The organism is Mesoterricola sp. MK458 (assembly GCF_055384935.1).
In genome coordinates this window covers 645,001-702,671 of record NZ_AP045075.1, presented here as the reverse complement: position 1 = coordinate 702,671, position 57,671 = coordinate 645,001, and the positions used below count along the sequence as shown (strand labels likewise).

General features: G+C 64.7%; 42 protein-coding genes, 2 rRNA genes, 1 other RNA gene, 1 pseudogene and 1 riboswitch (2 of these 47 only partly in view). Of the genes and pseudogenes, 14 read left to right on the top strand and 32 right to left on the bottom strand.

The window, feature by feature from the left end; all coding sequences use genetic code 11:
• Both ACZ5LB_RS03045 and ACZ5LB_RS03040 read left to right on the top strand, forming a co-directional pair.
• Positions 1–512, top strand: partial view of a DNA cytosine methyltransferase gene (locus ACZ5LB_RS03045; protein ID WP_464604682.1) — the 3' portion only. It extends 364 nt beyond the left edge of the window; the window shows 512 of its 876 coding nt (coding positions 365–876); the start codon falls outside the window, past its left edge; it ends in the stop codon at positions 510–512.
• Positions 513–833: 321 nt separating this feature from the next.
• Positions 834–1,160 carry a GxxExxY protein gene (locus ACZ5LB_RS03040; protein WP_464604681.1) on the top strand — a complete coding sequence of 109 codons (327 nt, stop codon included), beginning with the start codon at positions 834–836 and terminating at the stop codon, positions 1,158–1,160.
• Positions 1,161–1,564: 404 nt separating this feature from the next.
• Here ACZ5LB_RS03040 and ltrA (ACZ5LB_RS03035) read toward each other — a convergent pair whose 3' ends face one another.
• The 4 genes from ltrA (ACZ5LB_RS03035) to ahcY all read right to left on the bottom strand — a co-directional run bounded on the left by ltrA (ACZ5LB_RS03035) (position 1,565) and on the right by ahcY (position 6,393).
• Complete coding sequence (ltrA, locus tag ACZ5LB_RS03035) at positions 1,565–2,815, bottom strand: group II intron reverse transcriptase/maturase (RefSeq protein ID WP_464602178.1); 1,251 nt, start codon at positions 2,813–2,815, stop codon at positions 1,565–1,567.
• Between the two features lie 724 nt (positions 2,816–3,539).
• On the bottom strand, positions 3,540–4,268 hold the full coding sequence (locus ACZ5LB_RS03030; protein ID WP_464604680.1) for a tRNA threonylcarbamoyladenosine dehydratase: 729 nt from the start codon (positions 4,266–4,268) through the stop codon (positions 3,540–3,542).
• Positions 4,265–4,999, bottom strand: a complete 735-nt coding sequence (locus ACZ5LB_RS03025; RefSeq protein WP_464604679.1) for a TatD family hydrolase — start codon at positions 4,997–4,999, stop codon at positions 4,265–4,267. Before ACZ5LB_RS03025 ends, ACZ5LB_RS03030 begins: the two co-directional genes overlap by 4 nt.
• Positions 4,999–6,393: an adenosylhomocysteinase gene (gene ahcY, locus ACZ5LB_RS03020; RefSeq protein ID WP_464604678.1), complete on the bottom strand. Its 1,395-nt coding sequence runs from the start codon at positions 6,391–6,393 to the stop codon at positions 4,999–5,001. Before ahcY ends, ACZ5LB_RS03025 begins: the two co-directional genes overlap by 1 nt.
• A gap of 75 nt (positions 6,394–6,468) precedes the next feature.
• Positions 6,469–6,543, bottom strand: a riboswitch (S-adenosyl-L-homocysteine riboswitch).
• 38 nt (positions 6,544–6,581) lie between these two features.
• Here ahcY and ACZ5LB_RS03015 point away from each other — a divergent pair.
• Complete coding sequence (locus tag ACZ5LB_RS03015; protein WP_464604677.1) at positions 6,582–8,003, top strand: N-acyl-D-amino-acid deacylase family protein; 1,422 nt, start codon at positions 6,582–6,584, stop codon at positions 8,001–8,003.
• Here ACZ5LB_RS03015 and yaaA read toward each other — a convergent pair.
• Positions 8,000–8,734: a peroxide stress protein YaaA gene (gene yaaA / locus ACZ5LB_RS03010; RefSeq protein WP_464604676.1), complete on the bottom strand. Its 735-nt coding sequence runs from the start codon at positions 8,732–8,734 to the stop codon at positions 8,000–8,002. The two genes, ACZ5LB_RS03015 and yaaA, sit on opposite strands and share 4 nt — an antisense overlap.
• Before the next feature lie 68 nt (positions 8,735–8,802).
• Here yaaA and ACZ5LB_RS03005 point away from each other — a divergent pair, with 68 nt between their 5' ends.
• A complete protein-coding gene (locus ACZ5LB_RS03005; RefSeq protein WP_464604675.1) occupies positions 8,803–9,558 on the top strand; it encodes a substrate-binding domain-containing protein in 756 nt (251 codons plus the stop codon).
• A gap of 45 nt (positions 9,559–9,603) precedes the next feature.
• On the opposite strand, the gene trpA is transcribed toward ACZ5LB_RS03005, so the two are convergent.
• Genes trpA through ACZ5LB_RS02965 form a run of 8 tightly spaced genes read right to left on the bottom strand, consistent with a single transcriptional unit; the run spans position 9,604 to position 16,994 of the window.
• Positions 9,604–10,383, bottom strand: a complete 780-nt coding sequence (gene trpA, locus ACZ5LB_RS03000; protein ID WP_464604674.1) for a tryptophan synthase subunit alpha — start codon at positions 10,381–10,383, stop codon at positions 9,604–9,606.
• A gap of 1 nt (position 10,384) precedes the next feature.
• Positions 10,385–11,566 carry a tryptophan synthase subunit beta gene (trpB, locus tag ACZ5LB_RS02995; protein ID WP_464604673.1) on the bottom strand — a complete coding sequence of 394 codons (1,182 nt, stop codon included), beginning with the start codon at positions 11,564–11,566 and terminating at the stop codon, positions 10,385–10,387.
• Entirely contained in the window at positions 11,563–12,159 is a 597-nt protein-coding gene (locus ACZ5LB_RS02990) for a hypothetical protein (RefSeq protein WP_464604672.1), read from the bottom strand. Before ACZ5LB_RS02990 ends, trpB begins: the two co-directional genes overlap by 4 nt.
• Complete coding sequence (locus tag ACZ5LB_RS02985; protein WP_464604671.1) at positions 12,159–12,908, bottom strand: indole-3-glycerol-phosphate synthase; 750 nt, start codon at positions 12,906–12,908, stop codon at positions 12,159–12,161. Before ACZ5LB_RS02985 ends, ACZ5LB_RS02990 begins: the two co-directional genes overlap by 1 nt.
• Positions 12,909–12,910: 2 nt before the next feature.
• Positions 12,911–13,936: an anthranilate phosphoribosyltransferase gene (gene trpD, locus ACZ5LB_RS02980; protein ID WP_464604670.1), complete on the bottom strand. Its 1,026-nt coding sequence runs from the start codon at positions 13,934–13,936 to the stop codon at positions 12,911–12,913.
• A 10-nt stretch (positions 13,937–13,946) separates the two neighbouring features.
• Positions 13,947–14,993 carry a 3-deoxy-7-phosphoheptulonate synthase gene (gene aroF / locus ACZ5LB_RS02975; protein ID WP_464604669.1) on the bottom strand — a complete coding sequence of 349 codons (1,047 nt, stop codon included), beginning with the start codon at positions 14,991–14,993 and terminating at the stop codon, positions 13,947–13,949.
• Positions 14,994–15,000: 7 nt separating this feature from the next.
• Entirely contained in the window at positions 15,001–15,585 is a 585-nt protein-coding gene (locus ACZ5LB_RS02970) for an anthranilate synthase component II (protein ID WP_464604668.1), read from the bottom strand.
• Positions 15,582–16,994, bottom strand: coding sequence for an anthranilate synthase component I family protein (locus ACZ5LB_RS02965; protein ID WP_464604667.1), 1,413 nt, complete (start codon positions 16,992–16,994; stop codon positions 15,582–15,584). The genes ACZ5LB_RS02970 and ACZ5LB_RS02965 overlap by 4 nt, the downstream gene beginning before the upstream one ends.
• A gap of 326 nt (positions 16,995–17,320) precedes the next feature.
• Here ACZ5LB_RS02965 and ACZ5LB_RS02960 point away from each other — a divergent pair, with 326 nt between their 5' ends.
• The 3 genes from ACZ5LB_RS02960 to xdhA are packed head-to-tail and all read left to right on the top strand — an operon-like array spanning position 17,321 to position 23,608.
• A complete protein-coding gene (locus ACZ5LB_RS02960) occupies positions 17,321–19,258 on the top strand; it encodes a hypothetical protein (RefSeq protein WP_464604666.1) in 1,938 nt (645 codons plus the stop codon).
• Complete coding sequence (locus ACZ5LB_RS02955) at positions 19,255–21,240, top strand: transglutaminase-like domain-containing protein (RefSeq protein ID WP_464604665.1); 1,986 nt, start codon at positions 19,255–19,257, stop codon at positions 21,238–21,240. Before ACZ5LB_RS02960 ends, ACZ5LB_RS02955 begins: the two co-directional genes overlap by 4 nt.
• A 49-nt stretch (positions 21,241–21,289) precedes the next feature.
• Complete coding sequence (gene xdhA / locus ACZ5LB_RS02950) at positions 21,290–23,608, top strand: xanthine dehydrogenase molybdenum-binding subunit XdhA (RefSeq protein ID WP_464604664.1); 2,319 nt, start codon at positions 21,290–21,292, stop codon at positions 23,606–23,608.
• A gap of 251 nt (positions 23,609–23,859) precedes the next feature.
• On the opposite strand, the gene ACZ5LB_RS02945 is transcribed toward xdhA, so the two are convergent.
• The 6 genes and pseudogenes from ACZ5LB_RS02945 to ACZ5LB_RS02920 all read right to left on the bottom strand — a co-directional run.
• Positions 23,860–25,206 carry an IS5 family transposase gene (locus ACZ5LB_RS02945; RefSeq protein ID WP_464604112.1) on the bottom strand — a complete coding sequence of 449 codons (1,347 nt, stop codon included), beginning with the start codon at positions 25,204–25,206 and terminating at the stop codon, positions 23,860–23,862.
• Positions 25,207–25,373: 167 nt separating this feature from the next.
• Positions 25,374–25,763 carry a hypothetical protein gene (locus ACZ5LB_RS02940; protein ID WP_464604663.1) on the bottom strand — a complete coding sequence of 130 codons (390 nt, stop codon included), beginning with the start codon at positions 25,761–25,763 and terminating at the stop codon, positions 25,374–25,376.
• Positions 25,760–30,496 (bottom strand): RHS repeat domain-containing protein, encoded by a 4,737-nt coding sequence (locus tag ACZ5LB_RS02935; protein ID WP_464604662.1) that lies wholly within the window; start codon positions 30,494–30,496, stop codon positions 25,760–25,762. Before ACZ5LB_RS02935 ends, ACZ5LB_RS02940 begins: the two co-directional genes overlap by 4 nt.
• Positions 30,493–34,812 carry an RHS repeat domain-containing protein gene (locus ACZ5LB_RS02930; protein WP_464604661.1) on the bottom strand — a complete coding sequence of 1,440 codons (4,320 nt, stop codon included), beginning with the start codon at positions 34,810–34,812 and terminating at the stop codon, positions 30,493–30,495. Before ACZ5LB_RS02930 ends, ACZ5LB_RS02935 begins: the two co-directional genes overlap by 4 nt.
• Positions 34,813–35,370: 558 nt before the next feature.
• Positions 35,371–35,568 carry a hypothetical protein gene (locus tag ACZ5LB_RS02925; protein ID WP_464604660.1) on the bottom strand — a complete coding sequence of 66 codons (198 nt, stop codon included), beginning with the start codon at positions 35,566–35,568 and terminating at the stop codon, positions 35,371–35,373.
• Positions 35,569–35,695: 127 nt separating this feature from the next.
• Positions 35,696–36,184 (bottom strand): annotated as a pseudogene (locus tag ACZ5LB_RS02920) (ISAs1 family transposase); the annotation flags it as partial.
• Between the two features lie 373 nt (positions 36,185–36,557).
• On the opposite strand from ACZ5LB_RS02920, the gene ACZ5LB_RS02915 reads away from it, so the two are divergent.
• Together ACZ5LB_RS02915 and ACZ5LB_RS02910 are read left to right on the top strand one after the other, a co-directional pair.
• Entirely contained in the window at positions 36,558–36,812 is a 255-nt protein-coding gene (locus ACZ5LB_RS02915; protein WP_464604659.1) for a transposase, read from the top strand.
• Positions 36,813–36,826: 14 nt separating this feature from the next.
• A complete protein-coding gene (locus ACZ5LB_RS02910) occupies positions 36,827–38,020 on the top strand; it encodes a transposase family protein (RefSeq protein WP_464604658.1) in 1,194 nt (397 codons plus the stop codon).
• 305 nt (positions 38,021–38,325) lie between these two features.
• On the opposite strand, the gene relB is transcribed toward ACZ5LB_RS02910, so the two are convergent.
• From relB to ACZ5LB_RS02890, 4 genes are read right to left on the bottom strand one after another with little or no spacing between them, the layout of a single operon-like run.
• Positions 38,326–38,661 (bottom strand): type II toxin-antitoxin system RelB family antitoxin, encoded by a 336-nt coding sequence (gene relB, locus ACZ5LB_RS02905; protein ID WP_464604657.1) that lies wholly within the window; start codon positions 38,659–38,661, stop codon positions 38,326–38,328.
• Positions 38,662–38,676: 15 nt separating this feature from the next.
• Positions 38,677–39,675: a chorismate synthase gene (locus tag ACZ5LB_RS02900; RefSeq protein ID WP_464604656.1), complete on the bottom strand. Its 999-nt coding sequence runs from the start codon at positions 39,673–39,675 to the stop codon at positions 38,677–38,679.
• Positions 39,672–40,916 (bottom strand): 3-phosphoshikimate 1-carboxyvinyltransferase, encoded by a 1,245-nt coding sequence (gene aroA, locus ACZ5LB_RS02895; protein WP_464604655.1) that lies wholly within the window; start codon positions 40,914–40,916, stop codon positions 39,672–39,674. Before aroA ends, ACZ5LB_RS02900 begins: the two co-directional genes overlap by 4 nt.
• Before the next feature lie 4 nt (positions 40,917–40,920).
• Complete coding sequence (locus ACZ5LB_RS02890) at positions 40,921–41,085, bottom strand: hypothetical protein (protein ID WP_464604654.1); 165 nt, start codon at positions 41,083–41,085, stop codon at positions 40,921–40,923.
• 153 nt (positions 41,086–41,238) lie between these two features.
• On the opposite strand from ACZ5LB_RS02890, the gene ACZ5LB_RS02885 reads away from it, so the two are divergent.
• Positions 41,239–43,632: a TonB-dependent receptor gene (locus tag ACZ5LB_RS02885; RefSeq protein WP_464604653.1), complete on the top strand. Its 2,394-nt coding sequence runs from the start codon at positions 41,239–41,241 to the stop codon at positions 43,630–43,632.
• Here ACZ5LB_RS02885 and ACZ5LB_RS02880 read toward each other — a convergent pair.
• The 4 genes from ACZ5LB_RS02880 to ACZ5LB_RS02865 form a co-directional block, all read right to left on the bottom strand.
• Positions 43,622–45,484, bottom strand: a complete 1,863-nt coding sequence (locus ACZ5LB_RS02880) for a PAS domain-containing hybrid sensor histidine kinase/response regulator (RefSeq protein WP_464604652.1) — start codon at positions 45,482–45,484, stop codon at positions 43,622–43,624. The two genes, ACZ5LB_RS02885 and ACZ5LB_RS02880, sit on opposite strands and share 11 nt — an antisense overlap.
• A 489-nt stretch (positions 45,485–45,973) precedes the next feature.
• Complete coding sequence (ltrA, locus tag ACZ5LB_RS02875; RefSeq protein ID WP_464603709.1) at positions 45,974–47,260, bottom strand: group II intron reverse transcriptase/maturase; 1,287 nt, start codon at positions 47,258–47,260, stop codon at positions 45,974–45,976.
• An 895-nt stretch (positions 47,261–48,155) separates the two neighbouring features.
• A complete protein-coding gene (locus ACZ5LB_RS02870) occupies positions 48,156–49,688 on the bottom strand; it encodes an immunoglobulin-like domain-containing protein (RefSeq protein ID WP_464604651.1) in 1,533 nt (510 codons plus the stop codon).
• Positions 49,689–49,924: 236 nt separating this feature from the next.
• Positions 49,925–50,197, bottom strand: a complete 273-nt coding sequence (locus ACZ5LB_RS02865) for a hypothetical protein (RefSeq protein WP_464604650.1) — start codon at positions 50,195–50,197, stop codon at positions 49,925–49,927.
• A 111-nt stretch (positions 50,198–50,308) separates the two neighbouring features.
• Between ACZ5LB_RS02865 and dtd the strand changes: the two genes are divergently transcribed.
• Entirely contained in the window at positions 50,309–50,743 is a 435-nt protein-coding gene (dtd, locus tag ACZ5LB_RS02860) for a D-aminoacyl-tRNA deacylase (protein ID WP_464604649.1), read from the top strand.
• On the opposite strand, the gene ACZ5LB_RS02855 is transcribed toward dtd, so the two are convergent.
• Complete coding sequence (locus ACZ5LB_RS02855) at positions 50,744–51,550, bottom strand: hypothetical protein (protein WP_464604648.1); 807 nt, start codon at positions 51,548–51,550, stop codon at positions 50,744–50,746.
• Positions 51,551–51,610: 60 nt separating this feature from the next.
• Between ACZ5LB_RS02855 and hutI the strand changes: the two genes are divergently transcribed.
• On the top strand, positions 51,611–52,822 hold the full coding sequence (gene hutI / locus ACZ5LB_RS02850; protein WP_464604647.1) for an imidazolonepropionase: 1,212 nt from the start codon (positions 51,611–51,613) through the stop codon (positions 52,820–52,822).
• An 80-nt stretch (positions 52,823–52,902) separates the two neighbouring features.
• Here hutI and ACZ5LB_RS02845 read toward each other — a convergent pair whose 3' ends face one another.
• Positions 52,903–53,133: a hypothetical protein gene (locus ACZ5LB_RS02845; RefSeq protein ID WP_306600184.1), complete on the bottom strand. Its 231-nt coding sequence runs from the start codon at positions 53,131–53,133 to the stop codon at positions 52,903–52,905.
• A 146-nt stretch (positions 53,134–53,279) separates the two neighbouring features.
• Here ACZ5LB_RS02845 and ACZ5LB_RS02840 point away from each other — a divergent pair, with 146 nt between their 5' ends.
• Positions 53,280–54,005 carry a class I SAM-dependent methyltransferase gene (locus tag ACZ5LB_RS02840; RefSeq protein WP_464604646.1) on the top strand — a complete coding sequence of 242 codons (726 nt, stop codon included), beginning with the start codon at positions 53,280–53,282 and terminating at the stop codon, positions 54,003–54,005.
• Positions 54,006–54,027: 22 nt separating this feature from the next.
• Here the strand turns inward: ACZ5LB_RS02840 and rnpB are convergent.
• Positions 54,028–54,393: RNase P RNA component class A (rnpB, locus tag ACZ5LB_RS02835), an RNA gene on the bottom strand.
• A 150-nt stretch (positions 54,394–54,543) separates the two neighbouring features.
• Here rnpB and ACZ5LB_RS02830 point away from each other — a divergent pair.
• On the top strand, positions 54,544–55,032 hold the full coding sequence (locus ACZ5LB_RS02830; protein WP_464604645.1) for a hypothetical protein: 489 nt from the start codon (positions 54,544–54,546) through the stop codon (positions 55,030–55,032).
• A 59-nt stretch (positions 55,033–55,091) separates the two neighbouring features.
• On the opposite strand, the gene rrf is transcribed toward ACZ5LB_RS02830, so the two are convergent.
• Both rrf and ACZ5LB_RS02820 read right to left on the bottom strand, forming a co-directional pair.
• Positions 55,092–55,207, bottom strand: a 5S ribosomal RNA gene (gene rrf, locus ACZ5LB_RS02825).
• A 96-nt stretch (positions 55,208–55,303) separates the two neighbouring features.
• Positions 55,304–57,671 (bottom strand): 23S ribosomal RNA (locus ACZ5LB_RS02820) (it continues 570 nt past the right edge of the window).

Genomic DNA, 57,671 nt, shown 5'->3' with positions numbered 1-57,671 from the left:
CCGGGGCCCACGCGCTGCTCACGGACCGGCTCCGGGAGGGCGGCTTCCAGGCGCTGGAATACACCCTCGATCCGCAGGGTTTCGGCCTGCCCAACCAGCGCCTCCGGGTCTTCGTGGTGGCCTCCCGGGGGCCCCTAGCGGCGCGGGCGCTCCCTGGCCTTCCGCCGGCGCCCCTGCGGGGCTTCCTGGATCCCGTCGAGGACCCCGGCCTCTACCTGGGCGAGGCCATGCGCCACCGGCCCGGCCTGGACCTGGTGACGGCGGATTCCGCCCGCACCGCGTGCTTCATCGGCGGCTACGGCCGGCGCTACGTCGGCAGCGGATCCTTCCTGGAGACGGCGCGGGGCGTGCGGCGGTTCTCGGTGACGGAGGCCGCGCGTTTGCTGGGGTGGGACCCGGTCCCGGCCTTCCCGGAGGAGCTGTCTGCCGAGGCCCGGTACAAGCTGCTGGGAAACGGCCTGAGCATCCCGGTGGCGGCCTGGGTGGCGGGGCACCTCGTGGAGTCCGTTTAAATTTGCGGAATCATTTCGCCCGAATGGAATGTTGAGGAAGTTTCGGGTAAAGAACCCGTACGCCGAGCACGCCGAGGCGCGGAGTTGCGCAGAGGTGGCTTCGCATCCTTGGCGCCGACCCATGCCGCCCAGGCCCTGACCGCTATCGCGGTCCGCGTCGCTGCCGCGACGCGCGGCAGGGGGCGCTGGCCCTTCCCCATGCGAGCCTGTGGCGGGCCAGCGCCCCCTGCCTTGGACGGGCCTGGGCTCGGCAATCGGTTCAGAAGGCGGGGGTGGGAACTTTCCTGGGGGTCGAGGAACCCTCCCGGAAGGAGGTTCGGAATGCCACAGAACGTTCCCGACTACCGTCCTCACACCGACCTGACCCGTTCCATCCTGGAGTCCGCCATGCGCGTCCAAAGCAGCCTCGGAATCGGGCTCTACGAAAAGCCCTACAAGGTCTGTCTGGCCCATGCCCTACGACTGAAGGGGCACCACGTCATGGTGGAAATCAAGCTGGACATCACCTTCGAGGGTCTTCTGGTTCCCGAATCCTACCGGATTGACGTCCTGGTGGACGATGCCGTGGTCGTGGAGGCAAAAACGGTGGAAAAGCTCACCCCCATCCACCAAGCCCAAGTGCTCACCTACCTCCGTCTTTCCGGCTAGGAGGTCGGGTTGCTGCTCAACTTCTGGGCCTGTCCATTGAAGGACGGCGGCATCCAACGTCTGATACTCAGCCGGGACAGAGCCTGAAAGCGAACCAAGATCCAGGACCGCACCACGACCCGGTCCGGCATCCGGTGCGCCAAGCCCAGGCCCCTTCACGGATGGGGGCGCTGGTCACCCACAGGCTCGCATGTGGCAGGACCAGCGCACCCAGCCGTGCGCCGCGTGAGCGGCGTTGCCCGCGACAGCGGGCAGGGCCTGGGCGGAATGGGTCGATACGTCCATGCGCGAAGCAGCCTCGGCGCAACTCAGCGCCTCTGCGTTCTCGGGTCGGGTAGGCCCGGGGCGTTGCCGCCCCAGACCCCCCTCAGATCCGGACGTGCCCGATTAAGGCATCCGGCTCCTCAGATCACGTGAGTAGCTGCGGGCATGAGCGTCACTGTCCGCTTCAGCCTTGGGGGCGGGAGCGGGAACCGCTTCAACACCTTCTCCATGGCCTCCCAGGTCAGGACTGCCCTTTGGGATCTCCGGCCCAGCCACTTCTTCCAGAGGTGACTCACCTCCCGAGCGAAGTTCCTGATGGATCTGAAGTTCCCCGTAATCCCGTAGTAGTTGTAGTGTCCGATTAGCTTCTGGCGCAGGGTCTTGTGCTGGTCCGAGAGCCGGTTATGCCGGTTCTTCTTCAGCCAGTCCCCTGTGGCCTTGATGGCGCGGCTGAACCGTTTCTTCGAGGTCTTCCGCTTCACCACCCAAGCCCCCTTGAGGGACTTGCCCCAGTAATGGGTGAATCCCAGGAAGTCGAAGTTGCCGGGTCCCCCTCCGGGGTCCCGCGGTTCCTTCGGTTTCCGGAACTCCACCAGCCGGGTCTTGTCCGGGTGGATCCTCAGTCCGAACCTTTCGAAGCGCTTCGGCAGCACCTCCAGGACTCGCCGGGCATCTTCCTCAAGGGCAAAGCCCATCACGAAGTCGTCCGCGTAGCGGACCAGAAAGGCTTGACCCCGCAGACGGGGCTTCACTTCCCGCTCGAACCATACGTCCAGCACTTCGTGGAGGTAGATGTTGGCCAGGGTCGGGGAGATCACACCCCCCTGGGGAGTGCCCGTTTCCGGGTGCGTGATGCATCCTTGGTCGAGAACCCCCGCCTTCAGCCATTTGCCGATCAGACGCTTTACCACTCCGTCCCGCATCCGCTTGTCCAGGATTTCCCGCAGGCAGCCGTGGTCCAGCGTGTCGAAATACTGCCGGATATCCACGTCTAGCAGCCACCCACCGCTCAGGTTCATCGTCTGCTGCCAGATCGCCTGCAGTGCCTGGTGCGCCGACCTCCCGGGCCGGAATCCATACGAGCAGTCCAGAAAGTCCTGCTCATAGAGGGGTTCCAGGAGCATGACCACCGCCCTCTGGAGGACCTTGTCCTCGAAGGTGGGGATGCCCAGAGGACGCTGGGTTCCATCCGCTTTGGGGATGTATACCCTTCGCACCGGAGGGGCCTTGTAGGGGTCGCCGGCTTTGGCTCGGTTCAGCAGGGATTGGAGATTTGCCTCCAGATTCTCCGCGTATTCCTGGGCTGTTTGGCCATCCACCCCTACTGCCCCGTCCTTACGGGTTTGCCGGTAGGCTTCCTGAAGCCATTCGATGTCCATGTGGTGGGACAAGCTGCGAATTGCCGCCTCCGGCATTTGCCGGGACAGTTCCGCTATCCGTTGTTGTTTCGTGCAGACCGAGCTGGGAGTCGATATTCCCATGGTCTTTCCCTCCAACGATTCCGTGATCTGGCAGCCCCTTGGCTCCAGCGGGTCCCTCGGAACGGTTCCCCACCTTCATCGCTACTACGAGCTGCTCCGACTCCCTGCCGCCCTTCCCGCCGCCGTCATTTGGTTCCGGCTGGCGGTACCGCCTTCGCATCCGGTTGTTCGCTCCTGATCGGGTCGGTGCCCCCCGTCCAGGCCAGGGTTGTTTGGATCGTGGCGTCCCCAACCACGGGTCCAGGCGGAAACGACAGGGCCTCCCAGGTTCCTGGGGGACCCCCTGCGGACATGCCCTGCTCTGCGACCCCGGCGGGACCTTTGAGCCAGGCCGTTGCGGCTCTCAGGTGCGGCCTTCCGTTCGTACGAAAACGTCGGCTCCCACGGTAATAAGACTTTCGAGGCTCGATCACACGGCCTATACGCTCGCTGTCTACGCTTCGAAGGGTGGGTCACCCCACCACCACGCAAGACTCGCTTCTGGCTGCTGGCCAGCTTTGCCAGATGGGGTTGGCTACCCATCGGGTCCCATTGCGAGGTTTCAGGTGATTAGGTCATCCGTCCTCCTCGCCCAGGCTTTGCCTGGCGCACCGTACAGGTCCTTTACCCGAAGATACCGAAGCCTCAAATCGGGCTACGCCAAAAGCCGCCGGATCACTTCTTCCGCCACCCTCAGCCCGAACAGCGCCGGCATGTACGACACGGTCCCGATGGGCTGCCGGCGCCGCCCCGTGCCGTGGTGCTCGCCCACGTCCGCGGGTTCGTAGGGGGTGGTGTTCTGCGCGGGCTCCACGGAGTAGACGCAGGGGATGCCCGAGGCCACGCCCCGCCGGCGCAGGCGCAGGCGCACCACGCGCGCCAGGGGGCAGATGAGGGTCTCGGAGATATCTCCGACCCGCACCTGAGACGCGTCCAGCCTGCCGCCGGCGCCCATGCTGGAGACCACGGGGATGCCCAGGCGGTGCACGGCCTCCAGGAGGGTGACCTTGGAGTTGAGGGAGTCGATGGCGTCCACCACCAGGTGGGGGCGCGGGTCCAGGAAGCCCGCGACGGTCTCCGGGTCCAGGAAGCCGGGCCGGGCGTCCACGTCGCAGGCGGGGTTGATGTCCAGGACGCGCTCCGCGGCAAGGTCCACCTTCCGCCGCCCGAGGGTGGAATGCAGGGCGAACAGCTGGCGGTTGATGTTGGTGGCGTCCACCGTTCCGTAGTCCACCAGGCGCAGGTGCCCCACGCCGGCCCGGGCCAGGGCCTCCACGGCGTACGAGCCCACGCCGCCCAGGCCGAACACGGCCACGTGCGCCTCGGCGAGGCGGGCCAGGGGCTCGGCGCCCAGGAGCTGTTCCGTGCGGGCGTACCATCTCATGCGAGCCATCTCCTGAAGAGGCGCGAAGCGTTTTCGTGGGCGGGAACCGGGCGCGGCGAGGCCGCGGCCACGAGCCGGAGGTTGGCGGGTTCGTTGGGTCCCGCCACCCCTCCGGGGGGCAGGTCGGGGGAATCCGTCTCGAAGAGGATCCGGTCCTCCCGCAGCACCGCCAGGGAGGCCCGGGCCCGCCGGGCCCCGTGGACGGTCAGGGCGCGCCCGAAGGACAGGTGCAGGCCCAGGGCCTGGAAATCCAGGGCCACCTCCGGGGCGCCGGAGAAGGCGTGAACGAGGCCGCCGGCGTCGGGCAGGCCCGTCTCCCGCAGGATCTCCAGCAGCCGCCCCGCGGCCTTCACGCAGTGCAGCGACACCGGCAGGTCCCGCCGGATGGCGAGGGCGAGTTGGGCGCGCAGGGCGGCCTCCTGCAGCTCGCGGGAGGGCCTGCCATCGGAGAAGTCGAGGCCCAATTCGCCCGCGCCGGCCCCGGCGTCGAAGGCCGCTTCCAGCCGCGCCGCCCAGTCCGGGGACGCGCCGTCCACGTACCAGGGGTGCAGGCCCGCCATGGGAAGGATCTCCGGGCGCCGTCCCAGTTCCAGCACCCGGTCCCAGTCCTCCTCCCGGGTGCCGCAGCAGACCATGTGGGTCACCCCCGCCTCCGCGGCCCTTCGCAGAACCGCCTCCAGGCCGTCGCCGAAGCGCGCGTCCTGGAGGTGGCAGTGGGCGTCGAAAAACACTAGTAGCGGTAGTGCTCAGGCTTGAAGGGCCCTTCCACGGCAACGTCGATGTACCGGGCCTGGGACTCCGTGAGCACCGTGAGCTGGGCGTTGAGCTTCTTCAGCTGGAGCCGGGCCACGTGCTCGTCGAGCTTCTTGGGAAGCGTGTAGACGCCCACCTTGTACTCGCCCTGCTTGGTGAACAGCTCGATCTGCGCCAGGGTCTGGTTGGCGAAGCTCGAGCTCATGACGTAGGAGGGGTGCCCGGTGCCGCAGCCAAGGTTCACGAGGCGGCCCTTGGCCAGCATGATGATGCGCTTGCCGTCGGGGAAGACCACGTGGTCCACCTGGGGCTTGATCTCCTCCCACCGGTAGCCTTCCAGCGAGGCGATGTCGATCTCGCTGTCGAAGTGGCCGATGTTGCAGACGATGGCCTGGTCCTTCATCTTCGCCATGTGGCCGTGGTCGATGACGTGGTGGTTGCCGGTGGCGGTGACGAAGATGTCGGCCTTGTCGGCGGCGTAGTCCATGGTCACCACCCGGTAGCCCTCCATGGCGGCCTGCAGGGCGCAGATGGGGTCGATCTCGGTGACCCACACCTGGGCGCTGAGGGCGCGCATGGCCTGGGCGCAGCCCTTGCCCACGTCGCCGTAGCCGCAGATGACCGCCACCTTCCCGGCGATCATGACGTCGGTGGCGCGCTTGATGCCGTCGACCAGGGATTCGCGGCAGCCGTACAGGTTGTCGAACTTGGACTTGGTGACCGAGTCGTTGACGTTGATGGCGGGGAACCGCAGCTCGCCCTTGGCGGCCATCTGGTAGAGGCGGTGCACGCCGGTGGTGGTCTCCTCGGTGACGCCCTTGACCGCGGCCAGCTGCCGGGAATAGAAGCCGGGATCGGAGGCCAGGGTGCGGCGGATGGCGCCGAACAGGGCCCGCTCCTCCTCGTTGCCGGGCTTGTCCAGGAGGGAGGCGTCCTTCTCGGCCCGGGCGCCCAGGTGCACCAGGAGCGTGGCGTCGCCGCCGTCGTCCAGGATCATGTTGGCCGCGCCCTCCTTGAAGGCGAAGATGCGGTGCGTGAAGTCCCAGTAGTCGTCCAGGCTCTCGCCCTTGACGGCGAAGACCGGGGTGCCCCCCGCCGCGATGGCCGCCGCGGCGTGGTCCTGGGTGGAGAAGATGTTGCACGAGGCCCAGCGCACCTCGGCGCCCAGGGCCAGGAGGGTCTCGATGAGCACCGCGGTCTGGATGGTCATGTGGAGCGAACCGGCGATGCGTGCGCCCTTGAGGGGCTGCGAACCCGCGTAGGCTTCGCGGATGGCCATGAGGCCGGGCATCTCGGTCTCGGCGATGGCGATCTCACGGCGGCCCCAGGGGGCCAGGGACAGGTCGGCGACCTTGAAATCGGTGGCGGTCATGGTAACTCCTGTGCGGCTGCCGGATGGGGAAACCGGGCGGCGTTCCCTCGCCTACCCGCGAACCCGGCTGAGGTTTCAAGGTAAGCGCCGTTGGGAGCACAAGCTTCCGAGCCTGGGACATGGAGATGCCTTGCAGCGCCTCTCGGAAGTAACCAATGATACGCAATCTCAGCTATCCTGGCAATGACATGGACGCCCCCCAGCCCGTCTTCGATACCCTCATCCGGAACGCCTTCGTGGTGGACGGCACGGGAAGCCCCCGCTTCAAGGCGGACGTGGGGCTCCTGGACGGCCGGATCCACGCGGTGGGGGACCTGGGCGCGGCCCGCGCCGCCGCGGTGCTGGACGCCGAGGGCCAGGTGCTGGCGCCGGGGTTCGTGGACACCCACACCCACGACGACCGGGCGGTTTTCCGGGCCGAGACCATCCTTCCCAAGCTGAGCCAGGGGGTCACCACGGTGGTGGTGGGCAACTGCGGCATCAGTCTGGCGCCCCTGTCCCTCCGCCAGGCCCCCCCCGCCCCCCTGGACCTCCTGGGCGCGGCCGAGGACTTCGCCTTCCCCACCTTCGCCGCCTACGCCCGGGCCCTCCAGGAGGCCCCGCTGACCACGAACGTGGCCGCCCTGGTGGGCCACGGGACGCTCCGGGTGCGCGCCATGGAGGACTGGACCGGGCCGGCGGATCCCGCCCAGCTTCGGTCCATGGTGCGCGACGTGGAGGAGGCCATGGAGGCCGGCGCCCGCGGCCTCAGCACCGGCCTGGCCTACCCGACCAACGTGGGCGCCGACACCGCCGAGGTGGTGGCCCTGGCCCGGGCCGCGGCCCTCCGCGGGGGGCGCCTGGCCATGCACGTGCGCGACGAGTTCGACGGGGTCGCCGGCGCCACGCGGGAAGCCTTCCGCTGCGCCCGGGAATCCGGAGCCTTCCTGGTGCTCAGCCACCAGAAGGTGTGCGGCAGGGCCAACCGCGGCCGCAGCCCCGAGCTCCTGGGCATCTACGCCGAGGAGGGCGCCGGCGTCCCCTTCGCCATCGACGCCTACCCCTACACCGCCGGTTCCACGGTGCTGGACCCGGCCTTCGCGTCCCAGTCCGTCAAGGTGCTGGTGTCCTGGTCCCTGCCCCACCCCAGGGCCGCGGGCCACACCCTCGCCCAGGTGGCCAAGGGCTGGGGCTGCACCGAGGCCCAGGCCCTGGAGCGCCTCAAGCCCGGAGGCGCCGTCTACTTCCACATGGACGAGGCGGACGTGGAACGCTTCCTGACCTTCGACCGGTGCATGGTGGGCTCCGACGGCCTGCCCCACGACGTCCACCCCCACCCCCGGCTCTGGGGAACCTTCCCGCGCTTCCTCCGCGTCTACGTGGGCGAGCGCGGCCTGCTGACCCTGGAGGAAGCCGTGCACCGGATGACGAGCCTGCCCGCGGAGGTCTTCGGCCTGGAGGGCCGGGGCCTGGTGAAGCCCGGGTGCCACGCGGACCTGGTGCTTTTCGATCCGGCCCGGGTGCGGGACACGGCCACCTACGACCACCCCGCCCAGGCCGCGGAGGGGATCCTGGAGGTGTTCGTGAACGGGGTACCCCGGGGGACTGGGGCCGCGGGAAGGTTTCTCTAACGCCTGAAGACCCAGCGCTCCCGGGCGCTCTCCGCCGCGTCGAAGGCGTAGCCCTCGGCATCGAAGGCCTTAAGCCCCGCGGGCTCCGTGATCCGGTTCCGGATGGCGAAGCGGCACATGAGGCCCCGGGCCCGCTTGGCGTGGAAGCTCACCACCTTGCCGCCGTCCAGGAACACCGGAGTCAGCGTGCCGGGCGGGAGGTCCACGGCGCGGGAGAACTCCCCCGAGGCCAGGTTCACCAGGGGGCCTCCGGCCAGGTCCGCCTTCAGGGCGTGGGTGAGCGTCCCCGCCCAGAACGCGTAGAGGTCCGGCCCCTTGGGGTTGGCCAGGCGGGTTCCCATCTCCAGCCGGTAGGGCTGGATGAGGTCCAGGGGCCGCAGGAGGCCGTAGAGGCCCGAAAGGATGCGCAGCCGGTCCTGGGCGAAGGCCAGGTCCTCGGCGCCCAGGGTGCAGGCGCCCAGCCCGTTGTATGCTTCCCCGCTGTAGGCGAGAGCGGCCGGGCGCGCATTCACGGAAGTGAACGGGGGCTTCCAGGCGCGATAGCGCCCGGCCGTCAGGACGGCCAGGTCCTCGGACATGGCCATGAGTTTTCCCAGGGCCTTGGGATCCAGTTTTTTCAGGAGGCCTGCGAGCGTGCGGGCCTGCGGGAGGTGGGCCGGCAGGGCGGCGGGAACCTCGGGAACGGGCCGTTCAAAGTCCATCTTCTTGGCGGAGGAAATCAAGAGAATCACGAAAGCTCCGATAAGGAGGTTTGACGATCTGCGGCACGCACCGCCCCTCCAGCCTATAAGGAGTTCACATGAACCGGGCCCGGATCTGCCTCCTCGCTTTCGCCGCCATCTGCCTCCGGGCCCAGGACCTCGTCCTGGCCGTGGGCATCACGCCGGCCCAGAACATCTTCAACCGCATCCAGGGCCCCTTCGAGAAGGCCACGGGCATCCGCCTGGTGCTCAAGGACGCCCGCAGTCCCGAGGCCTGGCGCCTCCTGGACGCCGGGCAGGTGGAGGCCGCCTCGGGCGGCCTCACCTGGGAGGACTGGCTGGCCTCGATCCGGGCCAAGCACCTGCGCGTGCCCGCGGAGGAGGAGATCACCCGGTTCCAGATCGGCACCGACCAGATCCAGGTGGTCACCAGCCCCGACGTGCTGCTCCTGGAACTGGGCCGGGAGGACCTCCAGGGCCTCTTCACCGGGAGGCTCACCAACTGGAAGCAGGTGGGCGGGGACGACGCCCCCGTCGTCCTCCTCCTGGACCCCACCCAGGTGGCCACCAACGACACCTTCCGGGGCCAGGTCCTGGACGGGGCGGCCTTCGGCCCCTCCAAGTGGACGTTCCCGGCCGGCGTCACCCTGGTGCAGGCCGTGGCCGCCACGCCCCACGCCATCGGTTTCGCCCCCAAGGCCTCCCAGGAGAGCCTGAAGGTCAACAGCCCGGTCACCCCGGCCATCACCCGGCCCATCCTCCTGCTCATCAAGGGCAGGAAGCCCAGCGCCAGCCTTCGCCGGCTCCTGGACTACCTGGAGAGCCCCGAGGGCAGGAGGCTCACCGTGCGGTGAGGCCGTGCCGCCAGGGCTTCGGCTCGCCCTTTGCAGGAATGATTCCTAATGGGCCCGGCCGGTTTCCGGGCTTCCGGACCCCAGGCGCGGCGCCAGGAAGGTTTCCAGGTCCGCGCCCGCCGCCAGGGCCGCCACCAGGGCGGAGCCCACCACCGGCACCGCCCCCAGGGCCCGCACGCGTTCCAGGCTCGCCGGGTCGTCCAGGCCGAAGCCCACGGCCAGGGGCCGGCCGGCGGGATCTCCGGGCGCGCGCAGGGCCTCCAGGCGCCGGGCCACGGCCCCCAGGTCGGCGCCCTGCCCCGCGCCGGTCACCCCCAGGCGCGCCACCACGTAGGCGAAGCGCTGGGCGAAGGGGCATCCCGGGCCGGGGTCGGGCCGGGCGTCCAGGAGGCGGCGGGCCCGCTCCGGGGGCGTGGTGGGGGCCAGCAGGGGCACGATGGGGTAGCCCGCCGCGCGCAGCCGGGCCTCCCACCCGGGCTCCTCCCCGGCGGGGAGATCCACCACCAGGAGGCTTTTCACGGGGGTGGGCGCCAGGAGCCGCTCCAGGTCGTCCCCCAGGGCCAGCAGGGGATTGAAGTAGGTGAACAGCACCACGTCGGGCCCCGGCACCCCGGCCAGGGTCTCCAGCACCCGCCGGGGCGTGGTCCCGGCCTCCAGCGCGCGGTGGGCCGCGGCCTGCAGCACGGGGCCGTCGGCCACGGGGTCGGAATGGGGAAGGCCCACTTCCACGGTGCCCACCCCCAGGGCGCCGCACCGGGCCAGCAGGGCCGGTAGGTCCGCGAGCGCGGGATCACCCGCCATGAGGAAGGGAAGGATCGGTTCCATGTCAGGCTCCCGGATTCAGGGCGGATTGATAGGCGGCGAGGTCCTTGTCCCCGCGGCCGGAAAGGCCGGCCAGGACGGTGCGCGCGCCGAGCCGCCCCAGCACGGCCAGGCCATGGCTGGATTCCAGGGCCGGCAGGATGCCCTCCGCGCGGCAGAGGCGCCGGGCCCCGTCCAGGGCCTGGGCGTCCGAGGCCCGCAGGGCCTCCACCCGGCCCTCCAGGCACAGGGCGGCCAATTCGGGGCCCAGGGAGGGGTAGTCCAGGCCCGCCGAGATGCTCGCGGTCTCAGCGGTCCATCCGTGCTCGTCCTGAAGCAGAAGGCTCCTGCAGCCGTGGAGGACCCCCACGCGTCCCCCGTCCACGCGCGCGGCATGCTCGCCGATGCCGTCGCCGTGACCGCCGGCCTCCACGGCCACCAGGCGGACCTTGTCCGCCTTGAAGGGCACCATGAGGCCCAGGCCGTTGCTGCCGCCCCCCGCGCAGGCCACCACCACCTCCGGCAGTTCGCCGCAGGCCTCGAGCACCTGCGCCCGGGCCTCCTCGCCGATGACGGTCTGGAAGGTGCGAACGATGAGCGGGTAGGGATGCGGGCCCAGGGCCGAGCCCAGGATGTAGTGGGCCCGGTCGCAGCGGCCCGCCCAGCTGCGCAGGGCCTCGTTCACGGCCTCCTTGAGGGTGCGCCGCCCCGCCGTCACCGGCACCACCTCGGCCCCGAAGAGCCGCATGCGGGCCACGTTCGGGGCCTGGCGGGCCATGTCCGCCTCACCCATGTAGACGATGCAGGAAAGGCCCAGGCGCGCGCAGGCCGCGGCGCAGGCCACGCCGTGCTGGCCCGCGCCCGTCTCGGCGATGACCTCGCGCTTGCCCATGCGCCGGGCCAGGAGGGCCTGGCCGAGGGCGTTGTTGATCTTGTGGGCGCCGGTGTGGGCCAGGTCCTCGCGCTTGAGGTAGAGGGCGTGGAGGCCCAGCTCCTTCGCCAGGCGCGGGGCGGAGGTGAGCGGCGTGGGCCGGCCCACGAAGGTGCGCAGCTCCTCCTTGAGTTCGCGCACGAAGGCCGGATCGGCCAGGGCCGAGACGAAGGCCGCCTCCAGGTCCAGCAGGGGCTGCATGAGCGTCTCCGGGGCGTAGCAGCCCCCCAGGCCCTGGGCGCCGTAGCGCCCCGAAAGGGTGAATTCCGAGGTCATCGAGTCTCCAATCCGTGGGCTTCGGCCACGAAAGCCGCCACCAGGGCGGGATCCTTCAATCCGGGGGCGCGCTCCAGGCGGCTGGCCGCGTCGAAGCCCCGGCAGTCCAGGTGCGCGGGCAGCGCCCCCAGGCGCTCCGCCAGCAGGCCCCCCCGGAGTCCACCGGCGAGGAGGAAGGGCCCGGGCGGAGGATGGGCCCCCGCGTGGGCCAGGCCGGAGCCGCCCAGAAGGCCGGTGGCCTTGGGACCGGTCTCCCAGAGGTACAGGTCTGCGGGCGCCGGCTCCTGCCCGGGTTCGTCGGGCCAAGGCAGCAGGATGCGCAGCCCCCGGGCCCGCAGGCGGTCCAGGCCGCCGCGGTCCGGCAGGTAGGGCTGCACCCACCGGGCCCCGCAGAGATCGGCCCACCGCGTGATCTCCTCCGCGTCATCCGCCACCGCCACCAGCACCGCCCTGTCCCCGGCCAGCCGGGGCAGAAGGGGGTCCGGACAGTGGCGGGGGCTCGCGGCATGGGCGAGGAAGCCCAGCCAGTCCGCCCCGGAGGCCAGGGCCCAAGCGACGTCGCCGGGGGTGGTCAGGCCGCAGACCTTGGCCATCACGGCCGCACCGCCTTGAGGAACGCCGCCGGGTCCGCGGTGCGCATGAGGGACTCGCCGATGAGCAGGGCGTCGAAGCCCTGGGCCAGGGACTCCCGGGCCAGTTCCGGGCTGCGCAGGCCCGATTCCCGGATGAGCAGGGCCCCCGGGAAGGCCCGCCGCAGGGGCTCCGCGTCGGCGGGACCCTCCGAGAAGTCCGCGAGGTTGCGCACGTTCCACCCCACCAGGCGCGCATGGCTTTCCTGGGCCGCGGCGATCTCGTGGACCGCGTGCAGCTCCACCAGCGGCTCCAGCCCCAGGGCCCGCGCCGCGGATGCGTACGCCGGAAGCTCGCCGCCCAGCACCCTGGCGATGAGCAACACCGCCTGGGCTCCCAGGGCCGCGGCCTCTTCCAGATGCCTGCGTGTGCAGACGAAGCCCTTGTAGAGCACCGGCAGGCCGAAGCCCAGGGCCAGGGGGATGTCCCCCGGGCGCCCGCCGAACCAGTGCGGTTCGGCCAGCACGGAAAGGCACGCCGCCCCGCCCCGTGCGTAGGCGCCCAGTTGGAAGGCGAGGTCCGCGTCGAGGGCGAAGGGCCCCAGCGAGGGCGAGGCCCGCTTGAACTCGGCGATGACCGGCAGGGGCGCCCGGCGCAGGGCCAGCTCGAAGGGGCCCTCGCCCCGCAGCGGGCCGCGGAAAGGATTCTGGAAGGTCTGCTCCGCGATGCGCAGCCGCTCGCGCTCCACGATGGCCGAAAGGATTTCCGCCATGGCTAGGCCGCCAGCGACAGGAGGGACGGCAGGGGCAGCCCGGCCTCCAGGGATGCCCGAACCTCGGCCACCAGGCGCCCCAGCCCGCACAGCTCCTGGTCCCGCACCAGGGCGAGGCCCAGGGCGGCCTGGAGGGCCACCTCCTCGGCCACGCGTGGGGAATAGTCCGGATGGCCCTTGCCCCCTGCGAGGCCGCGGGCCAGGTCCACGCAGGCTTCCAGGGAACCGGCGGCGGCGGGCTCGAGGCCGCGGCGCACCCCGGCCTCCCCGGGCGTGAAACGCACGGCGGGCAGGAGCCGCCCCGCCCGCACCGGCTGCACCAGGGTGGGGCCTTCCAGGGACGCCTCGTCCATGCCCGCGCCCGCGGCGGTGGTGCCGTGCACCACCAGGGCCCGCTCCAGGCCCAGGGCCGCCAGGGCCTCGGCCACCGGCACCACCCACGCCTCCCGGGCCACGCCCAGCACCTGGTAGGCGGGGCGGGCAGGGTTCAGGAGGGGACCCAGCATGTTGAACACCGTGGGCACGCCCAGGGCGCGGCGGATGGGCACCATGCGCGCCAGCACCGGGTGGAACCGGGGCGCGAAGAGGAACACGAAGTGGCTGCGCCGCAGGTCGTCCTCCAGGAGCGGCATGGGCCGGGCCAGGTCCAGGCCCAGGGCCTCCAGCAGGTCCGCGGACCCGCACAGGCTCGAGGCGGAGCGGCTGCCGTGCTTGACCACGTCCACCCCCAGGTGGGCCAGGGCCAGGGCCGAGAGGGTGGAGAGGTTGGCGGTGTGCACCCCCTGGCGGGCGTCCCCGCCGGTGCCGCAGGTGTCCAGGGAGGCCCGGGGGGCGGGGAAGGCCACCGCGTGGCCGCGCAGCACCTGGGCGAAGGCGGTGAGCTCGGTGCCCCGGAAGGGGCGGCCGTTGAGCTCCAGCAGGGCCCGGCCCACGGCCCCGGGGTCGGAATCCGGATCGAGGCAGGCCTCCATGAAGGCCCGCGCCCCGTCCAGGGAGAGGTTCTCGGAAAGGTGCAGGGGGTTGGTCATGGCAGGCTCCTCACGTGGCCGATCCCCAGCCCACGGCGCGCCGGATGTACGGAACGCCGGAGGGGTTCCGGGCATTGTCCAGGCGCCGGCCCACGGCCCGGGCCACGGGGCCCAGTTCCTCGGCGAGGCGTCGGAATTCGGGGAAATGCAGGGACTGGGCGCCGTCGCTCAGGGCCCGGGCGGGCTCGGGGTGGACCTCCACGATGATCCCGTCGGCCCCGGCGGCCACGGCGGCCCGGCCCATGGGGATCACCGCGTCCCGGCGCCCGGTGCCGTGGGAGGGGTCCACCACCACCGGCAGGTGGGTCATGGCCTTGAGCACGGGGACGGCGTTGAGGTCCAGGGTGTTGCGGGTGGCCGTCTCGAAGGTGCGGATGCCGCGCTCGCAGAGGATCACCTGGGGGTTGCCCTCCAGCAGGACGTACTCCGCGGCCAGCACGAACTCCTCCAGGGTGGCCGAGGGGCCGCGCTTGAGGAGCACGGGCTTCCCGGCCCGCCCCACGGCGCGCAGCAGCGGCGCGCTGGACATGTTCCGGGCGCCGATCTGGAAACAGTCCACGAAGGGCAGCATCTCCTCCACGTCCGCGGGGTCCATCACCTCGGTGATCACGGGCAGCCCCGAGGCGTCCCCCGCCTCCCGCAGCAGCAGGACCCCTTCCTGCCCCAGGCCTTGGAAGGCGTAGGGGGAGGTGCGGGGCTTGTACGCCCCGCCCCGAAGGCCGGTGGCCCCGTAGGCGGCGATGAACCTGGCGGTGGAGACGATCTGCTCCCGGTCCTCCACGGAGCAGGGACCGCCCATGAGGGCGATGGCTTCGCCGCCCACCTCGGCGCGCCCCAGGGCCACCCGGGTGCCCCGGGGCGCCGCGGAACGGGCCGCCAGGATGGGCTTGGCGCCCGAGGCCTTGGCCCACTCGACGCCCTCCAGGGCCTGGACCTCCTTCAGGGAAGGCCCGCCGGGGCCCAGCAGGGCCAGGAAGAGGCCGAAGGGGAAATCCAGGCGGCGGGCGCCTTCCAGGGCTTCCAGGGCGGGAACGGGGTGCTTGAGCTTGATGATCATCGTGGCCTCAGTTCAGGACAGGGTTCCGGCACAGCCCCACGAAGTTGGCCAGCAGCCCCGCGCCGTCGGGCGTGAGGATGGACTCCGGGTGGAACTGCACGCCGTGGCAGTTGAAGGTGCGGTGGCGGACGGCCATGATCTCCCCGTCGGCCGTGGTGCCCTGGACCGCGAGGCAGTCCGGGAGGCTCGCGGCCTCGGCGGCCAGGGAATGGTAGCGGCCCACCGGGAGCGGGTCGGGCAGGCCCGCCAGCAGGCCGGAGCCGTCGTGGGGCATCAGGGAGACCTTGCCGTGCATGGGCCGGCCCGCCCGCGCCACCCGGCCCCCGAAGGCCTCCACCATCACCTGGTGGCCCAGGCACACGCCCAGGATGGGGACCCTGGGCGCCAGGGCCCGCACCAGCTCCATGCAGACGCCGGCGTCCCGGGGGTGCCCGGGCCCCGGGGAGATGACCAGGCCGTCCAGGTCCATGGCCAGGGCCTTCTCCACCGTGAGGGCGTCGTTGCGCACCACCTCGAGGCGGGGCTCCAGGACTCCGATCATGGAGACGAGGTTGTAGGTGAAGGAATCGTAGTTGTCCACGAACAGGATCATCCCTTCACCTCCGCGCCCAGCGCCGAAAGGAGCACGCCGGCCTTGGCGTGGATCTCCGCCCACTCCGAAGCCTCCACCGAATCCGCCACGATGCCGGCCCCGGCGCGGAACCGCGCCACGCCGTCCTGGATCTCCAGGCTGCGGATGGTGATGGCGATCTCCAGGTTCCCGGTGCGGTCCAGGATCCCCACCCCGCCGCCGTAGGCGCCGCGGTCCTCGCCCTCCAGGGCGGCCAGTATCTGGGTGGCGCGGATCTTGGGGGCGCCGCTCAGGGTGCCCGCGGGGAAGGTGCTCCACAGGGCGTCCAGGGGCCGGAGCTCCGGACGCAGGCTGCCGTGCACCTCGGAGATGAGGTGCATGACATGGCTGAACTGCTCCACCTGCTCGCGCACGGGCACCGTCACCGAGCCGTGGGCGCAGACGCGGCCCAGGTCGTTGCGGGACAGGTCCACCAGCATGGCGTGCTCGGCCAGCTCCTTGGGGTCGGCCTTGAGCTCGGCGGCGAGGCGCCCGTCCTCCGCCGGATCTCCGGTGCGCCGCCGCGTGCCGGCGATGGGCACCGTGGCCACCCGGGGGCCTTCCACCCGCACCAGCATCTCCGGGGAGGCCCCCACCAGCTGCCGGCCTCCCAACGACACGAAGAAGTGGTAGGGGGAGGGATTCAGCCGCCGCAGCCGCCGGTACACCTCGAAGGCGTCCCCCTCGAAGCGCCCCTCGAAGGGCTCGCTCAGCACGATCTGGTAAGCGTCGCCGGCGAGGATGGCCTCCTGGGCGGCCTTGAAGTTGCGCTCGAACCGCGCCCGGTCCGGGGTGCGGGTGGTCATGAAGACCGGAGCCCCGGGGCGCCCGGGCAGGGCCCCTTCCAGCCGGGAGGCCAGGTCCGCCAGACGCGCCTCCCCGTCCCCGCCCGTGGGGAAGTGGTAGAGGTAGCCCTGCTGCTTGAGGTGGTCCAGCACCAGGCCCGAGGCGAAGCGCCCGAAGCGCAGCCTGGGTTCGCGGGCCCCGGGGAAGGAGGCCTCCAGCACCGGCTCGGCCAGGGCGAAGGCGCTGAAATCCGCCCAGCCCACCGCGCCGCCCAGGAAGGGCACCGGCACCTCCGGCGTCTCCACCTTCAGGCCCGCGGCCCAGGCCTCCAGGGCCGCCAGGGGGTGGCCCGGCAGGGCCTCCCGCACGCCGCCCCGCACCAGCGCCGCCTCCGCCCCCGCCTCGAAGACCTCCGACGCGTCCAGGCCGATGAAGGAGAAGCGCGCCTGGGACTCGCCGCCCGTGACGGATTCCAGCAGGTAGGCGTCCTGGCCCGGCTCAGTGAGGGCCAGGAAGGCTCGCACCGGGGTCGTGAGGTCCGCCGGGAAGGAGATCACCAGGGGGGCCGCGGCCGCCGGGGTGGGACTGGGAAATGCAGGTGTCATGATTTTTCCTCGGGATACGAAAAAGCCCACCGTGAAGGTGGGCCGGGATGCCTGCTCTGGGTCTCTAGTGCCTCATGTGCGGAGGCTGCCCATGCGAACGCCCGACCCCTGGGGCCACCAGCTCCAGTTCCAGGTCGAGTTGTTCAGGCGATGGGACACGCGGGTCTCCGATTAAGGGGGAAGTTTACGTACTTCCCGCGCGGAATGCAACCCGGCGAAAAAGGTGTTGTGCTCCAGGCCCCCGATAAACGAAGCTAGGATATTCGAAAACAATGAAATTTCCGGCCCTCCGAAGACTACCCGGACAGTCGGGCCCTGGAGCAAGCATGACCCTCCGCTTTGTCCTTCCCTTCCTGGCCGCCCCCTTCCTGATGGCGGGCTGGCCTCCCATCCCTCCCCAGGTCTGGGCCCTCAAGGTCGACCCCGCCGACGGCCCTCCGGGAGCCGTCGTCCTCGAGTCGAGCCTCACGTTCAAGAACACCTATATCGAACACCTCTACCGGGTCCGGATCATTGACGAATCCGGCAAGGATGCGGCCCAGTTCGCTGAGTTCCCCGAGGAGGCCTACGATTTCGAAGGGCGCACCGTTTACCGCGACGGCAGGGAGGTCACCTTCAACAAGGTCAAGGACCTCGCCACCCTGACGCTCGCGGCTGGCTGGGACGAGACCGCCCGCAAGGTCGTCATTCCGCCGGGCGTGACCGGGGATTGCGTCGTCGAGTTCCGCTGGAAGGAGAGCGGCAAGCCCCTGCCCAAGCGCATGAAGACCTACGGTCACTGGGCCCAGGGGGGCGCATACCGGGCCCTCATCTGCTCCGTGACCGTGCCGGTGAGCTTTCCCTGGACCTTCCAGTTCTTCATGGGCCGTGTGACGCCCACGGAGCGGGTTGTCAAGGGCAACCAGATCTCCTTCATCACCCGCGACCTGCCCGGCGATTGGGGGACCTTCTATGCCCTGAGGTACCTGGACAACCCGCGGTTCGCCGCCTTCTCCCAGCCCAAGGAGCTCCAGGACATCGCCAGGACCGGCCAGATCCCCGAGTACTGGTCCAAGGCGGCCAAGTTCGTCCTCAAGGGCGCGTTCCTCGACCGGACCACCCTGGGGAGGCATTACCGGGAACTGGCCAGGACCGTCTGCGAAGGCCTTCCCGCGGAACCCCAGGCCCGGGCCACGGCCATCCTGGAACGGATGGAGGGGAAGATCCGCAACCTCGACCTCCTCACCTACGACGAGGAGGCCGCGCAGCAGAAGGCGAGGGAGAAGGAGAAGGTGAAGGACCCCATCGTGCCCTTCGACCTGGACGCTGCCGCCCAGACCCAGGAGACCGATGGTCTCGGCATGGTGCTCCTGTACGTCAACCTGCTCAAGGGCGCGGGGGTGGATCCCAAGCTCGCCCTGGTTCGGAACCGGAACCAGGGACTCTTCGAATACGGATTCCCTTCGCTCCACCAGGCGCAGACCTTCCTTGTGGGCGTGGATGAGCCCGGCAAGCCCACCCTGTGGATGAATCCGGAGGCCAGGTACTCCCCTGCGGGCATCCTGGAGAGCGACTTCCAGGGCACGCCCTGCCTCTTCGTGGACACCCGCACCTGGGATACCACCCCGGGCAGCATCCCCTTCCAGTCCAGAGACGTCAACCGCCGGCACTTCGACTACCGGGTCGAACCCGGTGACGAACAGTGCATGTTCACCCTGAAGGCCGCCCACGCGGGGCTGCCCGCTCTTCGCGAGCGGGATCATTTCCTCCCCATGTCCCAGGCCCGGCAGGACGAGGACCTGAAGACCTCCCTGGAAGCCCGGTATCCGGCCGCCAAGGTCACCTCCGCGAAGGTGCTCAACGCCACCGACCCCTCCCGCACCGTGACGTTCGACGCGGCGGGGACCGTGCCCCTGGAGGAAGGCCGGCGGATCCAGCTCGCCCCCTTCCCCTGCATGCCGCCGCCCCTCTGGATCCCGCAGTCCTTCCCGGAAACCCGCAAGGCGCGCATCGTCCTTCCCTACAGCCGCATCCAGACCGCCGAATGCGTCATGAAGGTCCTACCGGGATACCGGCTGGCCCCCACCGAGGACATGCGCATGACCAACGGCCTCGGCCGCGTCACCTGGTCCGCGGAGGCCCTGGGCACCGAGGAGGTCAAGATCACCTTCAAGGTGGAGGTGGTGGTCACCTCGACCGGGCCCGCGTCCTATGGGGCCTTCCGGACCTTCCTGGGCTGGATCGACGAGGCCATGCGCCGCCGCGTGCTGATGGAGAAGGTGTGATCCGGGCGCTCCTGGTCCCCTTTCTCTTGGCGGCCGCCCTGGGCGCCCAGGACCTCGGCCGCCTTCCGTCCTGGGCCCGGGAGGCCGCCCAGGCCGCCGCCCGTGAACTCGCGCCGGCGGGGGCCGACGCCTGGGTGCTGCTGGACCGCACCGAGATGACCTACACCGGATCCGGCGACGTGAAGTCCAGAAGGTTCCGGCTCGTGAAGGTCCTGACGGGCCTGGGCACTGGTGAAGGCGCCTATGAGGTGCACGGGCTCGGAGGCAGCGCGAGCAAGGTTCGCAAGCTCAAGGGGTGGAACCTCCGCGCCGACGACGAAGTGGTGAAGCTCGAGTCGGACGACGTCCTCGTCGCCGCCGGAGGTGGCGACGAGGCTGGGGGAATCGACGCTCGCACCCGCACCCTCGCCGTCCTGGGCCGGGTGGCCCCGGGCAGCCTGGTGGCCTTCGAATCCGTGGAGACCTTCCGCACCCCCATGGGGCCCCTCGGCGCGGCCTTCCCCATGGAGGAACACCCCGTGCGGGTCTGGGAACTGGCGGTGGCCGCCTCCACCTGGAAGGACGTGCCCGCGCGGATGGAGCCGCGGCATTTCTCCCCGTGGCTCCAGGGTGCCGAAATCGTCCCGGGCAAAAGCATCCGCGCGGTGAACGTCCCCGCCATTCCCAAGGGAGAACGGGCCACGCCCCATTCCCGAAACACCCTTCCCTGGGTGGCCGTGGCCTTCCTGGATCCTTCCCTCGGTGACCTGCCCCCGTTGGACAGCTGGCGTAACTTCGGTGCGTGGGTCTACCGGTCCTACGCGTCCCGGCGCCCAGCGACCCGTGTGCTGGCCTCGGGCGGCACGTCGCCCCTGGAGCGCCTGCGGGCCCTCCACAGGGAGGTCATCGGGCAGATCGCCTACAAGGCCGTATACCTCACGCCGGAACGGGGCTGGATCCCCGAAGGGGGGGCCGAGGTGTTCCGGAAGCGGTACGGCGACTGCAAGGACCTCACCTCGATCTTCACCGGCGAGGCCGCACTCCTGGGCTTCGGGGCCTGCCCCGTCAAAGCCCGGATCCAGGGCGGCCGCGTCGAGCCCGACGAGCCCGTGAGCCTCGTCTGCTTCAACCACGTCATCAGCGCCATCCGCCTGGAGCGGACCCTGGGCCTGGACGCCGAGGTGGAGACGCCGGCGGGCCGGTTCCTCCTGGTGGATCCCACCGACCGGTTCACGCCCCTTGGCAAGCTTCACCATGCCCACGCGCGCCAGCCCATGCTCATCTGCACCCCGGAGGGGGGGGTCTGGACCGTTCCGCCGGCGCAGGCGGTGGTGCGCCCCGCAATCCGGATCCGCCTGGAGGCCGTGGCCGGGGCCGGCGGGGATGTGTCGGGCACCCTTCGCCTCCAGGAAACCGGGAACGCCCTGGGACTGCGCGAGGCGGCCCGGGACCAGGGCCCCTCCCGTATGAAGGACTATTTCCTCGAGCACGTCGAAGGCCTCCCGCCCACGGGCACCCTGGAGGTGAAGAGCCTGGGCGACCCCATGGACCTGGACCGCCCCTTCGAGGTGGTGGTGGCCTTCCGGCATCCCCGGGGCGTCACCTTCGCCGCGGGGGAGGCCTCCCTGCTGGATTGGGGCCTTCCCGCCGCCCTGCCGCCCCTCCAGGAGGCGGGCAAGGCCCGCCGCTTCCCCATCGAGACCGGCGCATGGGAACTCACCCGCGAATTCGAGGCCTCCATCCGGCTGCCGTGGTCCCTGGTGCCGGTGCTGCCGGAATTCCAGGCCGATTCGCCCTTCCGGACCTTGAACTGGAAAGTGAGCGCGGCCACCCGCGACGGATCCACCACCGTGGACTTGCGTTTCTCCGAGAAGGTCCGGCCCGCCTTCTTCGACGCGGGGCGCCTTGAGGAGGGCCTGGCCCGGTGGAAGAAGGACCGCGCCGACCTGAAGCGGGTCCTTTCGGACGGCCTTGCCTTCAAGGTCGCACCCTCGATCAATTGATATATTTTTTGGCCGTTCGGGATAAAATTTTTTCATTCCGAGGTGGGCCATGGGCATGAACATCGTGGGTAAGAGCGTCCAGCGCCTGGACGCGGTGGCCAAGGTCACCGGCAAGGCCCGGTACTCCGAGGACTTTTTCGAACGCGACATGCTGGTAGGCAAGGTGCTGCGCAGCCCCCACGCCCACGCCAAGGTGCTGCGGGTGGACGCCTCCCGGGCCCGGGCCCTGCCTGGGGTCGAGGCGGTGCTGGTGCCCGGGGACCCCTCCTGGCGCCCCTTCGGCACCGCCGGACACCCCTGGTCCCTGGACCCCCACCACCGGGACGCCCAGGACCGCCTGATCCTCACGGACAAGGCCCGGTTCGTGGGTGACGCCGTGGCCGCGGTGGTGGCCGTGGACGCCCTCACCGCCCAGAAGGCGCTCGCGCTCATCGACGTGGAATACGAAGTGCTGCCCTTCGTGCTGACCCCCGAGGCCGCCATGGCCGAAGGCGCGCCCCTCATCCACGAGGACCGGCCCCGCAACGTCCTGAGCGACTTCGGCGTGGGCTTCGGCGACCTGGACGCGGAACTGGCCAAGGCCGACCACGTCTTCGAGGGGCACTTCGAGACGAGCGTCGTGCAGCATTGCCACATCGAGAACCACAACGCCTTCGCCTTCGTGGACACCGACGGGCGCATCGTGATCAACTCCTCCACCCAGATCCCGCACATCGTGCGCCGGGTGGTGGCCCAGGCCCTGGGCCTTTCCTGGGGCCGGGTGAAGGTGATCAAGCCCTACATCGGCGGCGGCTTCGGCGCCAAGCAGGACGTGGTGGTGGAACCCCTGGTGGCCGCCATGACGCTGGCCGTGGGCGGGCGCCCCGTGCGCCTGGCCTTCACGCGCGAGGAGGTCTTCATCGACTCCCGCACCCGCCACGCCTTCAAGATGGACCTGAAGACCGCCGTCTCGAAGGACGGCCAGCTCAAGGCCATCGGCATCCGGCTCCTTTCCAACTCCGGCGCCTACGCCTCCCACGGCCATTCCATCGCCATGGCGGGGGGCGGCAACTTCCGCTCCCTGTACAAGCTCGACGCCGTGAAGTTCGAGCCCAAGACCGTCACCACCAACCTTCCGGTGGCCGGTGCCATGCGCGGCTACGGCTCGCCCCAGGTGTTCTTCGCGCTCGAAAGCCACCTGGAGGACATCGCCCGGGCCCTCAAGCTCGACCCCACGGAGCTCCGCCTGAAGAACCTCATCGGCGTGGGCTACACCGACCCCCTCACCGGCATCACGGTGCGCTCCATGGGCGTGCCCGAGTGCATCGAGAAGGGCAAGGCCCTGATCCGCTGGGACGAGAAGAAGCGAGCCCACGCGAACCAGACCGGGGACCTCCGCCGGGGGGTGGGCATGGCCTGCTTCAGCTACGCCTCGGGCACCTTCCCCTTCAGCCAGGAGATCAGCGGCGCCCGGGTCGTGATGAACCAGGACGGCTCCATCACCCTGCAGGTGGGCGCCACCGAGATCGGCCAGGGCAGCGACACCGCCTTCGCCCAGATGGCCGCCGAGATCCTTGGCCTCACCGTGGACAAGGTCCACGTGGTCTCGTCCCAGGACACCGACGTCACCCCCTTCGACCCGGGCTCGTACGCCTCGCGGCAGACCAGCATCTGCGGCGTGGCCGTGCGCAAGGCCGCGCTGGAGGCCCGGTCCAAGGTCCTGGACATCGCCGCCCGCAGGTGCGGCCTGCCCGCGTTCGAGCTGGACCTCCGGGACGGCCTCGTGGTGGAGAAGGCCCTGGGACGGGAGGTCTGCACCCTGGAGGACGTGGCCATGGCGTCCTACTACGACCGGATCCACGCCGACCCCATCCGCGCCGACGTGTCGGCCAACGTGCGCAACAGCGCCATCGCCTACGGCGCCACCTTCGTGGAGGTGGAAGTCGACCTGCGCACCGGCAAGATCGAGGTCCTGGAGCTCTACAACATCCACGACTCCGGCCGCATCATCAACCCCAAACTGGCCGAGGGCCAGGTCCACGGCGGCGTGAGCATGGCCCTGGGCGCCGCCCTCCTGGAGCAGCTCCTGGCCGACCCCGCCACCGGCAAGACCCTCAACAACAACCTGCTGGACTACAAGCTCCCCACCATCCTCGACACCCCGAAGATCAACGCCGCCTTCGTGGAAACCTGCGACGCCGGCGGCTCCTTCGGCGCCAAGGCCCTGGGCGAGTGCCCCGTGATCTCCCCCGCCCCCGCCATCCGCAACGCCGTCCTGGACGCCACCGGCGTCGCCTTCGACCGGATCCCCCTCTACCCCCAGGCGGTCTTCGAGAAGTTCCGGGAGGCGGGGATCCTGCAACCGGAATCAGCCGCCGGGGCGCGGTAGACAGAGATTGAAACAAGCAGGTTATGGGTGGCCCACTCCTAGAGTGGCCTATGACATTTCAAACGGTTCGAGCGATGGGAGGCGGGCCTCGGGGACCGGCAAGGAAGCTTGGGGAAAATACATGGTAGCCTTTTAACTCACCAGCAAATTCTATTGCCTCACCTACATCAAATAGTCGGCCGTGAAAAACCCCTTCCGGCCGCCGGAGGCGGCGGAAGGAGCTCCGGCGCCCCATGGCAGGTCCGGAGGCCTCACGCAGCCTGAAGGCGAAGGCAGGGCATAAAGGGGGCCCACCAGGGCCGATGGACGATGGCCGCGGCACATCGGTACAGGCCAAGCCTGACCTTGGCCAGGATTTTCCGCAGGTTGTGTCCAGCTCCACACAGGAAGGCGTTCATCGCGTCGCCCTTCATGCCCTTGAGGAAGTTTCGTCCCAGCAGCCCGTCGTTCTTCATGTGGCCGATCTCGGGTTCCACGGCCGAACGCCGCCGGAGGTGTCGTTTCAGGGTGTAGCCGAGCTTGCGGGTGCCGCTGATGAGGACCCGGCTCCGTTCTACGGGGACCCCATGGGCCTTGTAGCCTCGGTCCACGAAGGTGGTCTCGGGGACCTTGCCGGTGAGCCTTTCGACCTGGTCGAGTTGGCCCTCCAGGGTGTGGCCGTCGTAGGGGTTGTCCGGGAAGGCCTGGATGCCCACGACGAAACCCTCCTTGTGGGTCACGGCCAAGCTCACCTTGACCCCGAACTCGTACGGCTTGTGGGCCTTGCCCTTGGCGATGCACTCCACCTCGGGGGCATGGAGGCTGTAGACCTTGCCCTTGGTGAAGCGCTTCTGGGTGAGGATCTGCTCCGCCAGGATGAAGATACCTTTGTGGGCCTCGAAGGCCTCATCACTCATCTTCCGTTCGACATCCCGCATCACTCGGCCTGTCATGGTCTTCAGGGTTCGCAGGATCTTCTTGGCCCGGCCGTACTGCTTGGCCTTGGCATGGCCACCATGCTTCTGATAGGCCCTGGCCATCAGTTTTCGGTAGCTCTGGCGAAGGGTGATGCCTTCCTTTTCGGCAATGCGGAGCATGGCGGCGTGGACCTTCCGATAGAGCCGGGCATCGGTCGGATGCTCCACGGCCTTGGGCTGCACCGTCGTGTCGACGATGACCTTCTCCAGGCTGCTCTCGGTGATGACGCCAGCCTTCATCCCTGCCGTGATCGTTGCCTGGAGCAGCTTCTCAACGCCCTCCTCGCCAATGCGCTGGCGCCAGCGGGACATCTGGCTTGGATCAATGGGCAGGGCATGCTGGAAGAACTCCTCCCCGCAAAGGAACTGCCAGTAGGGGTTCTCGACCCACCCGCGTACCGTCTGCTCATCGGAGATGCCCTTGAGGTGCTTGAGGTAATGGAGGCCCGCCATGAGCCGGATCGGTACTGCCGGCCTTCCGTTGTCGGCGCAGTACAGGGGGCCGAATTCCTCCGCCAGGTGGTCCCAGGGGATCGTGGCCGCCAGGCGAACCAGTTCATGGTCCATGTCCAGGGCCAAGTCGAGGCGCATGGTGGCGATCAGGGGCTGCTCGTGAGTCCTGGGCTTGGCTTTCGGCTTCATCGGTACACCGCAATAAGGGGGTTTGTCCCTACCTTTCTGGTGTACCAGATACTTGAAAAGTTCCCTTAAAGATTTGAAGAATTTCAACTTGAGGGTTTTTCAGGGCCGACCAAATAGCGAAGGAATTTAAATACCCCAACTCAAATCCAAGCATTTGTGCCTCGATGTCAAATCCCAATTTTTGACTTCAAAGACCAAATCCACACCAAAAGATGTCCAATCCAAAGACCGGAGCAAGCAATAGCCCAGAGGACAATCGAGAATACCATCTTACCCATAGTTGTTTCCATAAGATCACCCGTAGAAACAATCGCTCCCCAGAAATGCACCTCAAAAGCGACAAACACAAGCGAAAACAAACTTAGATTAATCGCCCGTCGAAATGAAATGTTTTTCAAAATCAGAACAGAAATAATAATTGAAATTACAAAAGAGAATACAAGTATCTTCGAATAATCTTCTTGATCGGATTTCCAAAATATTGGTGCTGCCAGGTACCAACCTACAACTACAAAATATACAAAGTAATGAAATGCCGAATGTCTCAATGTTATCATTCGATCACCTCTAGAAGTATATACTCCTGAGGACTATTTGCTATCGCGTCTATGATCGCCTGGGTATTAGAATTCCCCAATATGCCGCCACCACCATCAATACAGCCAGCGGATCCATCAAACCAACCTCCATGCATTTGAAACCTCTTCCCATCATCCCTGGATTCCGGAAGGTCAAACAACGGTTCCAGCGGAATTCTGAAGGAACCCCAATCTTGACGGGTTTTAAGAAAGCGAGCCACGGCTTTTAAAAATCCCTTTCTAAGGTGCTTCTTATTCATTGCATATGAACCTGGATAAATCGGACCTCCCGGGGAATCCACATATCTCACTTGGTTCATCATCTGGGGGCGACCTGACGTTGCCCTGATTGTTCTGCTGAGATCACCATTCAAATAAATAGCTAAAAATGCAGCATTAATAAAATAGGCCATTCGAACAGGGGGTTCTGCCGTGGGCATCGTATCCAAAACCTCAACTGTAGCCTCCAGAGGAGGGTCATTCGGTTTAGCTCTATCATTTTTTGGGTTTTGATCAGTTCCAAATGGATCCACGAAATTGACTGGATTATTTCTAACATAAGAATAAATGTTCCAAGATTGAATATCCTCTGCTTCTTGATCCATTCCAGGATCTGGCCTTCCAAAACGTCCATACATAGGCAAGGAAAACCTCGCCTGCATGTAGATAAGTCCAGATGGATCCGTCTGCTCGTGATTCGTGAACCCCTTGCCGGTTCCCCGCGATTCAGGAGCCGTGGTCAAGGATTCACCAAAGGGAGTGAATTTTTGTTCGGAGATGATAATTCCACCTGCATCAACAACCACACGAGGAGTTCCCAGGTGGTCGGTCAAGGTAATCTTCACGCCATTCGCATCGACCTCACCAACCTCCCGCTGTCCAAGATAGAGGATGTCCCTCTTCCATTTCAATTCCAGAACCTTTGGCTTGACCGTAATCGTAACGCTTGCGCTTGTGGCTCCAACCAAGTTTGTTGCGACAAGGGTATAGGTCGATGTCTCGGGTGGTCCAACAACGAGACTGCTTCCAGCGGCATTTTGACCGTTTAGCTCCAGACTCGTCGCGCCTTGAACCGACCATGCCAAGGTTGCGGTCGTCCCCTTGGTAATGGTGGAAGGGGTGGCGGTGAAACTGGATATCACCGGCTTAGCGGCAACGGTCACGGTGATCGTGTCGGATGCTGTCACCCCGAATCCATTCGTAACCTTGTAGAGAAGGGAATAGGTCCCGATGCTTTCACCAGACACCGTGATAAGTTGTACGCCATCAAAGGCGAATCCAGCAGGTAGGGTGTTGGGAATCCCGTATGTCAAACTGGAACCATTCGGATCCGTGGCAACCGGCAGGGAGAAGGTTCCACCGACCCCCTGTTGAAACACGGGTTGTGGGGTGGGCCCGAGAACTGGTGCCGCGGGTGCTTTGACCGTAATCGTTATGCTAGCGCTTGCGGTCCCGGCCAGGTTCATCGCGACCAGAGTATAGGTGGTGGTTTGGCTGGGTCTAATAACGCAGGTGTTTCCTGTGACATCCTCGCCGTTAAGTTTAAGGCTCATTGCACCCTGGACTGACCATGTCAGGGTCGCATTGGTGCCATTGACGATGGTTAAGAAGTTGGCAGTGAAACTGGTTATCACCGGCTTCTGGGCCACAGTCACGAAAATCGTATCGGTTGCCGGCGGCCCCCCGTCAACCGTCACCGTATAGGTGATGGGATAGGTTCCGACGGTGCTGATCGACCCACTGATCACCAAGGTAGAGGGGTTGAAGGTCAAGCCATCGGGGGTCGTGGGGACATTGTAAGTCAGGGGGAAACCAGATGGACCCGTGGCGGTCGGCAAGGAGAAACTTCCGGGGATCCCAGGCAGAAACACGGGATGAGGAGTGGCTCCGAGAACGGGTGCCGCGGGTGCCGAATCAGTCAGCACCGCCGAAGCCGATTTGGAAGGTTTTGCGATACTGGTGGCCACGATCGTATGGGCCCCACCGGTGGCGGGGGCTGTATAGATGACCGTGTTGGCCACTGCTGCGGCCTTGAATGCAGCCAAAACGCTCAGTTGCTGCATTGCAGGGGAAGAATTCAAGGTTTGGAAATAATTCCCTGCGGCGCCGGCGATTTTGTAGCAAACGGCGTTGGCGCCGCCGGCATTCCTGGACGCAATCGTGAAACCGCTGGTTTCCGTGAGCGTTCCGTTCCACTGGTCGTTTCCCCAGAGGGTGAACAGGAAGTCATTAGCGCTGGTGGTGGTTACGGTTCCAGTGGTGTGGTTCGACGTAAGGGCCGCGTCTGCTCCATTAGCAAAAGCGTCCAGGACCGTGGCCTGATTTGAGGACATGCCTCCGACCACCACCACGAACATGTCAACAGAGTTGGGATCCAAAGAAGAAATGGTCACTGTAAGGGAGGGATTGGCCGTCGCCGCGATGGTATAGAACTGGTAGATGGTCGCACCCGCCGCTGCCAGGAAGGAGTAACCGTTGGCACCAGTCCCGCCAACCTCGGAGTATGTATTGCCGGAGCTATCGGAACAACTGGTGTTGGCTCCCCAGGGAGAGTTGGCGACAATCCACCCGACGCAAATCAGGTCGCCGGCCATGACGCTCACACCTGTTTGAATTTTGGTCGAGGCGGTGTGATAGGTTTGTCGAACCACTGGGGTGCCGCCCTGGGGCGTGATGGACCCTACCGTGGCATTTCCGTTGGGGATGCCGTCCACTGTCCAGGTGACAGCATTGTTGGATAGCCCGGTGACCGTTGCAGTCAATGTGGTGGAGGCGCCAGCGACCACTTTTGCGAACGCAGGGCTGACAGAAACCGTCACGCCATCCGCGGGTACGATTGTCGCCGTCTGCGTCCCCTGGGTGGAGGCCGTGCCCGCGGCGTTGGTAACGACGCAGGTCAAGGTGACGGAGGCCCCGGTTCCTGGAGTGAAGACAACAGAGGAACTCGAATTGCTGGATGTCAGCGTTCCGCCGGAAATGCCCCATGAATAGGTCGAACTTGTATCGGGTGGGACCGATGCGACGTATCCGGTGCCCCCCGCAGTTACCGTGGCCGGAATGCTGATGATGGGCTGGATTGGCGGATCGACAATCGAGCAGGATGCGGTGGCAGGATTCGACTCGGTTCCAATTGAGTTTATGGCTGTGCATGTAAGGGTAGTAGTTCCACCGAGGCCAGCCTTGAAGGTCACGGTGTTGGATCCCTGACCCGATGTGAGGGTGCCATTTGAAATGGTCCATGCGAACGTGCACCCAGATTGGGGTGGGGTCGTGGCTTGATAGCCGCTTTGATCCGAGGTGATACAGGCTGGAGCGGTGAGTTCAGGCTTGGTCGGCCCTGCAAGGATCGAACTGCTTGATGTTCCTGAAGCACTGTTCCCCGCCGGGTTTGTTACCGTGCACGTGAGTGAAGTGCTTCCACCTCCCCCGGCCGTGAAGGTGACTTGACGAGTTCCCATGCCAGCGGAAATTGAGCCATTGCCAATATTCCAGGAATAGGTGGATCCGGGTTGGTCGGCTACGGAAGCGAGGTATCCGCCGAGATTTGCAGTAACCTGGGCTGGCAGACTCACCGTGGCCTCAGGTGCGGCAAAAATCGCAGTCGAGCCATTCCCTGATGCGGAAGTCCCTGCGGCGTTGGTAACTTGGCAAGTTAAAATCGTTGTGCCACTTGCTCCGGCCGTAAACGTAACAGTGGTTCCATTCCCCGAACCTGTAATTGTTCCATTGGAGATAGTCCATGCAAAATTCATTCCAGCCTGAGCAGGAACCGAAGCCGAGTACCCCAAACCTGCGGTAACGCTTGGCGGAATCGAAACGAAGGGCTCGTTAGGCTGGGCCGCAACTGCGGCATTTGCTGTACCAGTCGCGGTTGTTCCTGCGGCGTTTGTGACTACGCAGCTTAAGCCTACCGTCCCCGGATCACTCGCAATAAAAGTGACTGATGTTCCATTTACGCCAGTCGAAAAGGAACCATTGCTGATCGTCCAGGAATAGGACATCCCCGATTGAGGGGCAATGGAGGCGCTGGAACTGCCTCCGGCCGTTACGTGGGCGGGTAAAGAGATTGAAGGCGCACTCGGCGGAGCAACAATTAGGGCATATCCCGTTCCCGATACAGATGCTCCTGCAGAATTGGTAACAGTGCATGTGAGAACCAAATTCCCGCTGCCTCCTGGGGTGAAGGCTATCTGAGTGCTTCCCTGGCCGGAGGAAATCGATCCATTGTTAATTAACCAGTTATAGGTACAGGCAGATTGCCCTGAGATACTCGCGGAATACCCTAGACTTGCGGTAACGACCGAGGGGAGGGTGACTGCGGGGACTGAGGGCGGCGGAAAGATATTGAGCGTATTTGCATCGGAATAGTTGGTCGTAACCGACTGCCATTGGCTGCATACCGCATCCCCGTTCGAATCAAAAGTCCATTTTTTGCATACTTCCTGGGTCGTAGAAACCGTGAAAACCACCGTTTTCGACCCAGAGGAGGAGTAAGAATGGGTTGCGGTCCATCCTGAAGCGGTCGTTCCATCTCCGAAATCCCAGCGTGGATTCTCTCCCCCAGAGGGATCAGCCGCGACAAATGAAATCACTTGCCCGCTAGTGAATGGGCCAGAACCAGGGGAAATGATGGCAGGAGATTGAGCATTCAGACCCGTCGCAATCAAAGCGGCAAGTAAGAAACGAAATATAAAGACCAAATGGGCTCTCATTCCATCACCCACTGGCTTACGATCTGCTTTTGGTCATTGTAAAGATTGATCCGCATCTGTTGAAGAACCGTCCCGTTCCATTCCTCGATCAGGGTACGGAGACCGTCAACGGTGTACCTGTATTTCTCGGTAATGCCAGTCTTATTATTGTATAAGGTTAGCATCCGGCCCACGTCATCATAGGTCATTGACAGAGACGCTCCGCCTGGTTCCGTCAGAATTTGATCCAGATTCCCTTGATAAGTATAATGAGCGAGAGTTATCGCAGAAGGGATTTGGTTCTTGGGAGCCAGAGCCGCTTCGCTGAAAACAAAACCCGCCGCAACTCCAGAGGTATTCCCAGATAATGCCTTGGAGAGCATATTCCCGAAGGGGTCGTAAGTGAATTCCTGTGTAAGAACGCTTCCGTCTAACCGCCGAATGACAGCTTGGGTCAAACGATGGAGGGAGTCATAAGCATATAGATCCTCACCATCGGTTTGAAGTCGACCAGCCTCGTCAAAAGTCATACTCCACATGGGCATTGCAGGCGAACCATCCATATTCTTATATTTGAATTGGGAGGAAGCCAGCTGGATTTGGTCCAGTCCATAGGTGAAATGATGTTCAACTCCATTTTTGACACCGAGATGAAACCACTTCAGGCTTTCCAAGCTTTGCGATTCTTGTAAGTAACTTGGCTCAACTATATCCTTGCCTTTGTATGCCAACTTTGTGGGAAGACCGGAAATGGGGTCAAATGGTGTCGAAACTTCATGGCCATGAATATTGGAGCCCACTCGGTTGCCATTGTTATCGTACGAGAACAATTGATAAAGAGGGTAAGGAAGTCCCGGAAGCTGCGTTGTCAAGGATCCAAGGCGACCGTCTAGTTGGTCATACACGTAGGAACGGATGACGGGTCCATCTTGCCCATCCTGACTCGTCGTTAGTTTTCCATTGGCAAACCCATGACCAACCTCGTCATAAGTCAATGATTGGGTAAATCCCGTTGTCGAATTCGAGACCTTTTTCAACCGCCCCTGTGTGTCATGCACGCTGCTGACAGACCGAGGAGCGATGCTTCCTGCACCAAAAATCGTCAAGTTTGGCTTCCCAAGGACATCAAAATCACTGAATTCAGTACGCCCCGATTCAGGTTGCACGGAAGCAGATTGCCATCCCAAGTTATTAAATTCCCAACTCCGAGTTTGTATCCCATTCAATGATTTCTGCGTCACCGAAACCAATCGATCAGCTGAATCGTAAGAGTACTGGGTGTCCAACTTTCCAGTTGGATCGCTCACGCTTACTAGGCGCCCAAGAGGATCGAAAGTTTGAGATGACGATATATCCAGAGAATTCGGCGCAACGGTAATTTTTTTGGTCAATCCTGAATATTCAAAGTTTTTACTTTCCTTATTCGCATTTTCTACAGCTATGACTCTATCCCAGTCATCAAAAGACCACTTTGAAACGGCGATTCCCGCAGGAGCAGTGCCATCCCACCCGACGTCTTCACCTGCACCGGCCTGCCAAACCGTCTGCCAGATTTTCCGTCCGGAAGCGTCATACCCCGTTTTCCGATGCGCATATCCGTCCTCAGAAACCTTTCTGACCTCTCGGACCTGTTCTCCAAATACATTAAATCGGTATTTCTGAACTTGCGAACCGGTAGTTATTTGCATTCCCAGGAAATCCGAGTCGTATGAAATAGCAGTACCAAACAAGGTTGACGGAGGGGTTACCGATGTCAAACGTTGCAGGCTATCCCATTGATAGGAAGTCTTTAACAGATTTATGTCGGTGATGGAATCAATCTGTCCACTGGGTGTAAACGTCCGGGTGGATTTATATTCAGTTCCAAATTTTTGGATTGAATTAAGCCTACCATATGAATCATACTCAAGGTTAACACCAACAAGACCATCTAGTTTAAAAAATCCATTGGATTTAAATGTAATCGAACATGGCAATGCATCGCCAGGGTTAGTGTAAGAAAATTTCTTCTGGACGAGTTCGGAGTCCGTCCCAACAGTTTCTTCAGTTAACGCAACCCCCGTCGAGAGGTTCGTTGCCCGCTTCTGAGATGGAAGGCGATTTACGCCGTTTTCAAGAAATGACTTTTCTGTCCAATCCGCGAACAACAGCCATTGGTCGACTGGGCGATACAGCGTTTTGTCTTTACGTGATAAGCCAGAAGCAGGGTTGCTTGACAGGCTTTCATATGGGAGACCAACCTCTAAGGAGAACGAGGACCAGGGCGAATCTATTGCTTGGTAGTAGGTGCTACTAGTCTCACGCCATTTAGCGCTTGCAGGTTCCCAATCTCCCTGGCGAGTCACCACTGCTACTTTCGAATTACTATTCCACTCGGTGGTCCGGGTTGGAGTCAAGGTTCGATAAATCACCCAACCCGATACGCCGTCACAACTGGTGTCAGCGCCATACGGCTTGTTTGCAATATCCACCCAGCTTTTTGGCGACCAACCGTCCAAATATTTTAAAGAAAGGACGGAGGGGTCGGCCGAAGTTAGTTTGCTTTTCCAATCTGCCCCGGCCGAATATTTTCTCTCTTCAAACAAAGTTCCTTTCAAGAATAAATTAAAATAGGCCAATTGTTGATCATCGATATTCATTGAATATGAATCTACCGTCTCAGAGGTATTAGGGGGCATAAACCGCCTAACGATAATTCTTCCATCGGGAAGCGTTTCGGCCTCATATGATTCCGTATTTGTCCAAGGGCGGAAACGAGCTACTCCAGGACCATAATTCGCGGCCGTAGGAAGCAAGCGCTCGTATAGCCACGTTCTCGACTTACCCGAAGCGAGATCAGAATGATCCATACGGGAAACCCCCCAGGCCATTCCATCCCAACCACTCAAGGGGCTTTCGGAATAAAATTTCAAAGACTTGTACGTGAATTTGTATCGTTCGTTTTGATTGAAGGTGATTGAATCGATACATACAGCAGCTACATTAAGGCCTTGCGCATAATCCAAATACCCATGTTCCCATTTATAAGAGAAATCAACTCGGAACCCAGATTGATCTTCAGTTATGGAAATTGGCTGAATTGTCCGCCTCCTTGTATAACCAACAGGCACCCAACCCTGAGGCACATCTCGTTCCCACCTGCCCCTAGATAAAGCGCCAATAATCGAATAAGAACTAATCTCTCCGCCAGAGCTATTTTGCTTTACAGTAATTGATTTACTTACAGGGATGGAGTCGTAGTCAGGTGTTGCATCGTAAGGGCTCCCCATATCTGGTATTGAAGATTGCGCCGGAATACTTTGTAAGTTTAAAGAAATTGAATCTCCTAGATCTTGACCCCCAACAAATAAAGTAGCTGTAAAATCAAAATCATTTTGACCATAAACAAACTCTATTCGATCACCAAAACGATTATACATTTTGCTGAGTGCGTAATAGCCCACTTCAAAATAGGTACGCTGGGGGGTTACCATATCTGCACCCACATATTCTGCAGGAATCGTCGTAACATCAAACGGACCGCTGTATTCGAATACATATGCAATACCAGATTTTAGCACCACGTAGCGACCGGCAGTTTTGCATGTTCGATTACTTGGATCAACAACAACAGGATCTAATCCATCCTCATACGTTATTGGAATAATAACCGAGTCCGGATCTGCCTTAAAAGCTTTCATAGGCGATAAGCCAAGCCCTGATATTCCAAATGCTTGCAATAAAGGCAGATATGTAGCTGGATTTACCTCCAAAGCCGTTTGACAGCATGCCACCGAAAGCGTTTCCCCAGTGGGAAGAACAATGATCTTCAATCCCCAATCGTCATAATGAGATGTAATATAACCCGGATCTATCAGATGAACACTTGAAGGATCTTGGTTGAAATTTTGGCATAACAAAGTAGTTGGTGGCCCACCCGACGTTGGTGAAGGATTCACTGTTGTTGCGCCACTTTGATTAAACCATAGATTATTAAAACCAGTAGAAGATCCAACTCCTCCCACCAAAACCCATTCCTGCAACCCCATGTACCATTCTGAATGCCAGTTTCCCTTTCCCGTAATATTTGCCATCGTTTTTTGACTTGGATGCATTCTAAATGTCGGTCTGTACGATAAACCTCTAGCTTGGATTCCAGGAGCAAGGGGCATTTCGAACTTGATCTGACCAGGCCCGTGAATTATGCTTACATAATCATGCTTGTAGCTTGCAACAACCTGTTTCTGAATTGAAACAGGAGAAAAGAACTCTTGTTGGCCGAACAAGGTATTCGACCAGCCAGCCAAAGTCATTGCAGTCGCCAATGACAAAGTTCCCTTTTTAACCTGCAGCAACATTATGGCCCCCAAAGGAGAGAAATTTCGCCCTACTGGACAATATTCATTTGCGCAGTATTCTATTAGGAATAACCCTATACATCAACGCCCTGTTTGTCAACCCAAAAATGACACAGGGTGGTGAAATCACGCGAGGCGAGATAGACCCTTACGGGTTCATATCAAGTGACGCCGGCTCACAACGGTATCCCCCATTGGCGATTATCACGGACGGCTTCTACAACCTGACATTCCCGTCCCGCATGGCTAATACCTGGATGGGTCGGCAGAGGTGGGTTCTGAATGCGCTGACCCAAGCCTTACCTAGTCGGCCCGGGCCTCCGCATGATCCCTTCAGACATGAATCCCCTGACCTTCGGCGACCGGGAATCCGAACAGCGCGTCCATCCGGTAGTTGGGTGACAGGGCGGCCCGCATGCGCCTGGTTTTGATGCTGCCGAAGGGGATGGGGTCCTGGCGCAGCAGGTTGAGGACGATATGACGCAGGATGGCGCTGCATTCCGGGCCATGACCTTTGCGGGTGCGATTGGCGTCCTCGTTGAACGTGACGGCGAGGACTCAATGCAGGCGGTTCTCGATGCCCCAATGGGCCCTGACGCCCTGGGCAATGGCATCCACGTCCTTGGTCGCCAGGGAGCTGATGAAGTAGCGCGTCGGGAAAGCGGTCTTCCCGGACCGCATGGTCGTGGACTCCACGCGCACCCGGGTCTCCAGCTTGGGCCAATCCCAGAGCTGCTTCTCGGGCAGGTAGGCCACCGCGTTCAGGGTCGTGACCTGCGGGTTTCCTGGCGCCCGTGGTGCCCTCCATGGTCTCGGCGAGGAAGTGGGTCATCGCCTGGGGTGCCGCGTCCACGGCATTGAAGCAGGCCTGGATGGCCTTGTGGAGGCCGGCCTGGTTGGCCTTCACGACCAGGATGTAGTCGGCCCGCTTCCCCACGATCTTCTTGGCGATCTCTCGCTGGCAGCCCATGGCGTCCAGGGTGACGATGCAGCCCTTCAGATCCAGGACCTTCAGCAGTTCTGGGATGGCGGTGATCTCGTTGCTCTTGCCATCCACGGACCGCTGGCCCAGCACCAGCCGGTTGGTCGTGGAGAAGGCGCTCACCAGGTGCAGGGCGGGCTGTCCCTCGGCCATGGAGGAGCGAAGCGTCTTGCCCTCCAGGGCGACAATGTCGCGCGGGACTTTCTTCCGGACCTCCCGAACCCAGGCCAGGAAGCACTCCCCAAAGGCCTTGGTGTCGAGCAGCTGGAACACCCGGTTGATGGTGTCGGAATTCGGTATGCCGTGCGGCAGCTTCAGAAAGGTCCGCAGCCAGTCATCCTGGAACTCGGCGAACCGGTAGATGTCCTCCCAACTTTCCGCGCCGCACAGGGTGGCCAGGACGGCGATCAGGATAATGTCGAGCAGGTTGTGGCGTTAGCCCCGGGTGCTGCGAGGGTCCGGAAGGTCGGCCAGATGGTCTGCCAGGGAACGGATTTTGGCCCGCATGGTTGTAGCCTCCATGACAGCCAATTTCCGTCTTCAGGCATGAGGTACAAAACTTCATAGAAAACTTCTTCAGGAGGCTGCAATCAGAGGACATCGCAACTCAAGCTGGCTGAATCCCATTTCTGGTACATGCGGAAGCCCTGCCTAGTCGGCCCTGAAGAACCCGGAAAGTAAATACTGGCGCAATTCTTGAGGAATTTAACACGTATACGGTACACTAAGAGATAGGAAATCCTCCCGCTATTCCGGTTTACCGATGAAGCCCAAGGCCAAGCCTAGGACCATAAAGCAGCCCCTGATCGCCACCATGCGCCTCGATCTGGCGTCTGACCTGGATCACGGGCTGGTCCGCCTTGCCGCGGTGATCCCTTGGGACGACCTGGCCACCCAGTTCGATCCCCTCTACTGCCCCGACAATGGGCGCCCCGCAGTGCCCACGCGGCTCGTGGTCGGCCTCCACCTCCTTAAGCACATCAAGGGTCTCTCCGACGAGGAAGTGGTCCCGACCTGAGTCAAGAACCCCACATGCAGTTCTTCAGCGGGGAGGGGTTCTTCCAGCATCGGCTCCCGATCGACTCCAGCCAGATGTCCCGCTGGCGCCAGCGCGTGGGGGAGGAGGGCATGGAGAAGACCCTTCAAGCCACGATCCAGGCCGGTAAGGTTGCCGGGCTCCTTTCCGAAGCCAGGCTGGATGAGGTCATCGTCGACACGACGGTGCAGCCCAAGCCTGTGGAGCATCGCGCTGACGCCCGGCTTTACCGGAAGGTGCACCCCGCCATGCTCCGGATCGCGAGCAAGGAGGTTATCGCCCTGCGACAGAACTACCGGCGGCTCATGGACCGGGCCATCCGCAAGCATGGCGGCCGCGCCAAGGCCAATCAGTATGGGCGCGCCAAAAAAGTTCTCTGGTCCATCAAAAGCATGGCGGGCAGGGTGTTCCGGGACGTCGAGCGAAAAATAAGCGACGCGTCCTTCGCCGCCCACAAAGGCACCCTCCTCCTGGCGGAGCAGGTCCTCCCCCAGAAGCGCCACACCAAGGGCAAGGTCTACAGCGTCCATGCCCCCGAGGTGGAGTGCATCGCCAAGGGGAAGTCTCACAAGCCGTACGAGTTCGGCGTGAAGGTGAGCCTGGCCGTGATCCATACGGAGAGCTTCGTGGTCGGGATCCAGGCTTTCCCGGGCAACCCCTTCGACGGCCAAACCCTCGATGCCCAGTTGGACCAAGTGGAACGCCTCACGGGCAAAGTCCCCTCCATGGCCTACGGGGACTGGGGGTACAAGGGCCACGGCGTCGAGCCCAGTAATGCCGGGTGCCCATCAGCGGCACCCGGAAGCTCGGCGCGAAGCCCTAGCGCCACTTGCGCCGACTGGCTGCAGTGGAGCCCGTGTTCGGCCACAGGAAAACAACGGGCTTCTCGGACGAAACTTCCTCAAAGGCCAAGCTGGCGACGCCATAAATGCGCTGCTGTGCGGGGCCGGCCACAACCTGAGAAAGATCCTGGCCAGGCTGAGGTCAGGCCTGAACCGGTGGCTTCGTGCCTGCCCCCAACCCACCCAAGGGGCACGCCTGGGCTGGCTCAGGGCCCTTCAGGCGGCCCGAGGCCTTCCGGCCGACGGAGAGCCCCTCGAGAGATTTCGGCGCCTCGAATTTGCGGAAGGGGTTTTCAGGGCCGACTACCTAGCCTGGATGAAATGGAGGAACAGTGGTTCAGGGGATGAGAACAGAAGGGGTCCAGAATTGAGAATAAATAAGGGACCAGGGAGCGGGAGAGCCGTCCCTATCATGAAAACTTCCCACGCTATTTCCCTCTTCGGCGGTGCACCTCCCGCTGAATTCCTATGCGCACCACGAGGACCGTCATCCGCCCGTCCTCGGAGGCGCATATGACCCGGTAGCCGCGCACTGAAATGTCCAGATCCCCCCGGCTTCGGCCCCTTTAGCGCCTCGCCGATGGACCGTGGATCCTCCATCGGTGCCACCCGTTTCCGGAGGAGCGCCAAGATCCGTCAGGCAAGACAGCATATCAAACTTGGACAGTTCCCGCATGGCGGTCGCATGGAAATCTACGATCAAGGCTGAGGTCCCGCTCCAGATCCTCTAGCCTGACAGCTTGGCTCCGGCCGGTCCGCAAGGCCACCAGGCGGCTATCCGCCAGGTGAATATCTTTCAGGTCGGCCATGGATCTTATGAACGCCTCGCGCGCATCGTTGGCCTTGGTGCGTACGGTGGCCTCCGCCAGGGTGGTCAGGCGGCTTTCCAGGTCCTCGGACAGGCGGATAGCGACCCCAGGAAGCTCCTTGCGGGAATAATATCGTGTACCCTGCCCCCTGGGAGGGTTCCCTTCTACGGTTCCAACCATGGCTTCAGGTCGATCCTATTCCGCCAGCACCCTTTTCAGCCGCCCCTCCCGCATCATCAGGTCCGCCAGCACTACCGCCGTCATCGCCTCCAGCACCACCGGCACCCGCAGGGCGATGCAGGCGTCGTGGCGGCCTCCGACCTTCAGTTCGGCGGGGGCCTGGGTGCGCAGGTCCAGGGTGGTCTGGGCGGCCTTGATGCTGGAGGTGGGCTTCACGCCCACGCGGAACACCAGTTCGTTGCCGTTGGTGATGCCGCCGTTGACGCCGCCGGCGTGGTTGGTGGCGGTGCGGCCGTCCATGTCCAGGATGGGATCGTTCACCTGGCTTCCCCGGAGGCGGCAGGCGCCGAAGCCGTCGCCGAACTCGATGCCCTTGATGGCGGGGATGGAGAAGGCCCCGTGGGCGAGCAGGGATTCCACGCTGTCGAAGAAGGGTTCGCCGAGGCCCGTGGGAAGCCCCTGGACGCGGCATTCCACGATGCCGCCCACCGAGTCGCCCGCGGCCATGGCCTCCTGGATGGCGCGCTCGATGTCGAAATTACCGCCGGCCTCCAGGAGCCGGGCTTCCACGCGCACCGGGGCGAGCAGCTTCTTGGCGACGACGCCCGCGGCCACCAGGCCCGCCGTGAGCCGGCCCGAGAAGTGGCCGCTGCCGCGCATGTCGGCGAAACCGCCGTACTTCTTCAGGGCCACCCAGTCGGCGTGGCCGGGGCGGGGCGTCTCCCGGATGGCCTCGTAGGCCCCGGAGTCCGTGTTCCGGTTGGCGAAGAGCACGAGGATGGGCGCGCCCGTGGTGCGCCCGTCCAGGATCCCGGTCTGGATGAGCGCGGTGTCGTCCTCCCGCCGGGGCGTGGTGCCGGGGGCCGAGCCGCCCCTGCGCCGCTCCATGTCCGCGGCGAAATCCCCGGGCTCCAGGAACAGGCCCGCGGGGCACCCGTCCAGGAGGATCCCCACGCAGGATCCGTGGGACTCGCCCAGGATCGAAATCCGGAAGGACTGGCCGAAAGCGTTCACGCGCCACCTCGCAGGAAAGCCAGATCGTTGAAGAATCCGGGATAGGACTTGTCCACGCAGCCCTCGCCCTCCAGGGTCGCTCCGCGCGCGCTGCGGAGGCCGGCCACGGCGCAGGCCATGGCCATGCGGTGATCGTTGTGGGGGTCGATGGCCCCGCCTTCGAGGGGGCCGCCCTGGATCTCTATCCAGTCGCCCTCCACCCGCAGGGTCGCGCCCATGGCCGAGAGTTCGGCCACCAGGGCCGCGGCGCGGTCGCTCTCCTTGGCCTTCAGGCGCGAGGCGCCCCGGAGGCGGGTGAGGCCCCGGGCGTGGCAGGCCAGGGCCGCCAGGGGAGGAAAGAGGTCCGGGCAGTCCGTGGCGTCGAAGGTGAAGCCGCGCAGGTCGGCGCGCCGCAGGCGGAGCGTGCCGCCCTCCCAGGCGGGTGCCGCGCCGGCGTCCTCCAGGGCCCCCAGGATCGCCCGGTCCGCCTGGGCCGAAGCGGGGTCCAGGCCGTCCACCGCCACGTCGCCGGCCACGGCGCCGGCCACCAGGAGGAAGGCCGCGCCGGACCAGTCCCCTTCCACGGCCAGGTCCACGGGCCGGTAGGTCTGGCCGCCGGGCACGAGGAAGAGGTCCAGGGCCGGCGAGGCCTCCACCCGGACCCCGAACGCCTCCAGCACGTCCAGGGTCATGCGGATGTAGGGGCCGCTGCGCAGGCCCTCCACCTCCACGCGGCTGTCGCCGGGGGCGCCGGGCAGGGCCAGGAGGAGGCCGCTGAGGAACTGGCTGCTGGCGCGGCCATCCACCCGCACGCGCCCCCCCCGCAGGGGCCCCCGCACGGTGATGGGAGGGAAGCCGTCGTGGGTGGCGCAGGCCACCCCCAGCTGCCGCAGGGGCTCCAGCACCATGTCCATGGGGCGGGTGAGGAGCGAGCCGCGGCCCGTGAGGGTCATGGGCAGGTCCCGGAGGGCGGCCACCGCCGCCGCGGCCCGCAGGCAGAACCCGGACTCTCCGCAGTCCAGGGTCCCCGTCCGGGGCTGGCCCGCGCCGCGGATCGCCAGGACGTCCTCCGCCGCCTCCACCCCGGCGCCCAGGTCCCGGATGACCCCCAGGCAGGCCACGCCGTCCGCGGAGGCGCCGGGCCTTCGAATGAAGCTCGTGCCCGGGGCCAGGGACGCCGCCAGGAGCAGGCGCTGGAGGTGGCTCTTGGACGCGGGGGCCCGGAGGCGGCCCGCCACGGGGCCGGGGGGGACGTGGATCATCGGCTCATTCCGGATCCCGGAAGGCCAGTCGCTCCCGCTCCCGGGGATCCAGGGTCTCGAGGAATTCCTGGTAGCGCCGCTCGTTTTCCCGGAGCCGGGCGCCCATGAAGCGGCTGGCCCGGATTTCAGCGGGGGTGAGGGTCCGTTCTTTGCGCTTCGGGCTCGCCATGCGTGCATGGTACCGGTGCCCTGGGGAAAAAGCCACCGGGAGCGCCGAATTCACGCCAAAGCAAATAGAAATCATTTTCACTTGAACCAAACAGAAACGAGTTCTATTCTCTTTCCAGGCACTTGCCCCGAACCCTGCCATTCCGAGGACCCGATGAATCGTGCTTATATTCTGCTGGCCGCCGCGGCCATCCCTGCCCTCCTCTCCGCCGCCTCCTCGGGCAGCGGCCTGATTTCAGGCGTCGTGAAGGACGAGGCGGGCAAGGCGGTCGTCGGCGCCGTGGTCACCCTGGAGAACCGCGTCGCCGGGCGTCTCCAGAGCACCCGCACCGACGGCCAGGGGCGCTTTTCCCTGTACAACGTGCCCTTCAACGACTACCACCTGGAGGCCTCCGCGCCGGGCCTGGCCACCAGCCACCGCGACCTGACCGTGCGCAACGCCCTCCCGCAGCACCTCGCCCTGACCCTGCCCCAGGCCGGCGCGGTGGTGGTGGTGGAGGAACAGTCCGGCCTCATCGAGGACCACCCCTCCAGCCACATCCACATCGACCGCGCCACCATCGAGCAGATCCCCGCCGTGGTCCAGAGCCGGGGCATGGAGAGCATCCTGCTGGCCACCCCGGGGTTCATCCAGGACGAGAACGGGCGGTTCCACTTCCGGGGCAGCCACGGCCAGGCGATGTACGTCATCGACGGCGTTCCCGTCACCGACCAGATGCAGGCCACCTTCTCCAATTCCCTGGACCCGGGCCAGGTGGAGAGCATGGAGGTCATCACGGGCGGCATCTCCGCGGAATACGGCGGCAAGCCCGGGGCGGTGGTGAACCTCACCTCCAAGTCGGGCCTGGGGACCCCGGGCGGCTTCGAGGGCAACGTCACCCTGGGCGCGGCCCGCTTCAACACCTACGAGACCGGCCTGAGCCTGCGGGGCTGCGGCGACCGCGCCGGCTGGTTCGTCACCGCCGCGGGCTCGTCCAGCGACCGCTTCCTGGACCCGGTAAACTTCGAGAACCTGCACAACCACGGCGCCACGGGCCGGATCTTCACGCGCCTGGACTGGCTGCTTTCAGACCGCGACACCCTGAGGCTCTCCGCGGGCGGCGGCGCCACGGCCCGCGACGTGGTCAACCTCGCCAGCCAGGAGGCGCGGGGCCAGGACCAGCGGGCCCGCAACGTGGACGCGAACCTCAACCTGGGCTGGACGCACCTCCTGGGCGCCGACGCCAGCTTCGAGGCCACCCTCTTCTACCGCCACTCCACCGCCAGGCTGGATCCCACCGCGGACCTGGCGCCGGGCTTCGCCGGGGGCGGCCCCGATTCCCCCTACTGGGCCCGCCAGGACCGGTCCCTGGACAACCAGGGCGCCACGGTGGCCTACCAGCGGAAGAAGGGCGACGACACGTTCAAGGCCGGGCTGCAGTACGTGCGCTACCCCCTCCGCGAGCGCTTCGCCTTCGCCGTCACCGACGGCGCCCAGGTCACCGACGGGGCCGATCCGCTCTACCCCTACACGCCCCAGGGCGGCGGCAACATCTTCCGGTTCGACGAGGGCTTCGCGCCCTCCCTGGCCTCGGCCTACGTGCAGCAGGACCTCAAGGCCGGCGACTGGAACCTGGGCCTGGGCCTGCGCCTGGACAGCTACCACGGCCGGGGCTACGTGCACAACCAGCTGCAGCCGCGGGTGGGCGTGTCGCGCACCTTCCCGGCCACGGGCACGCTCCTGCGGGCCAGCTACGACCGGCTCCTCATCACGCCCGAGAACGAGAACCTGGCCTTCTCCACGTCCCAGGCCGCCTGGGACCTCACGGCCGCCGCCGGCACCCCCGTGCCCCGCCTGCGGCCCGAGCTCCAGGACAGCTTCCTGGTGGGCGCCGAGCAGCAGCTGGGCGGGATCTTCAAGGCCAGCCTGGACTACTGGTGGAAGGACAGCCTCAACAGCGCCGACAACGACCAGTTCCTGAACACGGGCGTGCTCTTCCCCACCGCCGCCAGCCGCGGCACCTTCCACGGCATGGACCTGCGCCTGGACCTGCTGGAAGTGCGCGGCTGGTCCGCCTACCTCAGCGCGGGCACCGTGCGCACCCTCTTCCGCAGCCCCACCGTGGGCGGCCTGTCCTCGGCGGAGGCCTCCCTGCCCCCGGGGACCCCGTACCTCATCGACCACGACGAGAAGCTCACCATGCAGCTGGGCGTCCACTACCAGTCGAAGACGTTCTTCGCGCAGGTGATCGGACGGTACGACTCGGGCCTGGTGGCCGGCGACCCCGGCGAAGCCGCGGGCAACCCCGACTACGCATTCGGCATCCCTTTCGTGCGGGTCACGGACGACTCCCTGGTGGGCCCCACGTGGCGCATCCGCCCGCGCACGGTGTGGAACCTGAGCGCGGGCCGCGAGTTCGCCACCGGCGGACGCACCTCCCTGGCGCTGGCCGCCAACCTCCTCAACGTCTTCGACGAAAAGGGCCTCTACAACTTCCTAAGCGCCTTCGGGGGCACCCACGTCATTCCGCCCCGCACCCTCGCGGTGAACCTGAAGTTCAAGTTCTAGCCTTCAGGGCGAGGCTGACCGCGGTCTCGAACTGGACGCGGTTGTAGGGCTTGGGCAGGAAGCCCGCCAGGTCCCCGCCGGTGAAGTCGCCCACCGCGAAGGTCTCGTTGTAGCCGCTGGTGAGCAGGACGGGGATGGTGGGGTCCTCGGCGGCCATGGCCCGGAAGGCCTCCCGGCCGTCCATGCGGGGCATGGTGAGGTCCAGGATCACCAGGATGAGCTCTTCCCGCCGCTGGCGGAAGAGGTCCACGGCCTCGGCGCCGTCGGCGGCCTCGACCACCTGGAGCCCCATGGTCCCGGCCAGGGCGCAGGCCACGGCACGCGCGGGACCTTCGTCGTCCACGATCAACACCGTCCCCCGGGCCTGGAATCCCTCCGGGGCGCGCTCCTCGGGCGTTTCGGCGCCCGGAATCTCCACCGCGGGCAGGAAGAGCTTCATGGACGTGCCCTGGCCCGGTTCGCTGTAGACCTTGATGCTGCCGCCGTGGCTCTTCAGGATCCCCATGAGCGCCGAGAGGCCCAGGCCGCGGCCCGTGAACTTGGTGGTGAAGAAGGGGTCGAAGATCAGGTTGATGACCTCGCGGGTCATGCCGCAGCCCGTGTCGGAAACCTCGATGACCACGTAGCGCCCCGGCGGGATGGGGATGGCCGGCACCAGCGTGGTCAGGTAGACGGAATCGAGCCACTGCACCCCGGTGCGCAGGGTGATGGTCCCCCCCTCCTCGCCCAGGGCCTCGGAGGCGTTGGTCACCAGGTTCATGACCAGCTGCTGCATCTGGGCGGGGTCGCCCTCCACTTCGGGCAGCGTCGAGGCCAGTTCCAGGCGGATGGCGGCCTTCTTGGAGATGGACACCGAAAGGAGCTCGGTCATCTCCCGCACCACATGGTTGAGGTTGATGGGCGTGATCATCACCTTGCCCTTGCCCGCGTAGGCCAGCATCTGGCGCGTGAGGTCCGCGGCGCGCAGGGAGGCCTTCTCGATCTGCTCCAGGTGGGGCGCCGCGGGGCTGCCGGCATCCACCACCATGGAGGCCAGGTTGCAGTTGCCCAGGATCGTGGTGAGCAGGTTGTTGAAGTCGTGGGCGATCCCCCCGGCCAGGACGCCCAGGCTCTCGAGCTTCTGGGACTGGCGGATGGCCTCCTCCCCCTCCTTGCGCTGGGTGATGTCCGCGCGAATGGCCACGAACTGGAAGGGCGCCCCCTGGTCGTCCAGGTAGGGGACGATGGTGGTGTCCACCCAGTAGAAGGTGCCGTCCTTGGCCCGGTTCCGGATCTCGCCCTTCCAGACCTTCCCGGCCTTGATGGTGCGCCACAGGTCCGTGAAGAACGCCTTGGGGTGGTGGCCGCTGTTGATGATGCGGTGGTCCTTCCCCAGCAGCTCCTCGCGGTCGTACTTGGAAATGGCGCAGAACTTGTCGTTGACGTACGTGATCCGGCCGAAGGCGTCGGTGATGGCCACGATGGCGTGCTCGTCCAGGGCGTTCTTGAACACCTCCAGCTCGTGCACGGCGGCCCCGAGCTTGGCCTCGACCCCGTTGCGCTCCACGAAGGGCCTGGCCAGGCCGTAGTAGAGCCGGGAGCCTTCGCTCACCGCCAGGCGCCACACCAGCGTCACCCGCGTGCCGTCCTCCCGCAGGAACCGCGAGCGCTGGGGCGCCAGGGAACCGTTCATCCGGCTCGTCTCCATGACGTGCTTCACCAGGGGCAGGTCCAGGGGATCCACCAGGTCCAGGAAGCGGCGCCCCAGGAGCTCCCGGGGCGCGAGGCCCCACAGCCCCTGGCAGCCCGTGCCCACGGCCTGGAACGCGCCGTCGGGTCCCAGGGAGAAGAAGACGTCGTTACTCTGGGCCATCACCCAATCGAACAGGGAACCGGCACCATCCTGGGGGAGGGCCGGTTCCCTGGAGCATGATTCATTCTGTGACATGGTGGGCTTTCCAACTCCCCACCATGATAATGAGTCTCGTCCGCCGGTGCTGAAAAATCTAGCAGCCCGTCAAAGTAATCGCTCGTGTCCCAGCCTTTCGCCCCGTTCGTTTCTTGGGGGCGCTGCCGCGCCCCCAAGAAACGGAAAGCATCGCAGGTTGGGCAGGCGCGTGTGTTCTATCCACGCTGGGAGGACTTGGGACGGGTGGTCGAAGGCCGTCCTGATTCAATCATCGAAGCCGTTCGAAACGAAAAGCCAATCGCCGAGGCGCCGGGACGCCGAGGTTCGCTGAGACCTTCTTTTATTCTTCGGCGACCCTCGGCGTCTTCGGCGCCTCGGGTCGGGTAGGCCCGGGGCGTTGCCGCCCCAGGCCCCCCACAGATCCGGACGTGCCCGATTAAGGCATCCGGCTCCTCAGACCACGTAAGTAGCTGCGAGTGGGCGAGGCACGTTCCTTTTCAGCCTTGGCTGAGGGAGCGGAAACCGTTCCAGCAACCTGTAGAAGGCTTTCCAGGAGAGCACTGCCCTCTGGGACCTCCGCCCCAGCCACTTCTTCCACAGGTGCATGACCTGGTATCTGAAGTTGCCGATGGAACGCGAGTTCCCTGTGATGCCGTAGTAGTTGTAGTGGCCCACCAGCTTCTGGCGCAGGGTCTTGTGCTGGTCCTGGATCCGTTCATGCCGGTTGTGCCTGAACCAATCCCCCAGCGTCCTGATGGCACGGCTGAACCGCTTCTTCGAAGTCTTCCGCTTCACCACCCAGGCCCCTTTCAGGGACTTGCCCCAGTAATGGGTGAACCCCAGGAAATCGAAGTTGCCAGGGCCCCCTTCGGGGTCCCGCGGTTCCTTCGGCTTCCGGAATTCCACCAGCCGGGTCTTGTCCGGATGGATCTTCAGACCGAACTTCTCGAATCGCTTCGGCAGTACTTCCAGGACACGCCGTGCGTCTTCTTCCCGGGCGAAGCCCATCACGAAATCGTCCGCGTAGCGCACCAGAAAGGCCTGGCCCCGCAGCCGGGGCTTCACCTCTCGTTCGAACCACACGTCCAGCACTTCGTGGAGGTAGATATTCGCCAGCATCGGGGAGATCACCCCGCCTTGCGGGCTGCCTGTCTCTGGGTGCGTGATGCATCCCTGGTCCAGGACTCCCGCGTTCAACCATTTGCCGATCAGGCGCTTCACCACTCCGTCCCGCATCCGCTTGTCCAGCATTTCCCGCAGGCAGGCGTGGTCCAACGTATCGAAATACTGTCGGATATCCACGTCTAGCAGCCACCCGCCCCCCATTTTCATCGTCTGGTTCCAGATGGCCTGCAGGGCCTGGTGCGCCGACCGCCCGGGCCGGAATCCGTATGAACAGTCCAGAAAGTCCTGCTCATAGAGGGGTTCCAGGAGCATGACCACCGCCCTTTGGAGGACCTTGTCCTCGAAGGTGGGGATCCCCAGGGGACGCTGGGTTCCATCCGCTTTGGGGATGAATACCCTTCGCACGGGCGGGGCTTTGTAGGGGTCGCCGTCCTTGGCCCGTCTCAGCAGAGATTGGAGATTTGCCTCCAGGTTTTCCGCATAGTCCTTGGCCGTCTGTCCGTCTATCCCCACCGCCCCATCCTTTCGGGTTCGCCGGTAGGCTTCCGTGAGCCATTCGACGTCCATGTGGTGGGCCAGGGTACGCAGCGCCGCCTCCGGCATCTGCCTGGACAATTCTGCTATCCGTTGTTGTTTCGTGGAGACCGTTCCGGGAGACGAAGTTCCCATGGCCTTTCCCTCCAACGTTTCCGTGATCTGGCAGCCCCTTGGCTCCGGCGGGTCCCTCGGATCGGTTCCCCGCCTTCATCGCTACTACGAGCTGCTCCGATTCCCTGCCGATCCTCCCGCTTCCCTCGTTTGGCTTGAGGAGGCGGTACCGCCTTCGCATCCGGTTGTTCGCTCCTGATCGGGTCGGTGCCCCCCGTCCAGGCCAGGGTTGTTTGGGTTGTGGCGTCCCTAACCACGGTTCCAGGCGGAAACGGCAGGGCCTCCCCGGTTCCTGGGGGGACCCCCTGCGAACATGCCCTGCTCTTCGACCCCGGCGGGACCCTCGGGTCAGGCCATTACGACCCTACGGTGCGGCCTTCCGTGCTGTCGACGACGTCGGCTCCCGCGCTCTAAATCTTTCGAGGCTCCATCACACGGCCTATTCGCTCGCTGTCTACGCTTCGCAGGGCAGGTCACCCACACCCTACGCAAGACTCGCTTCTGGCTGCTGGCCAGCTTTGCCAGGCGGGGGTGGTTACCCGCCGGGTCCCATTGCGAGGTTTCAGGTTTCTATGTCATCCATCCTCCTCGCCCCGGCTTTCCGGGCGCACCGACAAGGCCCTTCGATGGAGTTTGCCGGATTCACCGCGCAACAGGTCGGCAGCAACAGACTTCAGGCATCCTGGGTTTGCCTACGGCAACCGGGACGAGGACTCCTTCTTTCTCAAGATCCGTGCGGCCTTCCCCCTGAGTTCCGGGAAGAACCTTTCTCCCGATGCTCTCCGTCGCGGGAGTTGCGACAGCAACTCCCGCGACGAATGGGGCGAAATGTAGGGACCCGTATTTTAAGTAGACGGGCTGTCTAGCGGACCCGGTTCCCCAGCGGGAAGGTCTCGGTGGCGCCCCAGGCGATGGCGCCGCCGGCGGTGTTCGTCTTGTTCCAGAGGCATTCCCGCACGGTGAACAGCTTCTTCGCGGTGTCGATGGTCACCACCTGGAAGGACAGCTTCTTGGGGTCCTTGGCGGAATCCTTGCCCTTCATGGGCGAATCCACCCGGAAGACCGGAATGGCCAGCTGGGTCATCTTGTTGTCGACCGTGACGCTGTTCTCGCCATTCCAGGTTCTGAATTGATTGAAATTATCGTGACCATGGAACCAGGCGACGATGTTCTTGTGGGCCTTGAGGAAGGTGGCCAGGGCCTTGACCTCCTTGGTGGGGGCCGTGGCGGTGGTGACGGCGGTGGCGGGGGCGACCACGTTGCTGATGTCCATGGCGTCCCGGAAATAGTTGGCGAACCCGCCCGCCCAGGGGAAGTCCAGGCCGTTGGACAGGGGATCCCGGAAGTTGGCGCCCGTCTGTTCGGGTGGCATGTGCGCGAAAATGAACACGGGCGAGCTGGTGGGGACGTTCGTCAGGTAGGCTTCCAGCTTCTCCTGCATCTCGGCGTCCAGCCACATGTTCAGGAAGACGAAGTGGATCCCGCCGAAGACCTTCACGTTGAAGACTTTGTGGAGGTTGTAGTTGAATTCGGTGGTGAGCAGCGGCGTGGCGGGCTTCATGGTCCAGTTGTAGATGTTGACGAAGCACGTGGGGTCGCTGGCGGGGTTCATGACCTCCGGGCCGCCCAGGGCGTTGGTGACGTCGTGGTTGCCCGGCGTGAGGAAGATGGGCAGGGCCGCGCCTTTGCGGTCCTTGAGGGTCAGGCCGTCCGAGTAGATGGTCTTCCACTGGTTGAAGCTGGCGGCGGAGGAATTGCCGTTGGATTCCGGAGGAAGGACGCTCCGGCTGGCGACGTCCCCCGTGAACGCCAGGAAGTCGAAGTTGCCGAAGGCCACGCCCGCGTTGACGCCGTAGTCGCCGGGCGCCGCCACGCCGGGCAGCAGGTTCATGGCGTCCCGGGCCCGGCCGTTCACCTCGACGGCATCCACGGGCGTGGTGGCCCCCTGGAAGGCCGCGGACACGGACGTCACGTCCCCGAAGTGGCAATCGGAGCTGAACAGGAACTGGACGGTGTCCACCGGCTTGACGTTGACGGTGAAGGTGCGGGTGGTCACCGACGCGCCCAGGGTGACCTGGGCCGTGAGGGTCACGGCGCCGTCGCCGCCCACCGGCGGCCTCACGACCTTCCCGGCGGGGCTGAGGGCCACCGGGTTGCTGGAGGTCCACGCGATGGCGGAACCGGCCGCGGCGCCCTTGGTGGGCAGGGTGACGTCCTTGGTGACGCTGGCGGCGGTGTCACCGGTCGCGTAGGCGATCTCGATGACGCTGGCGTCCGCCGCGGTGCGGTCGCTGTCGGCCACCGAGGAACTGCTCGCGCAGGAAACCCCCAGGACCAGGGTCGCCGTGGCTGCGCCCAGCAGCACGGTCGGGGTTGGGTACGGTCGAAGTCGCATGGTCTCTCCTGGAAAGGTGGACGCACCCTGCCCTTCCGCCGGAATGGCGGGAGGAAGGCTGACGAATGGAGCACGGCTGGAATCGCCTGGAGGACTCAGGGCAATTCAAGTGCCAGGATCGTCAGGGGTCGCGAAGCGGCCCAGGCCTAGGCGTCCACTTACCAGCCAGCCCCGTGGGAGGGCGACCTATGCGGAATCCCGCACGCAGGATGCGGCAACCCGCACGGCGTGCGCCCTCAGCGGTTCGCGGCGCCGGCTTCCACGCGCACCGTGAGGCCTTCCAGCAGGTCCCAGGTCTGGTGGCATTCGTCGCAGCTGCTCCTGGGCTCGCCGCAGGGGAAGCCCTCGGCGCCCACGCCCTGGCAGCGCGGATTCTGGACGAAGAACAGCAGCTCGCCGATGACTTCGAACATGCGCTCCCGCTGGTCGCTCTCGGGCAGCCCGCGCAGGGCCTGGACAAGCTTCCACTCCGCTGGACTCAGATCCGCTTGGATGATGGTCTCGGGCATGGGGGCCTCCTTGGCTATGGCCAGTATAGGCAGGGAGCCTCCCCAAAGGGGACCCTTCCGGTAACTTGTGACCGGCGCCGGATTGCCGGTAGGGTTGTGTCTGGGGGGCCCATGAAGGCGGTGATCCAGCGGGTGAAGCGGGCGGAAGTACGATGCGGTGCCCAGGTGGCCGCCATCGGTCCCGGCCTCCTGGTGCTCGCGGGCCTGGAGAAGGGCGACACGGAGGAACAGTGCCGTTGGGCCGCCGCCAAGATCGCCGCGCTGAGGATCTTCGAAGACGCCGAGGGCCGCATGAACCTGTCCCTCCAGGACACGGGCGGCGAGATCCTCGTCATCTCCCAGTTCACGCTGGCGGGGAGCCTCGAGCGGGGAAGACGCCCGTCCTTCGACGGGGCCATGGCCCCGGAGCCGGCCCGGGACCTGTTCGGGACGTTCGCGGGTCTCCTGGAGGCCCAGTGGCCGCGGGTGAAGCGAGGCTTCTTCCAGGAGCACATGGAGGTGGACCTGGTCAACGACGGCCCGGCGACCTTCATCCTCGAGCGCTGATCACTTCTTCGCGGCGGCGCCCACCATCACAGCCTTGAACCGCGCGAGGGCCTCCTCGCGGGTGCTCCCCGGGGGAAGGCGCATCACCGCCAGCACCAGGCCGTTGCCCCCCACGGCCCAGGCCTGGGTCGAGGCCGCGCCGCCCGCGGCGGCGGGGGCCGTGGACTTGAACCACCAGGCGTTCTCCTTGAACGTCTCGTCCATGAAGCTGAGCAGGAGCCTGCGGTAGAGGCGCACCGCCTCCTCCTGGGCCGGGTCCGCGAGCCAGCGCAGCAGGGCCTCGGGACTCGTGCGCAGCAGGTCCCCCTCGCCGAACCAGGACGCGCCCAGGTCCGGCACGCCCTCGGCATCCGGCAGGCGCCGTCCCAGGAAGGGCTGGAAGACGTCCACCATGCGGGCCCGGGCGGGACCGTCGCCGTAGTCCTCCGCCCACCGCTGGGCGGACATGCGCGCCCAGCCCATGAAGGCGAGCCGGCAGTCCTCCCGCAGCGCCTTGGAAAGATCCACGCGCCCATGCCCCTTGGGGTTCGAGCACCGGAAGGGACCCATGGCCCCGGTGCACTTGAACGACAGGACCCCGCTCTCCCAGACCGCGCCCTCGAGCTTGGCCCAGAGCAGCTGGGAGAAGGCGCCCATGGGCCCTTCCACCGCGGCATCGCCGTAGCGGTACACCTCCATGTCGGGGCCCGCCAGCGCCAGCGATTCCCCGGGAAGGAGCGCCGGCCGCGGTGGCGGGGCCTTCGTGGGGGCCGCCGCCAGCGTGGCGGTGGCCAAAAGTCCGGAGAGCGTACGTGCGCCGATCCACATCTGGGAGCCCCTTGAAGGGAAGTATAACGGCGCCCCGCGGCCCACGGCATAATGGTTCCCATGGCCACCCTCACCGTCATCACCAACCTGAAGGGGGCCGTGACCCCCGATCCCGCGCGCCCCTGGGCCGTGGATTTCATCGAGGACGCGGCCATCGCCGCGGGCGGAGGGAAGGTCCTGTGGATCGGTCCGCGCGCGGATCTGCCGGCGCGCTTCCGGGACGCCGATGTCGTGGACGGCCAGGGGCGCTGGGCCTCTCCGGGCTTCGTGGACCCGCACACCCACCTGCTCTTCGGCGGAGACCGCAGCCACGAATTCAATCGCCGCCTCCACGGCGTCACCTACGCCCAGCTCGCCGCCGAGGGCGGCGGCATCCGCGAGACCGTGCGCGCCACGCGCGCCGCCACCGTCCCCGAGCTGGTGGCCCTGGGCGAGGAGCGGCTGCGCGCCTACCGCCGCAAGGGCGTGCTGCACCTGGAGGCCAAGACCGGCTACGGCCTGGAACTGGAGGCCGAAAGCCGCCTCCTGGAAGCCTACGCCCAGCTGCGGAGCCGGGGCTGGAGCCTGGACGTCACGCTCATGCCCGCCCACGACCTGCCGCAGGAATTCACCGGGGATCCGGACCGCTACATCGCCGAGGTGGCGGATGCGTGGCAGCCCGAACTGGTCCGGCGCCACCCCGGCGTCGCGTCCCACTGCGACGTCTTCGTGGAGAAGGGCGTGTTCACCCCGGCCCAGGGCCGGGCCGTCCTGGAATCCGGGCGCCGCCTGGGTCTCAAGCCCCGCATCCACGCCGACGAGTTCTGCTCCACCGGCGGCGCGGAACTGTCCGCGGAGGTGGGCGCCGCCAGCGCCGACCACCTGATGTTCGCGTCGGACGCCGGCATCCGCGCCATGGCCCAGGCCGGGGTGGTGCCGACCCTCCTGCCCGCCACGACCCTGTTCCTGGGCATGAAGGACTACGCCCCGGCCCGGAAGATGATCGCCGACGGCTGCCGCGTCGCCCTGGCCTCGGACTTCAACCCCGGCTCCTGCGCCTGCATCGACCCCCTCCTGGTGCTCCGCCTGGGCTGCCTGCAGCTGCGCCTGACCTTCGAGGAGGCCTTCACCGGCATGACCCTCCACCCCGCCCTCAGCCTCGACCGCGCCGACCTGGGCCACCTGCACCCCGGCGCCAGCGCCCGGGTCCTCCTGTGGGACGTCAAGCACCCCCTGGACCTGGTTTACTGGATGGGCGAGGCCTTCCTCCCGGCGATCGTGGAGCCGGCCTGACGGCCCGAAAGGCCTATAAATACAAAATTAAAAGCCCCGGATCCCCGGGGCTTTCAATCAAGCGGTCACGGCCGGGATCCTCACTGCCCCCGGCCCTTGAATTCCTCAACGATGTGGTAGATCCGTTCCTTGGCCCGAAGCTTGGCCTTCTTGAGTTCCACTTCCTCGATGGTCTCCTTGGCAGAAAGCCGGATCTTGTTGCGGAGGTAGGTCAGCCTCTCGTCGGCAGCCTTGTGTTCCTCCATCAACTTCTTGAATTCAAAATTCTCCCTCGTCAGGCTGTCCTGAATGTCTGGGCGGAGAAAGTCCATGAATCCTCCATAAAAAGAATGTTGTCAGCCACTTCTGACTTCGGTGGACTTATTCTTGCCCCTAGAGTACTCCCGGCCCAATCGCCGTCAAGTGATTAGAATCCGATCTTCCCCTCCCTTTTTCCCCTGCTTCCCGGAGACCGCGCGTGCATTGGTTCGAGCGGGATTTTGACCATCCTCACTACTTCGAAATCTACCGGGACAAGATCCTGGAGGCGGCCCAGGAGGGCCCCGGGCTCGCCCGGCTCCTGGACCTGCCGCCAGGCGCCCGGGTGCTGGACCTTCCCTGCGGCTGGGGCCGCCTGAGGCCCGCGCTGGAGGCCTGCGGCCACCGGGTGGTGGGCGGTGACCTCAGCGCCATGAATCTCCGGCGCCACGCCCGGGAATTCCCCGGGGACCTGGTGCGCCTGGACCTCCGGTCCCTGCCCTTCCGGGACGGCTGTGCCGACGCCGTGTTCTGCGCCTACACCAGCTGGGGCTACTTCGCCACCGACGAGGAGAACCAGCGCCAGTTGGACGAGTTCGCCCGGGTCCTGAAGCCGGGGGGAACCCTCCTGCTGGACCTGGCCGGCCGGGACTTCTTCCTCCGGGCCCTGGCCGTCCTGGACAGGGAGTGGTACGAAGTGGAGGGCCTCTACCTGGAGCGGGTGCGGCTCAGCGACGACGGCCGCCGGTTCCTCACGGACCGGATCATGCGCGGCACCCGGTTCCAGCACGACATCTGGATCCCCACCGACCAGGAGGTGCGGGCCGCCCTGGCGGCCGCGGGCCTGGAAGTGGAACGGACCTTCGGGAGCGTCCAGGGCGCCCCCTGGTTCCCCTACGCCGAACGCTGGATCTACCGGGCCGACAAACCCATGAAGGCACCCTGAAAGAACAGGACCCCCTTGCGGGGGTCCTGGTGAACCGGTAAGCCGGATTCTGTCGTGGGACGTCATTCCTCTAGGGCGATCATCACTGATCGCCTCAAGCGACCTACCCGCTGGCTCGATCGGGCCGATCCTCACTTCCGAAGAAGCTCGCCAGCCTATTTGGTCTTGCTCCGTGGGGGGTTTACCTAGCCCGCCCTGTTGCCAGGAACGTCGGTGGGCTCTTACCCCACCCTTTCACCCTTACCTGATCCCCGTTTCCGGGGCCATCGGCGGTCTGCTCTCTGTTGCACTGTCCATCGGGTCGCCCCGCCCAGGGATTACCTGGCCCACTGCCCTATGGAGTCCGGACTTTCCTCTGCGGATTTACGCAGCGACGCCCTGGTCCACGGTTTCAGCCTATCACACCTGGCCGCTCTCACCTACTCCAGGACGGGTACGTGGGATACCAGGGTGTCGGGAGGAGAAGTTCCCTGGCCATCCGAGTTTTATGAATTATTATTGTCGTGTCTCGTAACCGAGTCCTTTGCAAAGGAGCACCATGGCCCTGACCACCCCCCTGAGCCTTTTCGCCACCGCCTTCATCCTGGCCGTCCCAGGCCAGGCCCTCCGGGCGGATGATCCCGTCTGGCATAACCATTCCTCAAAGGACATCACCTTGAAGGTGGTCGCGGACTCCAAGAATGAAGGCACCATGACCTTCACCCCCGGCGGCACGTTCAAGGCGGCGGGGGACACCATCACCTGGAAAGCCGGTCAGAAAATGACCGTGAAGTACAGTTCCCTGCCGAAATACGCCCACTTCAAGTTCCGGGTCATCGACAGCACCGGCCGATGGGCCACCTTCGTCGCCGACAACCCCTCGATCGGCAGCCCATCGGTGAGGCTCCAGGAAGGCGAGCAGAGCCCGGAGACCAACCCCCCCAAGGATGACGGCCGCCAGTCCCTCTACGACACCGGCAGGTCCAAGGGCGGCCTCCAGATCTCGAACACCTTCATAACCTGGCCTTACCCGGTCAAATGGAACTGAAGCACTCCGATCCAGACCAAACGAAAAAGCCCCCGCGTGAGCGGGGGCTTTGGATTTTAACGTCGCGGCGACCTACTTTTCCACCTGTGTGCCAGGAAGTATCATCGGCCCTCTGGAGCTTAACTGCCGTGTTCGGGATGGGAACGGGTGTGACCTCCAGGGTAAAGCCACGACGAAGGGGTCAGACTTCGAAGTGTTGAAGCGAAGGGTGAGGCGAGACGAGCCTAAACATTAAGCATGGTCTCATTGATTGGATGCAATTGATTGATGAAAAGTCAAGCCAGTGGACCAATTAGTATCGCTCAGCTCAACGCGTTACCGCGCTTACACATGCGACCTATCAACGTCGTGGTCTACGACGGGTCTCGTGGGGAGATCTCATCTTGAGGGGTGTTTCGCGCTTAGATGCTTTCAGCGCTTCTCACTTCCCGACATAGCTACCCAGCATTGCATTTGGAAACACAACTGGAACACCAGAGGTCAGTCCATCCCGGTCCTCTCGTACTAAGGACAGGTCCTCTCAAATCTCCTACGCCCACACTAGATAGGGACCGAACTGTCTCGCGACGTTCTGAACCCAACTCACGTACCGCTATTGATCGGCGAACAGCCGAACCCTTGGGACCTGCTTCAGCCCCAGGATGCGATGAGTCGACATCGAGGTGCCAAACCTTGCCGTCGATATGAACTCTTGGGCAAGATCAGCCTGTTATCCCCGGCGTACCTTTTATCCGTTGAGCGATGGCCCTTCCATGCGGAACCACCGGATCACTATGACCTGCTTTCGCATCTGCTCGACGTGTGTGTCTCGCAGTTAAGCTCCCTTATACCATTGCGCTCTGCGGCTGATTTCCAAACAGCCTGAGGGAACCTTTGCACGCCTCCGTTACTCTTTAGGAGGCGACCGCCCCAGTCAAACTACCCGCCTGACACTGTCTTCCACCCGGATGACGGGCGCGAGTTAGAGATCAGCATTGCGCAGGGAAGTATCTCAACGACGACTCCACCGACCCTAACGAGCCAGTTTCAAAGTCTCCTTCCTATCCTGCACAGCACAATGCCAACCTCAATGTCAAGATGTAGTAAAGGTGCACGGGGTCTTTCCGTCTAAGTGCGGGTAACCGGCATCTTCACCGGTGCTACAAGTTCGCTGAGTCTCTGCTGGAGACAGTTTCCAGATCGTTACGCCATTCGTGCAGGTCGGAACTTACCCGACAAGGAATTTCGCTACCTTAGGACCGTTATAGTTACGGCCGCCGTTCACCGGGGCTTAAATTCGCAGCTTCGCTTGCGCTAACCGCTCCTCTTGACCTTCCGGCACCGGGCAGGCGTCAGCCCCTATACCTCCTCTTTGGAGTTTGCAGAGACCTGTGTTTTTGTTAAACAGTCGCCTGGAACATTTATGTGCCACCACCTCGGGCTATGAACCCTACCGTGGTACCCCTTCTCCCGAAGTTACGGGGTTAATTTGCCGAGTTCCTTCAGCAGAGTTCTCTCAAACGCCTGAGGATTCTCTCCTCGACTACCTGTGTCGGTTTGCGGTACGGTCACACGTGGCTCTCCTTAGCAGCTTTTCTCGGCAGTGTAGGATCAGGACTTTTCGTCAGAGTGCTTGGGCTCGTGCCCACCGGACTTCCCTGGCGGACACCCTTGCAAACTTTCGCAGCACATTCCATAGCGCTACGTCCCTACCTTCCTGCGTCCCTGCATCGTACAAACGAACCACACATGGTGCGGGAATATTAACCAGCTTTCCATCGCCTACGCCTTTCGGCCTCGGCTTAGGGACCGACTAACCCAACGCGGATTGACCTTGCGTTGGAAACCTTAGTCTTACGGCGGACGGGGTTCTCACCCGTCTTTACGCTACTTATGCCGACAGAGTCTCTTCCCATGTCTCCAGCTGTCCTTACGGTCAACCTTCACAGACGTAGGGAATGCTCCCCTACCACAAAGTTCGCAGCTTCGGTACTATGCTTGAGCCCCGTTGAATTGTCGGCACAGACCCGCTTGACCAGTGAGCTATTACGCTTTCTTTAAAGGATAGCTGCTTCTAAGCTAACCTCCTGGCTGTCTAAGCACATCCACATCCTTTTCCACTTAGCATAGATTTTGGGACCTTAGCTGGCGATCTGGGTTCTTTCCCTCTCGACTACGGATCTTATCACCCGCAGTCTGACTGCCGGACTTCACGGCGTGCCATTCGAAGATTGGTTGGATTCAGTAAGCTGGTAAGCCCCCTAGTCCATTCAGGTCTCTACCTGCACGACGAAACATCCGACGCTAGCCCTAAAGCTATTTCGGGGAGAACGAGCTATCACGGAATTTGATTGGCCTTTCACCCCTATCCTCAACTCATCCAAGCGGTTTTCAACCCACACTGGTTCGGACCTCCATTCGGTGTCACCCGAACTTCATCCTGGTCAAGGATAGATCATCCCGTTTCGCGTCTATTCCCAGCGACTGTTCGCCCTATTCAGACTCGGTTTCCCTACGGCACCGCCTCATCGGCTTCGCCTCGCCACTGAAAATAACTAGCCGGCTCATTATGCAAAAGGCACGCGATTCCCCTGGTTTACCATAGGGGTTTCACTGCTTGTAGATTGACGGTTTCAGGTTCTATTTCACTCCCCTCATCG

Bases quoted from the DNA above. Each gene is read 5' to 3' on its own strand.
- ACZ5LB_RS03040 (WP_464604681.1), top strand. From the start codon at position 834: ATGCCACAGAACGTTCCCGACTACCGTCCTCACACCGACCTGACCCGT.
- ACZ5LB_RS03030 (WP_464604680.1), bottom strand. From the start codon at position 4,268: ATGAGATGGTACGCCCGCACGGAACAGCTCCTGGGCGCCGAGCCCCTG.
- ahcY (WP_464604678.1), bottom strand. From the start codon at position 6,393: ATGACCGCCACCGATTTCAAGGTCGCCGACCTGTCCCTGGCCCCCTGG.
- ACZ5LB_RS03015 (WP_464604677.1), top strand. From the start codon at position 6,582: ATGGACGCCCCCCAGCCCGTCTTCGATACCCTCATCCGGAACGCCTTC.
- ACZ5LB_RS03005 (WP_464604675.1), top strand. From the start codon at position 8,803: ATGAACCGGGCCCGGATCTGCCTCCTCGCTTTCGCCGCCATCTGCCTC.
- trpA (WP_464604674.1), bottom strand. From the start codon at position 10,383: ATGGAACCGATCCTTCCCTTCCTCATGGCGGGTGATCCCGCGCTCGCG.
- trpB (WP_464604673.1), bottom strand. From the start codon at position 11,566: ATGACCTCGGAATTCACCCTTTCGGGGCGCTACGGCGCCCAGGGCCTG.
- ACZ5LB_RS02990 (WP_464604672.1), bottom strand. From the start codon at position 12,159: ATGGCCAAGGTCTGCGGCCTGACCACCCCCGGCGACGTCGCTTGGGCC.
- ACZ5LB_RS02985 (WP_464604671.1), bottom strand. From the start codon at position 12,908: ATGGCGGAAATCCTTTCGGCCATCGTGGAGCGCGAGCGGCTGCGCATC.
- trpD (WP_464604670.1), bottom strand. From the start codon at position 13,936: ATGACCAACCCCCTGCACCTTTCCGAGAACCTCTCCCTGGACGGGGCG.
- aroF (WP_464604669.1), bottom strand. From the start codon at position 14,993: ATGATCATCAAGCTCAAGCACCCCGTTCCCGCCCTGGAAGCCCTGGAA.
- ACZ5LB_RS02970 (WP_464604668.1), bottom strand. From the start codon at position 15,585: ATGATCCTGTTCGTGGACAACTACGATTCCTTCACCTACAACCTCGTC.
- ACZ5LB_RS02965 (WP_464604667.1), bottom strand. From the start codon at position 16,994: ATGACACCTGCATTTCCCAGTCCCACCCCGGCGGCCGCGGCCCCCCTG.
- ACZ5LB_RS02960 (WP_464604666.1), top strand. From the start codon at position 17,321: ATGACCCTCCGCTTTGTCCTTCCCTTCCTGGCCGCCCCCTTCCTGATG.
- xdhA (WP_464604664.1), top strand. From the start codon at position 21,290: ATGGGCATGAACATCGTGGGTAAGAGCGTCCAGCGCCTGGACGCGGTG.
- ACZ5LB_RS02945 (WP_464604112.1), bottom strand. From the start codon at position 25,206: ATGAAGCCGAAAGCCAAGCCCAGGACTCACGAGCAGCCCCTGATCGCC.
- ACZ5LB_RS02940 (WP_464604663.1), bottom strand. From the start codon at position 25,763: ATGATAACATTGAGACATTCGGCATTTCATTACTTTGTATATTTTGTA.
- ACZ5LB_RS02935 (WP_464604662.1), bottom strand. From the start codon at position 30,496: ATGAGAGCCCATTTGGTCTTTATATTTCGTTTCTTACTTGCCGCTTTG.
- ACZ5LB_RS02930 (WP_464604661.1), bottom strand. From the start codon at position 34,812: ATGTTGCTGCAGGTTAAAAAGGGAACTTTGTCATTGGCGACTGCAATG.
- ACZ5LB_RS02915 (WP_464604659.1), top strand. From the start codon at position 36,558: ATGAAGCCCAAGGCCAAGCCTAGGACCATAAAGCAGCCCCTGATCGCC.
- ACZ5LB_RS02910 (WP_464604658.1), top strand. From the start codon at position 36,827: ATGCAGTTCTTCAGCGGGGAGGGGTTCTTCCAGCATCGGCTCCCGATC.
- relB (WP_464604657.1), bottom strand. From the start codon at position 38,661: ATGGTTGGAACCGTAGAAGGGAACCCTCCCAGGGGGCAGGGTACACGA.
- aroA (WP_464604655.1), bottom strand. From the start codon at position 40,916: ATGATCCACGTCCCCCCCGGCCCCGTGGCGGGCCGCCTCCGGGCCCCC.
- ACZ5LB_RS02890 (WP_464604654.1), bottom strand. From the start codon at position 41,085: ATGGCGAGCCCGAAGCGCAAAGAACGGACCCTCACCCCCGCTGAAATC.
- ACZ5LB_RS02885 (WP_464604653.1), top strand. From the start codon at position 41,239: ATGAATCGTGCTTATATTCTGCTGGCCGCCGCGGCCATCCCTGCCCTC.
- ACZ5LB_RS02880 (WP_464604652.1), bottom strand. From the start codon at position 45,484: ATGGCCCAGAGTAACGACGTCTTCTTCTCCCTGGGACCCGACGGCGCG.
- ACZ5LB_RS02870 (WP_464604651.1), bottom strand. From the start codon at position 49,688: ATGCGACTTCGACCGTACCCAACCCCGACCGTGCTGCTGGGCGCAGCC.
- ACZ5LB_RS02865 (WP_464604650.1), bottom strand. From the start codon at position 50,197: ATGCCCGAGACCATCATCCAAGCGGATCTGAGTCCAGCGGAGTGGAAG.
- dtd (WP_464604649.1), top strand. From the start codon at position 50,309: ATGAAGGCGGTGATCCAGCGGGTGAAGCGGGCGGAAGTACGATGCGGT.
- ACZ5LB_RS02855 (WP_464604648.1), bottom strand. From the start codon at position 51,550: ATGTGGATCGGCGCACGTACGCTCTCCGGACTTTTGGCCACCGCCACG.
- hutI (WP_464604647.1), top strand. From the start codon at position 51,611: ATGGCCACCCTCACCGTCATCACCAACCTGAAGGGGGCCGTGACCCCC.
- ACZ5LB_RS02845 (WP_306600184.1), bottom strand. From the start codon at position 53,133: ATGGACTTTCTCCGCCCAGACATTCAGGACAGCCTGACGAGGGAGAAT.
- ACZ5LB_RS02830 (WP_464604645.1), top strand. From the start codon at position 54,544: ATGGCCCTGACCACCCCCCTGAGCCTTTTCGCCACCGCCTTCATCCTG.